The organism is Veronia nyctiphanis (genome assembly GCF_004116385.1).
Lineage (GTDB): Bacteria > Pseudomonadota > Gammaproteobacteria > Enterobacterales > Vibrionaceae > Veronia > Veronia nyctiphanis.
On the sequence record NZ_PEIB01000009.1, the window covers coordinates 1 to 55,624 of the forward strand.

Annotated in this window: 66 protein-coding genes and 7 pseudogenes (1 of these 73 cut by a window edge); 13 read left to right on the forward strand and 60 right to left on the reverse strand. The window is 48.1% G+C overall.

All coding sequences use genetic code 11. From position 1 onward, the window contains the following. Nucleotides 1-401: 401 nt before the first annotated feature. The 39 genes and pseudogenes from rplQ to fkpA form a co-directional block, all read right to left on the reverse strand. Nucleotides 402-788 carry a 50S ribosomal protein L17 gene (gene rplQ / locus CS022_RS08965; RefSeq protein ID WP_068905525.1) on the reverse strand — a complete coding sequence of 129 codons (387 nt, stop codon included), beginning with the start codon at nt 786-788 and terminating at the stop codon, nt 402-404. Between the two features lie 35 nt (nt 789-823). Further along, nucleotides 824-1,813, reverse strand: coding sequence for a DNA-directed RNA polymerase subunit alpha (locus CS022_RS08970; protein ID WP_129122003.1), 990 nt, complete (start codon nt 1,811-1,813; stop codon nt 824-826). Between the two features lie 23 nt (nt 1,814-1,836). After that, nucleotides 1,837-2,457 carry a 30S ribosomal protein S4 gene (gene rpsD / locus CS022_RS08975; protein WP_068905523.1) on the reverse strand — a complete coding sequence of 207 codons (621 nt, stop codon included), beginning with the start codon at nt 2,455-2,457 and terminating at the stop codon, nt 1,837-1,839. 30 nt (nt 2,458-2,487) lie between these two features. Continuing rightward, the gene (gene rpsK, locus CS022_RS08980; protein WP_068905522.1) at nt 2,488-2,877 is read right to left on the reverse strand and encodes a 30S ribosomal protein S11; all 390 of its coding nucleotides are present in this window, start codon (nt 2,875-2,877) and stop codon (nt 2,488-2,490) included. Nucleotides 2,878-2,893: 16 nt separating this feature from the next. Continuing rightward, nucleotides 2,894-3,250: a 30S ribosomal protein S13 gene (gene rpsM / locus CS022_RS08985; protein ID WP_129122004.1), complete on the reverse strand. Its 357-nt coding sequence runs from the start codon at nt 3,248-3,250 to the stop codon at nt 2,894-2,896. A gap of 145 nt (nt 3,251-3,395) precedes the next feature. Then, nucleotides 3,396-3,512 (reverse strand): 50S ribosomal protein L36, encoded by a 117-nt coding sequence (gene rpmJ / locus CS022_RS08990; RefSeq protein ID WP_004398452.1) that lies wholly within the window; start codon nt 3,510-3,512, stop codon nt 3,396-3,398. A 27-nt stretch (nt 3,513-3,539) separates the two neighbouring features. Beyond that, a complete protein-coding gene (secY, locus tag CS022_RS08995) occupies nt 3,540-4,865 on the reverse strand; it encodes a preprotein translocase subunit SecY (RefSeq protein WP_129122005.1) in 1,326 nt (441 codons plus the stop codon). A gap of 22 nt (nt 4,866-4,887) precedes the next feature. Then, a complete protein-coding gene (gene rplO / locus CS022_RS09000; RefSeq protein ID WP_129122006.1) occupies nt 4,888-5,322 on the reverse strand; it encodes a 50S ribosomal protein L15 in 435 nt (144 codons plus the stop codon). A gap of 4 nt (nt 5,323-5,326) precedes the next feature. Beyond that, nucleotides 5,327-5,506, reverse strand: coding sequence for a 50S ribosomal protein L30 (gene rpmD / locus CS022_RS09005; RefSeq protein WP_129122007.1), 180 nt, complete (start codon nt 5,504-5,506; stop codon nt 5,327-5,329). Nucleotides 5,507-5,511: 5 nt separating this feature from the next. After that, nucleotides 5,512-6,009, reverse strand: coding sequence for a 30S ribosomal protein S5 (gene rpsE / locus CS022_RS09010; protein WP_129122008.1), 498 nt, complete (start codon nt 6,007-6,009; stop codon nt 5,512-5,514). 12 nt (nt 6,010-6,021) lie between these two features. Next, nucleotides 6,022-6,375, reverse strand: coding sequence for a 50S ribosomal protein L18 (gene rplR, locus CS022_RS09015; RefSeq protein ID WP_129122009.1), 354 nt, complete (start codon nt 6,373-6,375; stop codon nt 6,022-6,024). 9 nt (nt 6,376-6,384) lie between these two features. Beyond that, complete coding sequence (gene rplF, locus CS022_RS09020) at nt 6,385-6,918, reverse strand: 50S ribosomal protein L6 (RefSeq protein ID WP_129122010.1); 534 nt, start codon at nt 6,916-6,918, stop codon at nt 6,385-6,387. Nucleotides 6,919-6,928: 10 nt separating this feature from the next. Then, nucleotides 6,929-7,320 (reverse strand): annotated as a pseudogene (gene rpsH, locus CS022_RS09025) (30S ribosomal protein S8). Nucleotides 7,321-7,343: 23 nt separating this feature from the next. Then, nucleotides 7,344-7,649: a 30S ribosomal protein S14 gene (gene rpsN / locus CS022_RS09030; RefSeq protein WP_129122011.1), complete on the reverse strand. Its 306-nt coding sequence runs from the start codon at nt 7,647-7,649 to the stop codon at nt 7,344-7,346. A 17-nt stretch (nt 7,650-7,666) separates the two neighbouring features. Then, nucleotides 7,667-8,206, reverse strand: a complete 540-nt coding sequence (gene rplE / locus CS022_RS09035; protein ID WP_068905512.1) for a 50S ribosomal protein L5 — start codon at nt 8,204-8,206, stop codon at nt 7,667-7,669. 17 nt (nt 8,207-8,223) lie between these two features. Next, on the reverse strand, nt 8,224-8,538 hold the full coding sequence (gene rplX / locus CS022_RS09040) for a 50S ribosomal protein L24 (protein WP_129122012.1): 315 nt from the start codon (nt 8,536-8,538) through the stop codon (nt 8,224-8,226). Between the two features lie 12 nt (nt 8,539-8,550). Continuing rightward, the gene (rplN, locus tag CS022_RS09045; RefSeq protein WP_129122013.1) at nt 8,551-8,922 is read right to left on the reverse strand and encodes a 50S ribosomal protein L14; all 372 of its coding nucleotides are present in this window, start codon (nt 8,920-8,922) and stop codon (nt 8,551-8,553) included. 160 nt (nt 8,923-9,082) lie between these two features. Continuing rightward, the gene (rpsQ, locus tag CS022_RS09050) at nt 9,083-9,337 is read right to left on the reverse strand and encodes a 30S ribosomal protein S17 (RefSeq protein ID WP_129122014.1); all 255 of its coding nucleotides are present in this window, start codon (nt 9,335-9,337) and stop codon (nt 9,083-9,085) included. Next, complete coding sequence (gene rpmC / locus CS022_RS09055; protein WP_028024650.1) at nt 9,337-9,528, reverse strand: 50S ribosomal protein L29; 192 nt, start codon at nt 9,526-9,528, stop codon at nt 9,337-9,339. The genes rpsQ and rpmC overlap by 1 nt, the downstream gene beginning before the upstream one ends. Then, nucleotides 9,528-9,938 carry a 50S ribosomal protein L16 gene (gene rplP, locus CS022_RS09060; RefSeq protein ID WP_129122015.1) on the reverse strand — a complete coding sequence of 137 codons (411 nt, stop codon included), beginning with the start codon at nt 9,936-9,938 and terminating at the stop codon, nt 9,528-9,530. The genes rpmC and rplP overlap by 1 nt, the downstream gene beginning before the upstream one ends. 11 nt (nt 9,939-9,949) lie before the next feature. Beyond that, nucleotides 9,950-10,638: pseudogene (gene rpsC / locus CS022_RS09065) on the reverse strand (30S ribosomal protein S3). Between the two features lie 19 nt (nt 10,639-10,657). Next, nucleotides 10,658-10,990, reverse strand: coding sequence for a 50S ribosomal protein L22 (gene rplV / locus CS022_RS09070; protein ID WP_129122016.1), 333 nt, complete (start codon nt 10,988-10,990; stop codon nt 10,658-10,660). 10 nt (nt 10,991-11,000) lie between these two features. Next, the gene (gene rpsS, locus CS022_RS09075) at nt 11,001-11,279 is read right to left on the reverse strand and encodes a 30S ribosomal protein S19 (RefSeq protein ID WP_129122017.1); all 279 of its coding nucleotides are present in this window, start codon (nt 11,277-11,279) and stop codon (nt 11,001-11,003) included. 20 nt (nt 11,280-11,299) lie between these two features. After that, nucleotides 11,300-12,124: a 50S ribosomal protein L2 gene (gene rplB, locus CS022_RS09080; RefSeq protein ID WP_129122018.1), complete on the reverse strand. Its 825-nt coding sequence runs from the start codon at nt 12,122-12,124 to the stop codon at nt 11,300-11,302. Between the two features lie 19 nt (nt 12,125-12,143). Then, complete coding sequence (gene rplW / locus CS022_RS09085) at nt 12,144-12,446, reverse strand: 50S ribosomal protein L23 (RefSeq protein ID WP_129122019.1); 303 nt, start codon at nt 12,444-12,446, stop codon at nt 12,144-12,146. Continuing rightward, the gene (rplD, locus tag CS022_RS09090) at nt 12,443-13,045 is read right to left on the reverse strand and encodes a 50S ribosomal protein L4 (RefSeq protein WP_129122020.1); all 603 of its coding nucleotides are present in this window, start codon (nt 13,043-13,045) and stop codon (nt 12,443-12,445) included. The genes rplW and rplD overlap by 4 nt, the downstream gene beginning before the upstream one ends. 16 nt (nt 13,046-13,061) lie before the next feature. Next, a complete protein-coding gene (gene rplC, locus CS022_RS09095) occupies nt 13,062-13,691 on the reverse strand; it encodes a 50S ribosomal protein L3 (protein ID WP_129122021.1) in 630 nt (209 codons plus the stop codon). A 14-nt stretch (nt 13,692-13,705) separates the two neighbouring features. Next, nucleotides 13,706-14,017, reverse strand: a complete 312-nt coding sequence (rpsJ, locus tag CS022_RS09100) for a 30S ribosomal protein S10 (RefSeq protein WP_005501283.1) — start codon at nt 14,015-14,017, stop codon at nt 13,706-13,708. Between the two features lie 380 nt (nt 14,018-14,397). Next, nucleotides 14,398-14,880, reverse strand: coding sequence for a bacterioferritin (gene bfr / locus CS022_RS09105; RefSeq protein ID WP_129122022.1), 483 nt, complete (start codon nt 14,878-14,880; stop codon nt 14,398-14,400). 81 nt (nt 14,881-14,961) lie between these two features. Beyond that, a complete protein-coding gene (gene bfd, locus CS022_RS09110) occupies nt 14,962-15,153 on the reverse strand; it encodes a bacterioferritin-associated ferredoxin (protein WP_129122023.1) in 192 nt (63 codons plus the stop codon). A 177-nt stretch (nt 15,154-15,330) separates the two neighbouring features. Beyond that, entirely contained in the window at nt 15,331-16,515 is a 1,185-nt protein-coding gene (gene tuf, locus CS022_RS09115) for an elongation factor Tu (RefSeq protein ID WP_129122024.1), read from the reverse strand. Between the two features lie 106 nt (nt 16,516-16,621). After that, complete coding sequence (fusA, locus tag CS022_RS09120; protein ID WP_129122025.1) at nt 16,622-18,718, reverse strand: elongation factor G; 2,097 nt, start codon at nt 18,716-18,718, stop codon at nt 16,622-16,624. Between the two features lie 71 nt (nt 18,719-18,789). After that, on the reverse strand, nt 18,790-19,260 hold the full coding sequence (rpsG, locus tag CS022_RS09125; RefSeq protein ID WP_068905285.1) for a 30S ribosomal protein S7: 471 nt from the start codon (nt 19,258-19,260) through the stop codon (nt 18,790-18,792). A 97-nt stretch (nt 19,261-19,357) separates the two neighbouring features. Next, nucleotides 19,358-19,731, reverse strand: a pseudogene (gene rpsL / locus CS022_RS09130) (30S ribosomal protein S12). A gap of 179 nt (nt 19,732-19,910) precedes the next feature. Continuing rightward, the gene (tusB, locus tag CS022_RS09135; protein WP_129122026.1) at nt 19,911-20,201 is read right to left on the reverse strand and encodes a sulfurtransferase complex subunit TusB; all 291 of its coding nucleotides are present in this window, start codon (nt 20,199-20,201) and stop codon (nt 19,911-19,913) included. Between the two features lie 8 nt (nt 20,202-20,209). Then, the gene (tusC, locus tag CS022_RS09140; RefSeq protein WP_129122027.1) at nt 20,210-20,566 is read right to left on the reverse strand and encodes a sulfurtransferase complex subunit TusC; all 357 of its coding nucleotides are present in this window, start codon (nt 20,564-20,566) and stop codon (nt 20,210-20,212) included. Nucleotides 20,567-20,575: 9 nt separating this feature from the next. Continuing rightward, complete coding sequence (gene tusD / locus CS022_RS09145) at nt 20,576-20,968, reverse strand: sulfurtransferase complex subunit TusD (protein WP_129122028.1); 393 nt, start codon at nt 20,966-20,968, stop codon at nt 20,576-20,578. Next, nucleotides 20,965-21,639, reverse strand: coding sequence for a helix-turn-helix transcriptional regulator (locus CS022_RS09150; RefSeq protein WP_129122029.1), 675 nt, complete (start codon nt 21,637-21,639; stop codon nt 20,965-20,967). Before CS022_RS09150 ends, tusD begins: the two co-directional genes overlap by 4 nt. A gap of 209 nt (nt 21,640-21,848) precedes the next feature. Next, complete coding sequence (gene fkpA / locus CS022_RS09155; protein WP_129122030.1) at nt 21,849-22,655, reverse strand: FKBP-type peptidyl-prolyl cis-trans isomerase; 807 nt, start codon at nt 22,653-22,655, stop codon at nt 21,849-21,851. 127 nt (nt 22,656-22,782) lie between these two features. On the opposite strand from fkpA, the gene CS022_RS09160 reads away from it, so the two are divergent. Both CS022_RS09160 and CS022_RS09165 read left to right on the forward strand, forming a co-directional pair. Next, a complete protein-coding gene (locus CS022_RS09160; protein ID WP_129122031.1) occupies nt 22,783-23,766 on the forward strand; it encodes a WD40 repeat domain-containing protein in 984 nt (327 codons plus the stop codon). Between the two features lie 9 nt (nt 23,767-23,775). Beyond that, nucleotides 23,776-24,000, forward strand: coding sequence for a SlyX family protein (locus CS022_RS09165; protein ID WP_129122032.1), 225 nt, complete (start codon nt 23,776-23,778; stop codon nt 23,998-24,000). 73 nt (nt 24,001-24,073) lie between these two features. Here the strand turns inward: CS022_RS09165 and CS022_RS09170 are convergent. The 5 genes and pseudogenes from CS022_RS09170 to kefG all read right to left on the reverse strand — a co-directional run bounded on the left by CS022_RS09170 (nt 24,074) and on the right by kefG (nt 28,279). Next, nucleotides 24,074-25,029, reverse strand: a pseudogene (locus CS022_RS09170) (isoaspartyl peptidase/L-asparaginase family protein). 89 nt (nt 25,030-25,118) lie between these two features. After that, the gene (slyD, locus tag CS022_RS09175; protein WP_129122034.1) at nt 25,119-25,646 is read right to left on the reverse strand and encodes a peptidylprolyl isomerase; all 528 of its coding nucleotides are present in this window, start codon (nt 25,644-25,646) and stop codon (nt 25,119-25,121) included. 64 nt (nt 25,647-25,710) lie between these two features. Next, nucleotides 25,711-25,908: a YheV family putative zinc ribbon protein gene (locus CS022_RS09180; protein WP_129122035.1), complete on the reverse strand. Its 198-nt coding sequence runs from the start codon at nt 25,906-25,908 to the stop codon at nt 25,711-25,713. Nucleotides 25,909-25,922: 14 nt separating this feature from the next. Then, nucleotides 25,923-27,716: a glutathione-regulated potassium-efflux system protein KefB gene (kefB, locus tag CS022_RS09185; protein ID WP_129122036.1), complete on the reverse strand. Its 1,794-nt coding sequence runs from the start codon at nt 27,714-27,716 to the stop codon at nt 25,923-25,925. Then, entirely contained in the window at nt 27,716-28,279 is a 564-nt protein-coding gene (gene kefG / locus CS022_RS09190) for a glutathione-regulated potassium-efflux system ancillary protein KefG (protein WP_129122037.1), read from the reverse strand. The genes kefB and kefG overlap by 1 nt, the downstream gene beginning before the upstream one ends. 237 nt (nt 28,280-28,516) lie before the next feature. Here kefG and CS022_RS09195 point away from each other — a divergent pair. The 10 genes and pseudogenes from CS022_RS09195 (at nt 28,517) to CS022_RS09240 (ending at nt 37,253) form a co-directional block, all read left to right on the forward strand. After that, nucleotides 28,517-30,438 (forward strand): annotated as a pseudogene (locus tag CS022_RS09195) (ABC transporter ATP-binding protein). After that, nucleotides 30,381-30,884, forward strand: a complete 504-nt coding sequence (locus CS022_RS09200) for a TIGR02444 family protein (RefSeq protein WP_129122038.1) — start codon at nt 30,381-30,383, stop codon at nt 30,882-30,884. The pseudogene CS022_RS09195 and the gene CS022_RS09200 overlap by 58 nt, the downstream one beginning before the upstream one ends. Nucleotides 30,885-30,960: 76 nt before the next feature. Then, entirely contained in the window at nt 30,961-31,986 is a 1,026-nt protein-coding gene (locus CS022_RS09205; protein WP_408057231.1) for a hydrolase, read from the forward strand. 95 nt (nt 31,987-32,081) lie between these two features. Continuing rightward, complete coding sequence (locus CS022_RS09210) at nt 32,082-32,312, forward strand: YheU family protein (RefSeq protein ID WP_129122039.1); 231 nt, start codon at nt 32,082-32,084, stop codon at nt 32,310-32,312. Between the two features lie 62 nt (nt 32,313-32,374). Next, nucleotides 32,375-33,244: a phosphoribulokinase gene (locus CS022_RS09215; protein ID WP_129122040.1), complete on the forward strand. Its 870-nt coding sequence runs from the start codon at nt 32,375-32,377 to the stop codon at nt 33,242-33,244. Between the two features lie 161 nt (nt 33,245-33,405). Then, nucleotides 33,406-33,825 carry a rubrerythrin family protein gene (locus tag CS022_RS09220; RefSeq protein WP_129122041.1) on the forward strand — a complete coding sequence of 140 codons (420 nt, stop codon included), beginning with the start codon at nt 33,406-33,408 and terminating at the stop codon, nt 33,823-33,825. Between the two features lie 54 nt (nt 33,826-33,879). Further along, nucleotides 33,880-35,205: a heterodisulfide reductase-related iron-sulfur binding cluster gene (locus CS022_RS09225; RefSeq protein WP_129122042.1), complete on the forward strand. Its 1,326-nt coding sequence runs from the start codon at nt 33,880-33,882 to the stop codon at nt 35,203-35,205. 16 nt (nt 35,206-35,221) lie between these two features. Beyond that, nucleotides 35,222-35,818 carry a DUF3501 family protein gene (locus CS022_RS09230; protein WP_129122043.1) on the forward strand — a complete coding sequence of 199 codons (597 nt, stop codon included), beginning with the start codon at nt 35,222-35,224 and terminating at the stop codon, nt 35,816-35,818. Nucleotides 35,819-36,247: 429 nt separating this feature from the next. Further along, entirely contained in the window at nt 36,248-36,880 is a 633-nt protein-coding gene (gene crp / locus CS022_RS09235; protein ID WP_002535199.1) for a cAMP-activated global transcriptional regulator CRP, read from the forward strand. Between the two features lie 157 nt (nt 36,881-37,037). Then, nucleotides 37,038-37,253 carry a hypothetical protein gene (locus tag CS022_RS09240; RefSeq protein ID WP_129122044.1) on the forward strand — a complete coding sequence of 72 codons (216 nt, stop codon included), beginning with the start codon at nt 37,038-37,040 and terminating at the stop codon, nt 37,251-37,253. A 45-nt stretch (nt 37,254-37,298) separates the two neighbouring features. Here CS022_RS09240 and CS022_RS09245 read toward each other — a convergent pair whose 3' ends face one another. From CS022_RS09245 to rpe, 14 genes and pseudogenes are all read right to left on the reverse strand, one after another. After that, complete coding sequence (locus tag CS022_RS09245; RefSeq protein ID WP_129122045.1) at nt 37,299-38,096, reverse strand: DUF1338 domain-containing protein; 798 nt, start codon at nt 38,094-38,096, stop codon at nt 37,299-37,301. 11 nt (nt 38,097-38,107) lie between these two features. Continuing rightward, nucleotides 38,108-39,606: pseudogene (gene astD, locus CS022_RS09250) on the reverse strand (succinylglutamate-semialdehyde dehydrogenase). Next, nucleotides 39,575-40,591, reverse strand: coding sequence for an arginine N-succinyltransferase (astA, locus tag CS022_RS09255; RefSeq protein ID WP_129122123.1), 1,017 nt, complete (start codon nt 40,589-40,591; stop codon nt 39,575-39,577). Before astA ends, astD begins: the two are co-directional and overlap by 32 nt. Before the next feature lie 27 nt (nt 40,592-40,618). Continuing rightward, a pseudogene (locus tag CS022_RS09260) lies at nt 40,619-41,835 on the reverse strand (aspartate aminotransferase family protein). A gap of 278 nt (nt 41,836-42,113) precedes the next feature. Further along, nucleotides 42,114-42,695, reverse strand: a complete 582-nt coding sequence (locus CS022_RS09265; protein ID WP_129122046.1) for an aminodeoxychorismate synthase component II — start codon at nt 42,693-42,695, stop codon at nt 42,114-42,116. Nucleotides 42,696-42,787: 92 nt separating this feature from the next. After that, entirely contained in the window at nt 42,788-43,711 is a 924-nt protein-coding gene (locus CS022_RS09270; protein WP_129122047.1) for a response regulator, read from the reverse strand. A gap of 84 nt (nt 43,712-43,795) precedes the next feature. Beyond that, nucleotides 43,796-47,017, reverse strand: a complete 3,222-nt coding sequence (locus CS022_RS09275) for a PAS domain S-box protein (protein ID WP_129122048.1) — start codon at nt 47,015-47,017, stop codon at nt 43,796-43,798. 382 nt (nt 47,018-47,399) lie between these two features. Continuing rightward, the gene (locus CS022_RS26170; RefSeq protein ID WP_235869352.1) at nt 47,400-48,578 is read right to left on the reverse strand and encodes an ExeM/NucH family extracellular endonuclease; all 1,179 of its coding nucleotides are present in this window, start codon (nt 48,576-48,578) and stop codon (nt 47,400-47,402) included. Further along, nucleotides 48,535-48,765 (reverse strand): hypothetical protein, encoded by a 231-nt coding sequence (locus tag CS022_RS26175; protein WP_235869354.1) that lies wholly within the window; start codon nt 48,763-48,765, stop codon nt 48,535-48,537. The genes CS022_RS26170 and CS022_RS26175 overlap by 44 nt, the downstream gene beginning before the upstream one ends. After that, on the reverse strand, nt 48,744-49,244 hold the full coding sequence (locus tag CS022_RS26180) for a hypothetical protein (protein WP_235869356.1): 501 nt from the start codon (nt 49,242-49,244) through the stop codon (nt 48,744-48,746). The genes CS022_RS26175 and CS022_RS26180 overlap by 22 nt, the downstream gene beginning before the upstream one ends. 293 nt (nt 49,245-49,537) lie before the next feature. Beyond that, nucleotides 49,538-50,017, reverse strand: a complete 480-nt coding sequence (locus CS022_RS26185; RefSeq protein WP_235869358.1) for a lamin tail domain-containing protein — start codon at nt 50,015-50,017, stop codon at nt 49,538-49,540. A gap of 244 nt (nt 50,018-50,261) precedes the next feature. Then, on the reverse strand, nt 50,262-51,278 hold the full coding sequence (trpS, locus tag CS022_RS09285) for a tryptophan--tRNA ligase (protein WP_129122049.1): 1,017 nt from the start codon (nt 51,276-51,278) through the stop codon (nt 50,262-50,264). An 82-nt stretch (nt 51,279-51,360) separates the two neighbouring features. After that, nucleotides 51,361-52,059 carry a phosphoglycolate phosphatase gene (locus CS022_RS09290; RefSeq protein ID WP_129122050.1) on the reverse strand — a complete coding sequence of 233 codons (699 nt, stop codon included), beginning with the start codon at nt 52,057-52,059 and terminating at the stop codon, nt 51,361-51,363. A 20-nt stretch (nt 52,060-52,079) separates the two neighbouring features. Then, nucleotides 52,080-52,754: a ribulose-phosphate 3-epimerase gene (gene rpe / locus CS022_RS09295; RefSeq protein ID WP_129122051.1), complete on the reverse strand. Its 675-nt coding sequence runs from the start codon at nt 52,752-52,754 to the stop codon at nt 52,080-52,082. Nucleotides 52,755-52,923: 169 nt separating this feature from the next. Here rpe and CS022_RS09300 point away from each other — a divergent pair, with 169 nt between their 5' ends. Then, a complete protein-coding gene (locus tag CS022_RS09300) occupies nt 52,924-53,124 on the forward strand; it encodes a DUF2970 domain-containing protein (protein ID WP_129122052.1) in 201 nt (66 codons plus the stop codon). 46 nt (nt 53,125-53,170) lie between these two features. Here the strand turns inward: CS022_RS09300 and CS022_RS09305 are convergent, their stop codons facing one another. Together CS022_RS09305 and CS022_RS26190 are read right to left on the reverse strand one after the other, a co-directional pair. After that, nucleotides 53,171-53,992, reverse strand: coding sequence for a Dam family site-specific DNA-(adenine-N6)-methyltransferase (locus CS022_RS09305; protein ID WP_129122053.1), 822 nt, complete (start codon nt 53,990-53,992; stop codon nt 53,171-53,173). 88 nt (nt 53,993-54,080) lie between these two features. Further along, a protein-coding gene (locus tag CS022_RS26190; protein ID WP_235869360.1) for an AAA family ATPase crosses the window boundary here: on the reverse strand, nt 54,081-55,624 show its 3' portion. The gene runs 361 nt beyond the window's last position; 1,544 of the gene's 1,905 nt are visible here — the last part of the coding sequence; the start codon falls outside the window, past its right edge — the gene reads right to left on this strand; it ends in the stop codon at nt 54,081-54,083.

Below are 55,624 nucleotides of genomic sequence, written 5' to 3' on the forward strand. Positions count from 1 at the left end.
GTGTTAGGCAGTGCGCTCCGTGTCGGTGAGGCGGCATTATAGGGAGGTCAAAATTTTTGGCAACCCCTTTTTTGTGTTTTTTGTCAAAAACAGCTCCATTAGTCTAATTTTCATTCGAAAGGCGTGTTTTATACATTTTACCCACAAAAAGTAAACAGATTGCTGTGTATAACCTTAAAACGATGAGATAAACGGCTTACTGAGGCAATAGAGTATTCGATACTTGTTTAGGCCAAAAAAGTAGAAGTAGAAGTAGAAGTAGAAGTAGAAGTAGAAGTAGAAAGACTAAGCTCAATAACAGCTGTTGCAACACGTAAGACGGGTACTTGAACTGAACATATTCTAGAAAGTAAAAAGCCAGGCTTAGCAGCCTGGCTTTTTGTTACGAATGGTTCGACTGCTTATTCAGCAGCTTCCTCAGCCTGTGGCTCAGGACGATCTACCAACTCGATGTAAGCCATTGGGGCTTTATCACCTGCGCGAACACCGCATTTCAGAATGCGAGTGTAACCGCCTGCACGAGAGGCAAAACGTGGACCTAATTCGTTGAACAGTTTCGCTACAACTTCGTCGTTACGAGTGCGAGCGAACGCAAGACGACGGTTAGCAACACTGTCGTTCTTTGCTAAGGTAATCAAAGGCTCAATTACGCGGCGCAGTTCTTTTGCTTTTGGCAAAGTAGTTTTGATAACTTCATGAGTTACCAGCGAGCTAGCCATGTTGCTGAACATCGCTTTACGATGACTGCTGTTGCGATTGAGTTGACGACCACTCTTACGATGGCGCATGACCTAATCCTTCTAACTAAGTAATCAGTGTCTGATTAATCTTCAGCGATTGATGCTGGCGGCCAGTTTTCTAGGCGCATACCCAGAGACAGACCACGTGAAGCCAGCACGTCTTTGATTTCTGTCAAAGACTTCTTACCAAGGTTTGGCGTCTTAAGAAGCTCAACCTCAGTGCGCTGTACCAGATCACCGATGTAGTGGATCGCTTCTGCTTTCAAACAGTTAGCAGAGCGAACAGTTAGTTCAAGATCGTCTACAGGACGCAGTAGGATCGGATCGAACTCAGGCTTCTCTTCTTTCTCTTCAGGAACTCGTACATCACGAAGATCTACAAATGCATCCAGTTGTTCAGCAAGAATTGTTGCTGCACGACGGATAGCTTCCTCAGGATCAAGCGTACCATTGGTTTCCATGTCGATAACCAACTTGTCTAGATCTGTACGCTGTTCAACACGCGCTGCTTCAACATTGTAAGCAATACGGTCTACTGGGCTGAACGTTGCATCAACAAGTAGGCGACCGATTGGACGCTCATCTTCTTCAGTGTGTATACGCGCTGAAGCCGGTACGTAGCCACGACCACGCTCTACCTTGATTCGCATGCTGACTTCAGCGCTTGAATCAGTTAAATGGCAGATTACGTGCTCTGGGTTCGCAATCTCAACACCACCATCATGGGTGATGTCGCCTGCAACAACAGGGCCTGCACCAGACTTATTAAGAGTAAGGATAACTTCATCTTTACCCTCTACCTTAACGGCGAGGCCCTTAAGGTTAAGCAGGATTTCCAGGATATCTTCCTGAACGCCCTCTTTGGTGCTGTACTCGTGCAACACGCCGTCAATTTCTACTTCTGTCACTGCGCAACCTGGCATAGAAGAAAGTAGGATGCGACGTAGAGCATTACCTAGGGTGTGACCAAAGCCACGCTCTAGCGGCTCAAGAGTTACTTTTGCGTGCGTTGAGGTAACTTGTTCTATGTCAACTAAACGCGGCTTAAGAAATTCTGTTACAGAACCCTGCATTGTGTCCTCTCTTTAGTTTAGCTTTACTTAGAGTAAAGCTCGACGATCAGGTGTTCGTTGATGTCAGCAGACAAATCTGAACGCTCTGGCAGACGCTTATAAGTGCCTTCCATTTTGTTGCTGTCTACTTCGATCCAAGTTGGCAGCTCGCGCTGAGCAGCAATTTCAAGTGCTGCTTTGATGCGTGCTTGGTTTTTAGCTTTCTCACGAATGCTAACAACGTCATTGGCAGTTACCTTAAATGAAGGAACATTCACCACTTGACCGTTAACCAGGATCGCTTTGTGGCTTACCAGCTGGCGTGATTCAGCGCGTGTTGCACCAAAACCCATGCGGTAAACTACGTTGTCCAGACGACCTTCAAGAAGTTGCAGCAGGTTTTCACCTGTGTTGCCTTTCAGGCGTGCAGCGTCTTTGTAGTAGTTACGGAATTGTTTTTCAAGTACGCCGTACATGCGACGAACTTTTTGCTTCTCACGAAGCTGAACGCCGTAGTCAGATAGACGGCCACGACGAGCGCCGTGAACACCTGGGGCGTTATCAATTTTACACTTGGTATCAATCGCGCGTACGCCTGATTTGAGGAACAAATCAGTACCTTCACGACGGCTAAGCTTCAGCTTAGGACCCAAATATCTTGCCATGATCTTTCTCCAGTAGTCTAAGAAACAGCGTTATACGCGACGTTTCTTAGGTGGACGACAACCGTTATGAGGGATCGGAGTCGCATCAACAATGTTAGTGATACGGAAACCAGCCGCGTTAAGTGCGCGGATAGTAGACTCGCGACCTGGGCCTGGGCCCTTAACCATAACTTCCAGGTTCTTAAGGCCATATTCTTTAGCCATCTCACCACAACGTTCAGCAGCAACCTGTGCAGCGAACGGAGTTGATTTACGAGAACCGCGGAAACCAGAACCACCTGCAGTCGCCCATGCAAGAGCGTTACCTTGACGGTCAGTAATGGTTACGATTGTGTTGTTGAAAGACGCATGGATGTGCGCTACGCCATCAGCAATTTGCTTGCGTACGCGTTTACGTGCGCGTGTTGGTTGTTTAGCCATACTTTACCTACCCCGATTATTTCTTGATCGGTTTACGCGGACCCTTACGGGTGCGAGCATTGGTCTTCGTACGCTGACCACGAAGTGGTAAGCTGCGACGATGACGCAAACCGCGATAACAACCAAGGTCCATCAGACGCTTGATGTTCATTGAAATTTCACGACGTAGATCACCTTCTACAGTGTATTTGGCAACGCCATCACGCAGTAGATCGATCTGCTCTTCAGATAACTCACTGATCTTAATGCTTTCAGCAATACCTGTCTCAGCTAGAATAGCTTTAGAACGGGTCTTACCGATGCCGTAAATCGCAGTCAGTGCGATTACAGCATGCTTTTGATCAGGAATGTTAATGCCTGCTATACGGGCCACTATTCACTCCTAGTACTTTTCAAGAAGAACCGCTGCAAAGCCCGTTTAGGATACGCAGCGGCATAACCACTTCTTTTGCACACAAAAAAGGTGGGCTGGGTAATGTACCAGCCTGCCTTATATTTGCAAGAAAAAATTTCTGCTATTAGCCTTGGCGCTGTTTATGCTTTGGCTCACTGTTACAGATCACGCGAACAACACCGTTGCGCTTGATCACTTTACAGTTACGGCAGATTTTCTTAACGGAAGCACGAACTTTCATTGCTAAACTCCGTAAATCGTCAATCTGTTAACGGCTGTAGCCTTTCAGATTGGCTTTCTTCAACACGGACTCATATTGTTGAGACATCAGATGTGTCTGAACTTGAGCCATAAAGTCCATGATTACAACTACTACGATAAGTAGGGATGTTCCGCCAAAATAGAACTGAACATTCCAAGTAATCATCATGAACTCGGGGATCAGACATATAAAGGTAATGTACATAGCGCCCGCTAAGGTCAACCTTGTCATTACTTTATCGATATACTTCGCTGTCTGTTCACCCGGGCGAATACCAGGTACGAACGCACCGGACTTCTTCAAGTTATCTGCCGTCTCACGAGGGTTGAATACCAACGCCGTGTAGAAGAAACAGAAAAAGATAATCGCTGCCGCATAAAGCATTACATACAGTGGCTGACCTGGGCTCAGTGCCAAAGACACGTCCGCTAACCATCCAAACTGCTCACTCTGGCCAAACCATTGTGCCAAGGTACCTGGAAACAGGATAATACTTGATGCGAAAATCGCAGGAATTACCCCTGCCATATTTATTTTTAATGGCAAGTGTGTGCTCTGCGCAGCAAAAACCTTGCGGCCTTGCTGCCGTTTTGCGTAGTTAACAACGATACGACGCTGACCACGCTCCATGAACACAACAAAGTAAATAACTGCAAATGCGATTACCGCCATCAGCACGAGAAGAAGCGGGTTCAATTCACCTTGACGCGCTTGCTCGATAGTCTGTCCGATAGCCGATGGCAAATTGGCAACAATACCTGCAAAGATAATCAATGAGATACCATTACCTATGCCACGCTCGGTTATCTGCTCACCTAACCACATTAGGAACATGGTGCCGGTTACCAGACTGACAACAGCAGTAAAGTAGAATCCTAGGCCTGGATTAACAACCAGGCCAGGGACCATACTCGGCAACCCTGTCGCAATACCAATTGCTTGGAAGGTTGCCAGCACTAGCGTACCGTATCGGGTGTACTGGCTGATCTTACGACGCCCAGATTCACCTTCTTTCTTCAACTCAGCCAATGCTGGATGAACAACCGTTAGCAACTGTACGATTATCGATGCCGATATATAAGGCATGATACCCAGTGCCAAGATTGAAGCACGCTCAAGAGCGCCGCCAGAGAACATGTTAAACATTTCAATGATGGTGCCTTGTTGCTGTTCGAACAGATCGGCAAGTACAGCAGCGTCAATACCAGGAATCGGCACAAAAGAGCCTGCACGGAAAACTAACAATGCCCCTACCACAAACAGTAGACGGGTTTTTAGTTCCGCAAGTCCACCTTTTGCACCACTAATGTTTTGTCCTGGTTGTTTTGCCATCTGTACCTCGTCCTCGAGTTAATTATTCCTCGATTTTACCGCCAGCAGCTTCGATTGCAGCTTTCGCGCCTTTGGTAACACGCAGGCCTTTAACGGTCACTGAACGTGCAATTTCACCAGAAAGGACGATTTTCGCAGTGCGAATGTCCTTAGTGATTACGTTTGCCGCTTTCAGAGACACAAGGCTTACTACGTCACCTTCAACTTTAGCAAGTTCGCTCAGGCGAACTTCTGCTGCAGTCAGACTCTTGCGAGAGGTAAAACCAAATTTTGGCAGACGTTGTTTCAAAGGCATTTGACCGCCTTCAAAACCTGGGCGTACAGAACCACCTGAACGTGATTTCTGACCTTTGTGACCACGGCCACAAGTTTTTCCCAAGCCTGAACCGATACCACGGCCTACGCGCTTCTTAGAAGGCTTAGAACCCGCAGCCGGAGATAGAGTATTCAAACGCATCTGATTACTCCTCCACTTTGATCATGTAGTTAACTTGATTGATCATGCCGCGTACGCAAGCAGTGTCTTCAAGTTCAACGGTGTGGTTGATGCGACGGAGGCCCAAGCCACGCAGTGTAGCTTTATGCTTCGGCAAACGACCGATAGAGCTACGAGTCTGAGTTACTTTGATAGTCTTAGCCATGTCGATTACCCCAGAATTTCGTTAACTGGTAGACCGCGCTTAGCAGCAACCATTTCTGGAGACTTCATACCACCCAAACCATCAATTGTTGCACGAACAATGTTGATCGGGTTAGTAGAACCGTATGCTTTTGCCAAAACGTTGCGAACACCCGCAACTTCTAGCACTGCACGCATCGCACCACCTGCGATGATACCTGTACCTTCCGCTGCTGGCTGCATGTACACTTTAGAACCAGTGTGGCGACCTTTTACAGCGTGGTGCAAAGTACCTTCGTTTAACGCAACAGTAACCATGTTACGGCGCGCTTTTTCCATTGCTTTTTGAATCGCTGCAGGTACTTCACGGGCTTTACCGTAACCGAAACCTACACGACCATTGCCATCACCGACTACAGTCAGAGCGGTGAAGCTAAAGATGCGACCACCTTTAACCGTCTTAGATACACGGTTAACAGCAATCAGCTTCTCATGCAAATCACTTTGTTGTTTTTCGTTAGCCATCTTCCGCCTACCTTAGAATTTCAGACCAGCTTCACGGGCAGCTTCTGCCAGTGCAGCCACGCGGCCGTGGTATTGGAAACCGGAACGGTCAAAAGCAACTGAATCGATGCCTTTTTCCAGTGCGCGCTCAGCAATAGCTTTACCTACTGCAACAGCGGCGTCTTTGTTGCCGGTGCTCTTAACTTGCTCACGGATCGCTTTCTCTACGGTAGAAGCAGCAGCGATTACCTCGGAGCCATTTGCAGCGATAACCTGTGCGTACACGTGACGTGGAGTACGGTGTACTACAAGGCGAGTCGCGCCCAGTTCAGCAATCTTGCGACGTGCTCGGGTCGCACGACGGATACGAGCAATTTTCTTATCCATAGTGTTACCTTACTTCTTCTTAGCTTCTTTAGTACGCACGACTTCGTCAGCGTAACGAACACCTTTACCTTTGTAAGGCTCAGGCTGACGGTATGCGCGGATATCTGCAGCTACTTGACCGACCAATTGCTTGTCCGTACCAGTAAGGACAATTTCAGTCTGGCTTGGGCATTCTGCTTTGATGCCTTCAGGCAGTTCGTGCTCAACTGGGTGAGAAAAACCCAGAGTCAGAGCAACTGATTTGCCCTTAATAGCAGCACGGTAACCAACACCTTTCAGGATCAGTTTCTTGGTAAAGCCTTCAGTAACACCAACAACCATGTTGTTTACCAATGCACGTGCAGTACCAGCTTGAGCGTTAGCTTTAGCGATACCTTCACGAGCGGCAAATTTCACAGCGTTGTCTTCTTGGCTAACTTCCACTGCATCATTGATAACGCGGCTCAATTCGCCTTTGCTACCTTTAACAGTGACTTCCTGACCGTTCAGTTTCACCTCTACGCCGGCAGGAACTACTACTGGTGCTTTTGCAACACGAGACATTTCCTACTCCTTACGCTACGTAGCAGATGATTTCACCGCCCATACCCGCTTTGCGAGCTGCGCGATCGGTCATCAAACCTTTAGACGTTGATACTACAGCAATACCCAGACCACCCATTACAGTAGCAGCTCATCTTTTTTCTTATAGATGCGCAGACCTGGACGGCTTACACGTTGGATTTGCTCGATAACTGGATTAGCTTCGAAGTACTTCAAAGTCACTTCCAGTTCAGGCTTAACTTCGCCAGAAATAGCGTAGTCAGCCACATAACCTTCAGCTTTCAGTAGCTCAGCAATTGCCACTTTCAGCTTTGACGAAGGCATTTTTACAGCAACTTTGCTTGCTGCCTGACCATTGCGGATGCGGGTCAGCATGTCCGAAATCGGATCTTGCATGCTCATAAGTCTTTACTCCCGTGATTCAATTACCAGCTTGCCTTACGCAGACCCGGAATCTCGCCTTTCATGCAAGCTTCACGAACCTTAATACGGCTCAAGCCGAATTTACGCAGGTAGCCATGTGGACGACCAGTCTGGTTACAGCGATTACGCTGACGAGACGTCGCAGAATCACGTGGTAGAGATTGAAGCTTCAGGACAGCATCCCAACGCTCATCTTCAGACACATTAACACTTTTGATGGTAGCACGCAGTGCAGCACGCTTTTCAGCGAACTTTGCTACCAGCTTCGCGCGTTTTACTTCGCGCGCTTTCATTGATTGCTTAGCCATTAGAGTAACCCTTCACCTTACTTACGGAATGGGAAGTTAAAGGCAGCCAGCAGAGCTTGACCTTCCTCATCTGTACCTGCAGACGTGGTGATGGTGATGTCCATACCACGGATGCGATCTACTTTGTCGTAGTCGATCTCAGGGAAGATGATTTGCTCACGAACGCCCATGCTGTAGTTACCGCGACCGTCGAACGCTTTAGGGTTCAGACCACGGAAGTCACGGATACGAGGAACTGCGATTGAGATTAAACGCTCAAAGAAGTCCCACATACGTTCGCCACGCAGGGTTACTTTACAACCGATAGGGTAGCCCTCACGGATCTTGAAGCCAGCAACAGACTTACGTGCTTTAGTAATCAGCGGCTTTTGACCAGCAATAGCGGTCATGTCAGCTGCTGCATTTTCAAGCAGTTTCTTGTCGTTGATTGCTTCGCCCACACCCATGTTCAGGGTGATCTTTTCGATCCTTGGGACTTGCATGATACTCTTGTATTCGAACTTTTCAGCGAGTTCTTTAACAACAGTCTCTTTGTAGTAATCATGCAGTTTCGCCATAGTGTACTACTCCAGAATTACTTGATAGTTTCGCCATTCGATTTGAAGAAACGAACTTTTTTGCCGTCTTCGAATCGGAAGCCTACACGGTCTGCTTTACCAGCTGCCGCGTTGAAGATAGCCACGTTAGAAACGTCAACAGCAGCTTCTTTCTCAACGATGCCGCCTTGGACGCCCATCGCCGGAACTGGCTTCTGATGTTTCTTAACTAGGTTAATACCTTCTACGATAACTTTACCGGTAGTCAGGACCTTAGATACTTTACCTTTCTTGCCTTTATCTTTACCGGCAAGAACGATAACTTCGTCGTTACGACGGATTTTAGCTGCCATTTTAATCGCTCCTTACAGAACTTCAGGCGCCAGAGACACGATTTTCATGAACTGGTTTGTACGCAGCTCACGTGTCACAGGGCCAAAGATACGTGTTCCGACTGGTTGCTCGGTAGTGTTGTTAAGCAACACGCAAGCATTACGGTCGAAGCGAATGACAGAGCCGTCTGGACGACGAACGCCTTTACGGGTACGAACTACAACCGCCTTAAGTACATCACCTTTTTTTACTTTACCGCGTGGAATTGCTTCCTTTACGGTAACTTTGATGATGTCGCCAACGTGGGCGTAACGACGGTGAGAACCACCCAGAACCTTAATACACATTACGCTGCGAGCGCCGGAGTTATCGGCTGCGTCCAGCATACTTTGCATTTGGATCATTGTTAGTGCTCCGCTGTTATTACATCTAGACCCATCTCGGGTCGGACTGCCTCTTTACAAGGGCGGCGAATAATAACACTATTTTTTAAAGATGGGTAGATAAAAAATAAACGGCCCCTTAAATCGGAGCCGTTTAATTTCGTGAAGTGGAAAGGTGCCCTTACAGGCGAGCTTTCTCTACTACGCGTACCAGAGTCCAAGACTTAGTCTTAGACAGTGGACGGCACTCACGAACCTCAACAGTATCGCCTTTGGCGCATTCGTTGTTTTCGTCGTGAGCGTGTAGTTTAGTCGTGCGCTTGATGTACTTACCGTAGATCGGATGTTTCACCTGACGCTCGATAGCAACAACGATAGACTTGTCGCCTTTGTCGCTAACTACACGACCTAGTTGAGTGCGGATTTTGTCGCTCATTATGCGTTGCCCTTCTGGTTCAGAACGGTTTTAACACGTGCGATATCACGACGAACAGTCTTCAGAGTGTGAGTTTGCTGAAGCTGGCCAGTAGCCGCTTGCATGCGCAGGTTGAATTGCTCACGCAGCAAACCCAGCAGTTCTTCGTTCAGCTGCTCAACGCTCTTTTCGCGAAGTTCTTGTGCTTTCATCACATCACCGCCTTGGTTACGAAAGTGGTTTTGATTGGTAGTTTACGTGAAGCAAGCTGGAACGCTTCGCGCGCCAGTTCTTCAGAAACACCATCCATCTCGTACAGGACTTTGCCTGGTTGGATTTGTGCAACCCAGTAGCTCACAGAACCCTTACCTTTACCCTGACGAACTTCCAGAGGTTTGGTAGTGATTGGCTTGTCTGGGAACACACGGATCCAGATTTGACCCTGACGCTTGATGTGACGAGTCATAGCACGACGTGCCGCTTCGATCTGGCGCGCAGTAATACGACCGCGACCTACAGCTTTCAGGCCGAAGGTACCGAAGCTAACGTCAGTACCGACAGCAAGACCGCGGTTACGACCTTTAAAAGTCTTGCGGAACTTAGTACGTTTTGGTTGAAGCATCGATAGACTCCTTACTTACGGCCTTTACGCTGCTTCTTAGGCTTCTCAGCCGGCTGCTCAACGACTGGCATGCCGCCCAGAACTTCACCTTTGAAGATCCAAACTTTAATACCAATTACACCATAGGTGGTGTGAGCAGAAGAAGTAGCATAATCAATGTCAGCACGAAGCGTGTGCAGTGGCACACTGCCTTCACGGTAAGACTCAGCACGTGCAATTTCAGCACCGCCCAGACGACCGCTTACTTGAACCTTGATACCTTTGGCACCCAGGCGCATTGCGTTTTGAATCGCACGCTTCATAGCGCGACGGAACATAACACGACGCTCCAGCTGAGATGCGATGCTGTCGCCAACCAATTGAGCGTCAAGCTCAGGCTTACGTACTTCTGCGATATTGATTTGCGCAGGTACACCGGCGAGTTTTGCAACGCGAGCGCGCAGTTTTTCAACGTCTTCGCCTTTCTTACCGATAACAACGCCTGGGCGAGCAGTGTGAATAGTTACACGGATGCTCTTAGCAGGACGCTCGATAACGATACGAGAAACAGACGCTTTAGACAGTTCTTTAGTCAGAAACTGACGTACCTTGAAGTCGCCGTCTAGGTTGTCAGCGAAATCTTGGCTGTTAGCAAACCAAGTGGAATTCCAAGCTTACAAATGCCAAGACGAATACCATTAGGATGTACTTTTTGACCCATTGCTTTCTCTCCTAATCTCTTAGCGGTCTGCTACAACAACAGTGATGTGGCTAGAACGCTTCAAGATGCGATCGGCACGGCCTTTTGCACGAGGCATAATACGCTTCATGATTGGGCCTTCGTCAACGAAGATCTTAGCGACGTTAAGATCGTCGATATCTGCACCTTCGTTATGCTCGGCGTTTGCGATAGCAGACTCCAGAACCTTCTTAACCAGGTCAGCGGCTTTTTTATTGCTGAAAGTTAGAATTTCCAGTGCTTGTGCAACGTCTTTACCGCGCACTTGATCTGCAACCAAACGAGCTTTCTGAGGCGAAATGCGAGCAAATTTATGTTTAGCTAATGCTTCCATCATCTACTCCTTAACGCTTCTTCGCTTTCTTATCTGCAGCGTGGCCGCGATAAGTACGTGTTGGTGCAAACTCGCCTAGCTTGTGACCGATCATCTCTTCAGTGATGAAAACAGGTACGTGCTGACGACCATTATGGACAGCGATGGTCAAACCTATCATCGTAGGGATGATAATTGAACGACGGGACCAAGTCTTAACAGGCTTCTTGTCACCGCTTTCCAACGCTTTCTCTACCTTCTTCAGCAAGTGCAGGTCAATAAAAGGACCTTTCTTGAGAGAACGTGGCATGGCTTATCCTCTGATATAAATTACTTATTACGACGACGTACAATGTACTTGTCGGTACGCTTGTTCTTACGGGTCTTGAAGCCTTTAGTAGGCATACCCCAAGGTGATACTGGATGACGACCGCCCGAAGTACGACCTTCACCACCACCGTGTGGGTGGTCTACTGGGTTCATTGCTACACCACGAACGGTTGGGCGTACACCCTTCCAACGTGTTGCACCAGCCTTACCCAGCTCACGCAGCATGTGCTCTGCGTTGCCAACTTCACCGATGGTCGCACGACCTTCAGAAAGAACTTTACGCATCTCACCTGAACGCAGACGAAGAGTCACGTATGCGCCATCACGAGCTACGATTTGTGCGTATGCACCAGCTGAACGAGCCAGCTGCGCACCTTTACCAGGCTTCAGTTCAACACAGTGAACAGTTGAACCTACTGGGATGTTGCGCATTGGCAGGGTGTTACCTGCTTTGATCGCCGCATCAACGCCAGATTGAATCTGGTCGCCAGTTTTCAGGCCTTTAGGTGCAATGATGTAACGACGCTCACCGTCTGCGTACAGAACGAGTGCGATGTTCGCGCTACGGTTTGGATCGTATTCCAGACGCTCAACTTTCGCTGGGATGCCGTCTTTTGTACGTTTGAAGTCAATTACACGGTAATGTTGCTTATGACCACCACCGATATGACGTACAGTAATACGACCGTTGTTGTTGCGACCGCCAGACTTCTGGTTTTTCTCCAGAAGTGGTGCGTAAGGCTTACCTTTGTACAGGTCAGCGTTTACAACTTTAACAACGTGACGACGACCCGGTGAAGTAGGCTTACATTTAACAATTGCCATTTTCTGTTACTCCTCCGTCTTACTCAGCGCCGCCAGCGAAGTCGATGTCTTGACCTTCTTTCAAGATAACGTAAGCTTTTTTGACGTCGCTACGACGACCTTCACGCATACCTTGACGTTTGGTCTTACCCTTAGTGATAAGAGTATTTACAGACTTAACTTCAACTTCGAACAGTTTTTCAACTGCTGCTTTGATCTCTTTCTTAGTTGCATCTTTAGCTACTTTGAACACGATAGTATTCGCGCTTTCAGCAGCCATAGTTGCTTTTTCAGAGATGTGCGGAGCACGCAGAACTTTCAGGATACGCTCTTCAGTGATCATCCCAGCATCTCCTCAACTTGCTTAACTGCAGCTGCAGTTATAACTACTTTGTCGAAAGCGATCAGGCTAACTGGGTCGATGCCTGCTGCGTCGCGTACGTCAACCTTATAAAGGTTACGAGCGGCCAAGAACAGGTTCTCATCAACTTCTGCAGTTACGATCAGAGCTTCAGATAGCTCAAGCTCTTTCAGCTTAGCGATCAGCTCTTTAGTTTTTGGTGCTTCTACTGAGAAGTTATCAACAACGATCAGACGCTCTTGACGAACCAATTCAGAAAGAATGCTCTTAAGAGCACCACGGTACATCTTCTTGTTAACTTTCTGGCTGTGGTCCTGTGGACGAGCTGCGAAAGTTACACCACCGCTGCGCCAGATTGGGCTACGGATTGTACCGGCACGTGCACGACCAGTTCCTTTTTGACGCCATGGCTTAGCACCACCACCGCGAACATCAGAACGAGTTTTTTGAGCACGTGTACCTTGACGGGCACCAGCTGCGTATGCAACAACTACTTGGTGAACCAGAGCTTCGTTAAACTCACGCCCGAAGGTAGTGTCGGAAACAGTCAGCGCATCAGCACCTTTTACTACCAATTCCATTACTATCTCCTCGACGTTACGATTTAACGGCTGGTTTAACGATCACGTCACCGCCAGTAGCACCTGGGACTGCACCTTTAATAAGAAGCAGATTGCGCTCAGCGTCAACACGTACGATCTCTAGGTTCTGAGTAGTTACTTGCTCAGCGCCCATGTGACCTGCCATTTTCTTGCCTTTAAATACGCGACCTGGAGTTTGACATTGGCCAATTGAACCCGGTGCACGGTGAGACAAGGAGTTACCATGTGTCATATCTTGAGTACGGAAGTTCCAGCGCTTAACAGCACCTTGGAAACCTTTACCTTTAGATACGCCAGTAACGTCAACTTTTTTGATATCAGTAAACAGTTCTACAGTCAGCTCAGCGCCAACTTCAAACTCTTCACCATTTTCCAGGCGGAATTCCCACAGACCACGACCAGCTTCTACACCTGCTTTCGCAAAGTGACCAGCTTCTGGCTTAGTTACGCGGCTTGCTTTTTTCGCGCCAGTAGTTACTTGAATCGCAGAGTAACCATCGTTTTCAAGGCTACGCACTTGAGTAACGCGGTTTACTTCACATTCTACTACGGTTACAGGGATAGATACGCCGTCTTCAGTGAAGACGCGAGTCATACCGACTTTACGACCGACTAGACCTTTCATACTTATTCTCCCTCTTAACCCAGGCTGATTTGAACATCAACGCCCGCAGCAAGGTCTAGACGCATCAGTGCGTCAACAGTTTTATCTGTTGGCTCAACGATGTCGATCAGACGCTTGTGAGTACGGATTTCGTACTGGTCACGTGCATCTTTGTTCACGTGCGGAGAAATAAGAACGGTGAAGCGCTCTTTACGAGTTGGCAGTGGGATTGGACCACGTACCTGCGCACCAGTGCGCTTAGCGGTTTCAACGATTTCCGCAGTAGACTGATCGATCAATCGATGATCGAAAGCCTTCAAGCGGATACGGATACGTTGGTTCTGCATTAGACAGAGCTCCGAAATAAAGAAATACACAAACAATATCGCCACTCCACATCATTTAGACGTAGGAATGCTGATTGATTTATGTGAAACCGTAGTGTCGATATCCGACACATTGTCAGTCATTTACTCATGACTGCGAACATAAGCGGAGTGTACATTAAACGAACAGTTTACTGCTCTCTTCCTCGATGCTCATTGGTTCACAACAGCCTTAGCGAGTGCAAGCACTCAGGCAGTGCGACGCATTATACAGATAGCATTTTCGTTTGCAAGTACTGTGCAAAAAAGAGTCAGTATTTATCTGATATCGGCGAGATTTAAGTGAAGAAAAACCTGAACACGGTAGAAGATGTCATCTGTGTTCAGGTTTGTTGTGGTAATTAGTCTTCGTCACACTCAATGATTTGTGCTTGATTATAATTTTGGATACCCACTCGCTCTATTAAGCTGAGTTGGGTCTCAAGCCAATCCACGTGCTCTTCTTCGCTCTCCAAGATATCTTGGAATAGATCGCGCGTTACATAATCACGAACGCTCTCGGCATATTCGATACCGTCACGAAGGTCTGGTATGGCTACCATTTCCAACGCCAAATCACATTCGAGCATTTCCTGAGTGTCTTCACCTATACGAAGTTTACCGAGATCCTGCAAGTTCGGGATACCCTCAAGGAAAAGAATCCGCTCAATCAATTTATCGGCATGGTTCATCTCGTCTATTGACTCGTGGTATTCCTTATCTGCCAGGATTTTGAGTCCCCAGTCTTTGTACATTCTTGCGTGGAGGAAATATTGATTGATAGCGACCAGCTCATTGCCGAGCACTTTGTTGAGGAGTTGAATTATTTTTGGATCAGATTTCACGACATATACCTCATTATCCTTAATTCAGTTAAAGCCTAACTGAGGACAATGAGTTGTCAATAACTTTTTTTTTACAAAAAATTAACCTATCTGCTTACTATTCGTATTCGTAATCTCTTCTTCCAAAATTTCTCTTGCAGAACGTATACATTTGCCGCACTGAGATCCTAGCGGAGTCACTTTCCTAACATGCTTAATATCACTCACGCCTTCTTCAATTGCTAATTTTCTCAATTTTTTGTCTGAGATACCGTGACAAAGACAAACGTACATATTGGCCTCTAAGATTCAAAGTGAATATTAATATAAACGAGAATCGTTAGTATTTCCAATAGTATTTTTATTAAATGGCATCAATATCATCTTGAACCTTTTGTGTGGTTCAGGCTTATTGAGATCAAAAAAAGGGTGCCGAAGCACCCTTTTTTTCGTAGTTAAATTGCGCTTAAATTAAGCAACAATTTTAGCTACAACACCAGCACCAACGGTACGGCCACCTTCACGGATTGCGAAGCGCAGACCTTCGTCCATTGCGATTGGAGCGATCAGCTCTACAACCATCTTGATGTTGTCGCCTGGCATAACCATCTCAACGCCTTCTGGCAGTTCGATAGTACCGGTCACGTCAGTTGTACGGAAGTAGAACTGTGGACGGTAGCCTTTGAAGAACGGGGTATGACGGCCGCCTTCTTCTTTTGACAGAACGTATACTTCTGACTCGAACTTGGTGTGCGGAGTGATTGAACCAGGCTTAGCCAGTACTTGACCACGCTCAACTTCGTCACGCTTGGTACCACGCAGAAGAACACCAACGTTCTCACCCGCACGGCCTTCGTCAAGAAGCTTACGGAACATTTCAACACCAGTACAAGTAGTCGTGGTAGTTTCTTTGATACCGATGATTGCTACTTCGTCACCAACGTTGATGATACCTTGCTCTACACGACCGGTTACAACAGTACCACGGCCTTGGATAGAGAATACGTCTTCGATTGGCAGGATGAACGGCAGGTCAATTGCACGCTCTGGCTCTGGGATGTATGAATCCAGTGCTTCAGCCAGCTCAACAATCTTGTCTTCCCACTGTTTTTCGCCGTTCAGTGCACCCAAAGCAGAGCCTTGGATCACTGGGCAGTCGTCGCCTGGGAATTCGTATTCAGACAGAAGTTCACGTACTTCCATCTCAACCAGCTCAAGCAGCTCTTCATCATCAACCATGTCACACTTGTTCATGAATACGATGATGTAAGGGATACCAACCTGGCGACCCAGCAGGATGTGCTCACGTGTTTGTGGCATTGGACCGTCAGTTGCCGCAACAACCAGGATACCACCGTCCATTTGCGCAGCACCGGTGATCATGTTTTTAACATAATCGGCGTGTCCTGGGCAGTCTACGTGTGCGTAGTGACGTGAAGGAGTATCGTACTCTACGTGTGAAGTAGAGATAGTGATACCACGCTCACGCTCTTCTGGTGCGTTATCGATTGACGCGAAGTCTTTTGCTTCACCGCCATAAACTTTCGCCAGAGTAGTACAGATAGCTGCAGTCAGAGTGGTTTTACCGTGGTCAACGTGGCCGATAGTACCAACGTTAACGTGCGGTTTCGTACGTTCAAATTTTTCTTTAGACACGATCGTGTTCCTTCCTAGTTATGTGCCGCACTCACCGTCATGAGTGCGATCAGAAGATTTTATCAATGCTGACCTACATAGGCCAGCATCAAAAACCGCGATTCAATTATGTGCGTTCTGCAATGATTGAATCAGCGATGTTCTTAGGAATCTCAGCGTATTCGCTGAATTCCATCGAATAAGACGCGCGGCCCTGAGTGGCAGAACGCAAATCAGTTGCGTAACCAAACATTTCAGCCAGTGGAACCTGTGCGCGTATGATCCTCAAGCCAGCAGGACCATCGTCCATGCCACCAATCAGACCACGACGGCGGTTAAGGTCGCCAACTACATCACCCATCCAGTCTTCTGGCGTGGTGACTTCAACTTTCATCATAGGCTCAAGAATAACGGGTTGCGCTTCTAGCGCGCCTTTCTTGAACGCCATAGATGCAGCGATCTTAAACGCCATTTCGTTAGAGTCAACATCATGGTAAGAGCCATCAAACAATGTCGCTTTAATATCCAACACAGGGTAACCCGCAAGGACACCACTCGACATTTGCTCTTCGACGCCTTTGGAGATTGCACTGATATATTCTTTCGGTACAACTCCGCCCACGATCTCGTCAACGAAAACAAAACCTTCGCCCGGTTCACAAGGCTCAAGTTTCAGCCACACATGACCATATTGACCACGACCACCGGACTGCTTAACGAATTTTCCTTCGACTTCAGTCTTGCCACGGATGGTTTCGCGGTATGCCACCTGAGGCTTACCTACGTTACATTCAACGCTGAACTCACGACGCATACGGTCGACGATGATGTCGAGGTGAAGTTCACCCATACCAGAAATTAAGGTCTGGCCTGATTCATCATCTGTTTCAACGCGGAACGAAGGATCTTCTGCTGCCAGTTTACCCAGGGCGATGCCCATTTTTTCTTGGTCAGCCTGTGATTTAGGCTCGACGGCGATTTGGATAACTGGCTCAGGAAACTCCATACGCTCAAGAATAACTTTAGATTCTAGCGAGCAAAGCGTGTCACCGGTCGTGACGTCTTTCAGGCCTATCGCTGCTGCAATGTCACCCGCACGAACTTCTTTGATTTCTTCGCGCTTATTCGAGTGCATCTGAACGATACGTCCAAAACGTTCACGTTTCTGTTTGACTGAGTTGTAAACAGAATCACCAGAGTTGACGACACCGGAGTATACCCTGATGAAAGTCAATGTACCGACAAACGGGTCGGTTGCAATTTTAAATGCCAGTGATGAAAACGGTTCGTTATCGTCGGAGTGACGCTCGATTTCATTGCCATTTTCATCTTCACCTTTGATCGATTTAACGTCGACCGGTGAAGGCAGGAATTCAATAACAGAATCCAATACCGCCTGAACACCTTTGTTCTTGAATGCAGAACCACAGGTAGCCAGTACGATTTCATTATTCAATGTACGTGTACGCAAAGCTTGTTTAATCTCGGCTTCGGTCAATTCACCTTCTTCAAGGTACTTGTCCATCAGCTCTTCAGAGGCTTCTGCGGCAGTTTCAATCAGATTCTGGTGCCATTCTTCGGCCAGTTCCTGCATGTCCGCCGGGATGTCTTCATATGAGAAGGTCATACCCTGATCAGATTCGCTCCAGTTAATGGCTTTCATCTTGATCAGATCTACCACGCCTTTAAATTCTTCCTCAGCACCAATATTCAAATGAATTGGCACAGGAGTCGCACCCAGACGGTCTTTAATTTGTTCAACTACACGTAGGAAGTCCGCGCCTGCGCGGTCCATTTTATTTACGAAGACCATACGGGGTACTTCGTATTTGTCAGCCTGACGCCAAACGGTCTCTGACTGAGGCTCTACACCTGATGCACCGCAGAATACAACCACTGCACCGTCAAGTACGCGCAATGAACGTTCAACTTCAATGGTGAAGTCAACGTGTCCTGGTGTATCGATAATATTGATGCGATGCTCTGGGAACTGAGCGTCCATACCGCGCCAGAATGTTGTGGTCGCAGCAGAGGTGATAGTGATACCACGCTCTTGTTCCTGTTCCATCCAGTCCATCGTGGCGGCACCATCGTGCACTTCACCAATCTTATGGGACAGGCCGGTATAAAACAGAATGCGCTCGGTCGTTGTCGTTTTACCCGCATCGACATGAGCACAGATACCAATATTTCGGTAGCGCTCAATAGGAGTTTTACGAGCCAATGTAATATCCTCTTACTAAGGGCATCCTTAGAATATGGTTTAGGCGCAGCACGAGGCTGCGCCAAAAGTCATTACCAGCGGTAATGAGCGAACGCTTTGTTCGCGTCTGCCATACGGTGAACGTCTTCACGTTTCTTAACAGCAGTACCTTTGTTCTCAGATGCATCCAGCATTTCATTTGCCAGGCGCTGAGCCATAGATTTTTCACCACGCTTACGAGCGGCTTCAACCAACCAACGCATCGCCAGAGCGTTACGACGCACTGGACGAACTTCTACTGGTACTTGGTAAGTTGAACCACCTACACGGCGAGATTTAACCTCTACCGCTGGGCGTACGTTTTCAAGAGCTGCTTCAAACACAGACAGGTGCTCTTTACCAGAACGCTCTGCCATGATGTCTAGTGCACCATAAACGATTTTTTCAGCAGTCGACTTTTTACCGTCAACCATTACGATATTTACAAATTTTGCCAGCAGCTCGGATCCGAACTTAGGATCCGGCAGGATTTTACGCTGACCAATTACGCGACGACGTGGCATGGAATTCTCCGTTGTCTTCTTCAGGTTTTATCCAAAACTTTTCAGTTTTTTCAAAATTACAAATTAATTAGTGTTTGGCCTTACTTAACGGATTCCATTAAGACTTAGGACGCTTCACACCGTACTTAGAACGACCTTTCTTACGGTCATTAACGCCTGCACAGTCAAGTGCACCACGAACAGTGTGGTAACGCACACCCGGAAGGTCTTTAACACGACCGCCACGGATAAGAACAACGCTGTGCTCTTGCAGGTTGTGGCCTTCACCGCCGATGTATGAAGTAACTTCAAAACCGTTGGTCAGGCGAACACGGCAAACTTTACGCAGAGCCGAGTTAGGTTTTTTAGGAGTAGTGGTGTATACACGAGTACAAACACCACGTTTTTGCGGACACGCTTCCAGCGCAGGCACGTTGCTTTTCGCAACTTGCTTACGCGTGGCTTACGCACCAGCTGGTTGATAGTTGCCATTAAATAGCTCCTGATATTACTTACGTATAAGTGTGAAAAATCTATCCCCAACAAACGCAGGGACGCGAAATTTTAGGCGTCGACTAAAGGGGTGTCAAGATTTATACAGTGATCTTTCTATTGTTCGATATGTGAACTCGGTATTTTTGTGTTTACAACCTAGCGTAAATACCGTGTTTTCACCATTTTAATTGCTTATCATGGCGTTCAGTTAGTGAAATAAATCCTTTTATATCAATAACTTTTATATTTTTAGCAACTTGTTCTAATAAACCACGGGCTTCGAGGTCTTCTTTTAATGCGTAAATCTTCAGGCCTGTATTTTTTATTTGTTGTTGCCACACAGAATTCTTAATAGCTGCAATAACACCGTCTTCGAGAAGCAAAATATCGCTTTGAGGTTGTGCGTAACGCAAGCAATTGGTGAATGCCGCGCCGTTAAATGGTGATGAATGAAGTGTATGAAGCATACTAAACCTTAAAACTGAACAAGACGATCGCAGTGCTCAAAAAGCTGACCTATTTCCTGAGGCGATTTTATCTCGGCATCAACGACAATAGGTAAACTGGCTATGCCTCGCTCTTCCAACGATATCTGACACACGTAAATCTCTTCAACATCGCAAAGCGACAGCATTTTGAACGTTGAAATGTAATCTCTGCATAGCACTTTTTCAGGTGCCTGCCCTTTCAGCAGTTGTAATACGCCATCGCCAACAAAGAACAGCGCCAAATTTTCACTATAGGACGATGTGGACAAAACGGCATCAAGACCTTCTCTGCCACTGGCTGAGCCGTGTGGCGCAGACGAAAAAACAAATCCGACTTTTTTCATTGTTCGCCCTTAAAACTGGATAACACGATCTGCGCTGAGTAATGCTTCAGACAAACTTCCAAGACCCGCCTGCTCGAAGCCTTTTGCCATGTTAGAGCCAGTCAAACCATGTTGATTAGCTTCATCCGCACTGATTTGACCACGGCGTAGTGCCGCTGCCACGCAGGTTTCCATGTGAATGTCTTGTTGGTCTTTCAAGGCCTGCCACGCAGCAACTAAATCAAACTCGTCATTAGCAGGCACTGTCAATGACGATGCATTGGAGACGCCATCTTGATAAAAGAAGACTTTAGACAGACTGTGCCCCTGCTCTATCAAGGCTTTAGCAAAGAGGTAAGCGGACCGCGATGCCTGACTGCCATATACTGGGCCACTGACGACAAGGACGTAGTCGAGACTCATTTTTCGCCTTCCTCTGTTTTTCGCTGTCGAATATAAAGATAGACAGTATGTTTGGAAATATTGAGGCGGTCGGCAACCCGATTGATAGCATCTTTGATATCGAAAATGCCTTTATCAAATAGCTCCATCACAATCTGCCTGTTTTTCAGGTTGTTCGACACTGACTTATCGGCATTGATCTCTTCAATTGTGCGCTCAACCGTCTGATCCACCAGCTCTTCCACATCACTGGCAAAATTCACTGATGACACAGCCTGACGGGCCTCATCTGTTGGCATGAATGCTTGCAGGACCTGTGAAAATGGGGCGTCAAGATTGATGTTGATACACAGGAGTCCGATGATTCTGCCCGTTGCATTTCTGATTGCCACCGTAATGGACTTCATCAACGCCCCGCCTTTTGCGCGGGTAAAGTAGGCTCGGGAGAAATTACGCTCGGTCCCTTCAATGTCACGCAGGGTTTTCAGCGCTAAATCTGTAATTGGCGAGCCAACTTGACGGCCTGTATTTTCACCATTGGCGATCCGAATGGCTGAGTTGTTCAAATCTTCCAGTGAATGCAGCACGATTTCACAGTGCTGACCAATCAATGCAGCCAATCCGTCGACCACAGCTTCGTACGAATGCAGGATCACCCGATCCAATTCATTAAAACGATAATGTCCGGCAATGCTTCTGGCATTACGTCCGTTCCAAAGCTATCCGTTGATACCACAGGCTGCTTACCTCCTACGCGAAATGTGACTGTTCAGAAAAGAACACGTGTTTTTCAGAGTTGAAATTGGCGCCAGTGTAACAGAATCAGATCAAAAAAAGCACAAACCCCAGTACATGACCGGGGTTTGTATTGGCATCGAAAAATGACAGCAATTAAGGAATATTATCCCTCTGCTTTTTCTTCTTTCGGTACGTCAGGCGCTTGGCCTTGAATTTCAAGAAGCTCGACTTCGAATACCAGCGTTGAGTTACCAGGAATCGATGGGGTGTTTTGCTCGCCGTATGCCAGCTCAGGCGGAATGACGAACTTGAACTTTGAACCGACAGGCATCAGCTGAACGCCTTCTGTCCAACCCGGGATCACGCGGTTAAGCGGGAAGGTTGCAGGCTGCTCACGATCGTAAGAGCTGTCGAATTTAGTACCGTTGATCAGTGTGCCTTTGTAGTGAACCACAACTGTGTCTTCGGCTTTTGGCTTCGAACCGGTTCCCAGTGTTTCAACTTGATACATCAGACCAGAATCGGTGACCTTCACACCATCTTTCTTCGCAAACTCGTCGCGGTAGTCTTTGCCAGCTTGAACAGCTGCAGCAGATTCCTGCTCTGTTTTTTCTTTCATTTTCGCCGCAACGCGTGCATCAAGTGCTTTTAATGCTTCCTGCGCTTCTTCATCAGTCAGTTTTGCTTCACCTTTGAACACGTCCTGAACGCCTTGAATGACTACGTCTGAGTTCAGCTCAATACCAAACTGTGACTGCTGTTCAAGGTTAGACTTCAGGTACTGCGCCAGTGATGTACCGATCGCGTAAGCTGCTTTCTCATCTTCAGTTTTAAATGCAACAGCTGGCGCTTCCTGAGTGGCCACTGCCTCTGCCTTCGCGGTTTCAGGCTTTTTAGCTTCTTCCTGCTGACAGCCTGCGGCTACCGCAACGGCCGCAGCAAGCAGCGACACTTTTAACACTGATTTCATAGGTGCTCCGAGGTTTATAGGAAATTCATTCCTTTTTTTTAATATCAATTTCGCTTAACTGTGCGAAAGTACCAAACTATCAATATACTCGACGTTATAGGGTCACAGATGCAGGAAAACAACCACAATGTATCGTTTTAGCCGTGTAATTTGCGTAACCCTGACAATACTAGCACTAACCGGGTGCTTCCATTCCGCTGATGAAGCCCAGCGCTGGGAAATTCATCCTCAGGGTGTGACGAGCTTCAGCCTCAGTCGCAACGGCCAGTTCGGCCTTATCGCTGCCAAAGAGAACGGTATCGTCCTCTGGGACCTTAAGAGTAACCAGCAATTGGCTAGTTTTGGGTTTCAGGATCCAGAAAGTAACACAGTTATTGCTAGCCAAATCTCCGATAACAACCGTTATGCGATCACCGCAACGTCTCAGAATTTTGCTGTTTGGGATCTGGCCTGGGGCAAATCTGAGGGGCTGTGGTCAATTTCCGACGGTAATATCCGGGACGTCGCAATCAGTAATAACGGCAAACAGGTGTTACTGGCACTCTCAAACGGAAAAGCCTTATTTGTGGACTTAGGCACGGGAAGACGCCTAGAGTTCCTTGCTCACAGAGAAAAAGTTAACAGTGTGGCGATTTCGCCCAATGGTAAATACGGCATGTCGGGGGGGAATGACCATGTCGCTTACCTTTGGGATACCAACACAGGTCAGATACTTAATACGTTTGAGCACTCGCACCGTATTACCCGAGTCGCCTTAGATCGCGAAGGGCGTTTTGCGTTTTCGGCTGACGGCGACGATATGGCAGTGATATGGGATCTCTCTACGGGAAGAGAACTCAGCCGTCTGGACTTATTCCACCGTCACCCAAACTTTTCGGTCGCCCGATTCTCTGATGACGGCACACTGCTGGCAACAGGCACGCCCGGCAGGCGGGTGCAACTTTGGTCGGTCGGCGAAGGAACAAGTGAAGGTCGATGGGTCGCGGCTGAGCAACTCAATACGCGACCTCCGAGTGCAGTAGTGTATGATGTCGCTTTTACGCCCGATAATCAGGTGATTTCTGCCACCTCCGCTGGTATCGCACAGGCCTGGAATATTGAACAACACTGAGACAGAGTGATGAATGACAACGAAGTAAGGCTGCAAAAGCAAATCGATGATATGGAGTGCAAGCTGGCTTTTCAGGAGCACACTATCGAAGAGCTGAACGACGCGCTGACTGAACAGCAAAAATCGATTGATAAGCTCAACACGCAGATTGCCTTTCTGGTCACCAAGCTGAAAGTCATGGAGCCCTCAAACCTTGCCAGCATGACAGAAGAGACCCCACCTCCTCACTATTAATAGTGCGCGTCTTTCAGATAACGACCAATAAAAAAGCCGCATAAGCGGCTTTTTTATTGGTCCGTGGAACACCTTAAAGTGACGACAGCGGCTCACTGGCAAAAATAGCCACGATTGGCTCGCCTCATCATTAATTCGGCCTCGATACATGCCGGGACAATTGAATTCAAAGTGCACAACGCCATTGCCATCAATAGCTATCACGCCACCCTCGCCGCTCATATCCAACAGCGGTCCCTGAATGACCGCTTCGCAAGCTTCTGACACAGACTGACCGCCATATTGCATTCTTCCAGCAATATCACCTGCTACGGTACACCGGAGTAATGCCTCCCCCATGCCGGTTGCAGATATGGCAACGTTGCCATTGCGGGCAAACGTTCCGGCCCCCAGCAGCGGAGAATCGCCAACGCGTCCAAAACGCTTATTGGTAACACCGCCTGTACTGGTCGCCGCAGCAAGATTACCATCGGCATCAATAGCTACCGCGCCCACGGTACCGTGTTTTTTATCATCGGGAAAAGCCGATTCAGAAAGCGCGACACCCCCGCTGGCTTTGGTTTCGAGAAGCTGATCATATCGTCGATCGGTAAAAAAGTAGTCCTGCTCTGTGTATTCATGGCCAGCAACCTTGAACGCAAACTGCTCGGCACCCTCGCCGCTCAGCATCACGTGCTCTGACTGGGTCATGATATCTTTTGCGAGCTTGATAGGGTTTTTGATATGTCTGACCCCGCAAAGCGCACCTGCAGCGAGTGTTTTGCCGTCCATCAACGCGGCATCCATCTCTACCATTTCATCGTGCGTCAGTACAGAGCCTTTCCCTGCATTGAACAGAGGATCGTCTTCCATCACCGCCACTGCTGCTTCAACAGCATCAACGGCACTGCCACCTCGCCCCAGCACCGCGCTGCCAGCTCGTAATGATGCAGCTAACGCTTTGCGATAAGCCAATTCAAGTTCAGGCGACATTTTGTCTTTTTCTATCGTGCCTGCACCACCGTGGATAGCGAGGGAAAATGTCTTCATTCAATGCTCCATACTCAGGGGATTCAGCGGTCCAACCTCAAATAAACGTACTAACAAAAAAGGCCCCTTGGGGACCTTCTTCAAATACATTAGCTACTGCAGCTACCGTCACCGCAACAACCTTCATCGTTGTTACTGCCGCAGCTGCCGCCTTCCTGATGGATATGGCCATGTGCAACTTCATCTTCCGTTGCTTGGCGCATCTCCATCACTTCAACACTGAATGTCAGGGTCTGACCCGCCAGCATGTGATTACCATCAACCACAACTTCATCGCCATCAACCTCTGTGACTTCAACAGGGATAGGGCCTTGATCGGTATCAGCAAGAAAACGCATGCCTACAACAATCTCGTCAACACCTTGGAAGACATCCGCAGGCACACGCTGAACCATCGCATCATGGTAATCGCCATAAGCCTCTTCAGGAGCAACAGTAACGTCGAACGTCTCACCCTGCTCGCGACCTTCAAGCGCGGCCTCCAAACCCACAATCAAGTTATTGTGGCCATGCAGGTACTGAAGCGGCGCATCTTTGGTCGACTCATCCACCATTTGCCCGTCTTCATTTTTTACCTGATACGCCAAGGTCACGACAACGTCTTTACAGACTTTCATACTTACTCCGGAAATCGGTTACAAATTCAGCCGCGATAATACAGAAATTACCGGGCGGCGACCATCATTCCGGCTTAAATATCCCAATCACCTGCGCCTCTTCACCACGCTGTTCCGGCGTGCTGTTTGGCGATTTACGATCGGTGTGTCCACATTCAATACATTCAACCACTTCGACGTGGTGATCGACCCACCAGCGCAAAGTATCTATTTTTTTGCATTCCGGGCACGTCGCGCCGGCGATAAATCGTTTCTTTGTCATGGGATCCTACTGCTCTATTCCCTGTTCCAGCTATGGTGGCGCTCAGTGTCACCCTGCATTTCTAAATCAAACAACTCTTCCAGTTCAAGCCTCGCCTCTTTGGTACGGGAGGCTGCACCCACATCTTCGCTGTGATGTGGCTGCATTTCGTGGAGACGGGTTTCATCAAGTTTCCTGAAATACGCCTCGGCACGCTTAGCTTTGTACGGATGCATACCAATAGCGATCAACGTCTGTCTGCCAAGATCGAGTGCACTGAGAAACGTTTCACGGGCAAAGCCATCCACACCATGCCCCATCAACTCATTCGCCTCAACCCGGCTCCTCGCACGCGCCATCACTTTAAGGTTTGGAAAGTGGCGTCGGCAAAGGTCGACTATCTCCAGCACTTCTTCCGGTGAGTCGGTGCACACAACAATGGCTTTTGCTGACGCTGCGCCCGCGGCACGCAACAAGTCAAGTTGTGTGGCGTCGCCATAATAGACCTTATAGCCAAAGCGTCGCAATAATGCTATCTGGGAAGGGTCACGTTCGAGAATGGTTAATTTGATTTTATTGGCGAACAATAGACGGCCAACAAGCTGACCGAAACGCCCGAAGCCCGCGACAATAACCCGGTCTTCCTGCTGCTTAAACTGGGTATTCTCCGGCTCAGGATTATCGTTAAAGTCATGACTAAACCATATTTTCTGCGAGACCAACAGCAGCGGTGTTGTCATCATGGAAAGGCTGACCACCACCAGCAAGAAGCTGTTTAGTTCAGGGGATAGTAGGCCCTCGCCACGTGCTGCGGTAAACAACACGAAAGCGAACTCACCGCCTTGACTCAACAAAAGTGCAACCTGACTGCGATTTCGCTCTCCGATCCCAAACCCGCGAGTCAGAGTGTAAATCACCGCACTTTTCACGCAAATCAGCGCAATCACAGCAACAAGCACTTCAAGCGGATACTTCAGCAACAGGCCAAGGTCTACCGCCATGCCCACCGCGATAAAGAACAGACCCAGCAAAATACCCTTAAATGGCTCGATGGAGATTTCCAACTCATGTCGGTACTCACTTTCGGCAAGCAGTACACCCGCTAGAAAGGTACCTAGTGCCATCGACAGGCCGAGCTTTTGCATCCCAACCGCAATACCGATCACCAACAACAAGGCAGCGATATTAAACAGCTCACTGACGCCACTGAGGACTACCCAGCGGAAAAGAGGACGCAATAAATAGTGACCGCCGACCAGCAAAACGATAATGCCACCGAACATCGTCAGCACATCGAGCCAGCTGCCACTGGTACCACCCGCAAGGGCAGGCAGTATCGCCAGCATAGGAATCACCGCAATATCCTGAAATAGGAGTACGGCAAAACCTGAATTACCCACTTCTGATGTCATCAGCCGCTGTTCTTCAATGATTTTCATCGCAATGGCAGTAGAGGAAAGCGCAAGTCCCATACCAATAACGAAAGAATCAGTGAGCCCAACACCCAGAAGGGCAACAGCGCCAGTGATAAGAATTAACGTGATCAGCACCTGACTGCCGCCAAGCCCCAAAATAGGCTTTCTCATCTGGATAAGTTTTTTGGGGTTTAGCTCCAAACCAATCAGGAACAGCAGCAGAACCACACCAAATTCGGAGAAGTGCAAAATGGCGTCGACATCACTGATGAGCCCAAGTCCCCAAGGACCAATCACAATACCTGCAATCAGGTAACCCAGCACTGAGCCAAGGCCCATACGCTGGGCAAGCGGCACGGCAACCACTGCAGCAATAAGAAATATCAATGCACCTTCAAGATAGCTATGTTCCATCACACTACCTCCGGTACAGGGTTGAGTAACCAGTCGGCATAAATCTCAGCATGTGCTTCACGATCTTCATCAGTGACGCGTCTGGCCCAGTGAAGCACCAGTGGCGAAACCCAACGCATCTTGCAAAGCAGCGCCGTCAGCTCGAACGGCTGCAATAGCTCGTCCATGCTGTATTTGTTGTATCCCGTCTGGCAAAACGCTTCGGCTGCACCGCCTGTAGTCACAACAAACCGACACAATTTTCCGGCCAGTGCCTCGCCACCACCGTGAGCAAACCCTTTACCCAGCACAACGTCTATCCACTCCTTCAACAAAGAAGGGCAGGAATACATTTGCAGTGGGTGTTGAAACACAATCACATCATGCTCAGTCAAAAGCTGCCGCTCGTGAGTAATATCAATCATGAAGTCGGGGTACTCCCCGTATAAATCATGCAAGGTCACATGAGGCAGGGCCTCAATTGCATCGAGCATGGGTTTATTGGCCACAGACTCGTGCGGATAGGGATGCGCGAAAATCACCAAGACCTTCGGCAGGAACATGGTATTTGGGTGGCTTTCCATCTGAACAGCACCATCCTTATGAACGTCGACACTTTCCTGTGCCGGACTACGGTTTAACTCTCGGTTTTAATGATTACATAAAGCTTTTAAATAGTATCGTTCAAATCCAATAATCTGTGGTTAAGCAAAGGTCTGTCAGGTTTATCGACCCTGTCGACTGGTAGCCACAGGCCAATACTGGTATAACTCCGCGTTAGTTTGTCTAATCACATGGAGCGGACTGCCCGCGCAGTATTCATGATCACTCTTTCTGATATTCAGTTACTCCGTGGCGGAAAGCCACTTCTTGATGGCGCCTCAGCCACCATCCACCCCGGCGATAAAGTGGGATTGGTGGGAAAAAACGGCTGCGGAAAATCAAGCCTGTTTGCCCTGCTTCGCCACGAAGTGACACTGGATGCGGGAAACTGCAATTACCCCTCTGGCTGGCAGCTTGCTGGGTAGCGCAAGAAACCCCTGCGCTTGAACGGGAAGCGATTGAGTATGTGATTGACGGCGACCGTGAATATCGCGACCTTGAACGCGAACTCAAAGCCGCAGAAATGCGGGACGACGGTAATCAAGTTGCTTTGCTCCACGACAAAATAGATGCTGTCGGTGGCTATACCATCCGTGCCAGAGCGGCAGAGCTACTCAACGGCTTAGGCTTTAGCCAACAGCAGATGGGCTGGCACCTAACGCAGTTCTCTGGTGGTTGGCGTATGCGCCTGAACCTTGCTCAGGCACTGATTTGTCGCTCCGATCTGCTGCTGCTCGATGAGCCAACCAACCACTTGGATCTCGATGCGGTTATGTGGCTGGAGAAATGGCTGCAGAATTATCGCGGGACGCTGGTGCTTATCTCGCATGACCGAGATTTCTTAGACCCAGTGGTCAATCGCATTGTGCACATTGAAAACAACACTTTGAATGAGTACACGGGCAACTACTCTGCTTTTGAAACCATGCGTGCAGAGAAACTGCTCCTGCAACAAGCGATGTTCCAGAAGCAGCAAAAACAGATGTCTCACATGCAGTCGTATATCGACAGGTTCCGTTATAAAGCCAGCAAAGCCCGTCAGGCGCAGAGCCGAATCAAAGCACTGGAACGGATGGAGAAAGTCCTGCCTGCTCAGTTCGATAACCCGTTCAGTTTTGAATTCAGAGAGCCTGCTGCGCTGCCGAATCCCATTCTGATGATGGAGAAAGTCTCCGCAGGTTACGCGGATAAACTGATCCTCGATAATATTCACCTCAATTTAGTCCCGGGAAGCCGTATTGGTCTTCTCGGTCGTAACGGCGCAGGTAAATCGACCCTGATAAAACTACTTTCCGGGGATCTGCCCGCTAAAGCTGGCGAGTTATCTTATTCTCAGGGCGTAAAAATTGGCTACTTCGCCCAACACCAATTGGAAACCTTGCGAGACGACGATACTGCTATTCAGCACCTCGCCAGACTGGCACCAGAGGCTAACGAGCAGCAACTTCGTGATTTCCTCGGCAGCTTTGGTTTTCATGGCGACAAAGCGCTCGACCCCATCGCGCCCTTTTCTGGCGGAGAAAAAGCCCGTCTGGTACTGGCGCTGATTGTCTGGCAAAAGCCCAACTTGTTGTTGCTCGATGAACCAACCAACCACCTTGATTTGGATATGCGTCAGGCGCTGACCTTGGCACTCCAGTCATTTGAAGGTGCCATGGTTATTGTCAGTCACGACAGGTACTTGCTGAAAACCACCACCGATGACCTGTATTTGGTCCATGATCAACAAGTCGCACCGTTTTCAGGCGATCTAGAGGATTACCACCAGTGGCTGTCAGAGCAGCAAAAAGCGGCTCGAAAAGAAGAATCAGCCAATGCTGACAAGCCTGTTAGCACAAACAGTCAGGTTAATCGTAAAGAACAAAAGCGCTTGGAGGCAGAGTTCAGACGACAAACTGCCCCACTGCGGAAAAAAATTGATAAGATGGATAACGAGCTGGAACGCCTGACAGTAATGCTGAACAACGCAGAAGCAGAGCTGGCAGAGCCATCCATCTATGAGGCGCAGAATAAGGATAAGTTAACGGACGTCCTCAGGCAGCAGGCAGAGGCCAAATCGTCCCTGGAAGAGGTTGAGACGGAATGGATGGAACTCCAGGAGGAACTGGAAACCATGGAAGCAGCTTTCCAAAGCCAATGATTCAGCAAGCCACAGCGGAAGCGCTGTGGCAGTTTAGCCTTTCTCATTACAGTCACCACGACGTTAAACACGCCTGCCTGAAACTGCAGGATGACTACCAAGGTAACGTCAACCTTGCTCTGCTTCTTGTCTGGCTGGAGCTCTCAGAATTTTCTCTAAGCGATAGCGACCTTTACAAATTGAAGAGTGCGCTTTCTGACAGCGAGACACTTCTGAGGCGTTATCGTCAGGTTCGCCGAGACCTTAAGGCGGAGCTTTCCCACTCCGGTTATCAAAAGCTGTTGAACTTTGAGCTGATGCTGGAAAAGAAACAACAGCAAGATCTTATTGCTGCCGTCAATCACTTGCCTTGGCTCACTGGAGGACATTCCGCCGTCAAAAGTTACTGCCTTCAGCTCTCAGCTTCCGCAGTGCATTTGTACCCTTTATTGACCCGCATATCGTAATAACGATAGTGTTTGATACAAAAACAGGGTGTTCACGCCCCTGAGTTTCGTTAAACAAATTATCAGGAAGAGCGCTTTGACAATAGAATTTACACCAATAGCCGGTATCAGTAACCCACATCTTCAAACCTTACTCCCTCGATTTATTCGCAGAAAAGCACTGTTTGAACCTGTTTGGCAGCGTTTAGATACCGACGATGGGGATTTCCTCGATATTTGCTGGACGGAAGCCCCAGAACAAGCAAAAAACAAACCCGTTGTTGTGCTCTTTCACGGGCTTGCGGGTTGTTTTCATAGCCCCTATGCCAACGGTCTAATGGCTGCATTCAAAGCGCGTGGCTGGCTGGGTGTGGTGATGCACTTTCGTGGCTGCAGTGGCGCACTAAACCGTTTACCTCGTGGTTATCATTCCGGTGAAACCCAAGACGCCAGGTTCTTCATCAACTACCTGACCGAACACTTCCCTGATGTGCCAAAAGCGGCGGTAGGGGTGTCTTTGGGCGGTAATATGCTCATTCAATATCTGGCGAAATATCAACAAGACGCCAACCTGGTAGCAGGATGTGCCATTTCGCCACCACTGGATCTGGGCGACTGCGCAACACGCATCCAAAAGGGCTTTTCCAGAGTCTATCAGGCGTATCTGCTGAATAGCATGAACCACACCTTAAAAGAACGCCTTATGAGGCACCCTAAAGTAGGCAGTTTATCTTCAGGCGATAAGATAGACATTTCATCCATTTATGAATTTGATCAGCGTGTGACTGCGCCAATGTTCGGCTTTGACAGTGCTGACAGTTATTATCAGCAATGCAGCGGGTTAGTCGTGTTACCTCAGGTTCGCCAGCCATTCAAAGTGATCCACGCAAAAGATGACCCCTTCATGACCGATGCGGTTATTCCGACCCAAACATTGCCTGACAACATCGACTACCAGCTAACAGAATACGGCGGACACGTCGGGTTTATGAGCGGTAGCCTTTCAGAGCCTGTATTCTGGCTTGAAAAAGCCGTGCCTGAATTTCTTGCTCCGCACCTTGGTCGTGTTCACCACACTCAAACAGAAACATCAACGGACTGTAACCCTCTCCCGACATCCTGAAACACTGTCATTTCATCGGCTGCACGATTAAAATCCGGCTGCCGATGAAATCGGCTCACTGACTGATTACCCATAGCTGATAAGCGAGACAACAGATGATTGTCCCATGGCAAGACATTCCCGAAGAAACTCTGAGAAATCTGATTGAACACTTCGTGTTACGCGAAGGCACAGATTATGGTGAAACAGAAATCAGTTTTGACGACAAAGTCACTCAAGTCGTTAACTTACTAAAAAATAAAGAAGCGGTGGTGGTTTACTCTGAGCTGCATGAAACAGTCGACATTAAGTTATGTCGAGACCTCAGTTCTGGCTCATCAGCTTGATCTCTCCTCAGCTCACTGTTTATTGTCTTAACATTCACTGAAAATTTTTGACAGGGCTAGTCATGTCTGCAAAACATCCAATTATTGCGGTTACCGGTTCATCCGGCGCAGGAACGACAACCACTACTGACGCATTCAGAAAGATGTTCAATATGATGAATGTCAGCGCCGCGTGGGTCGAAGGTGACAGTTTTCACCGTTACACCCGTCCGGAGATGGATGTCGAAATCAAAAAAGCCAAAGAGCAGGGTCGACACATTAGCTATTTCGGACCCGAGGCCAACGACTTTCAAAAGCTGGAAGCTTTTTTCCGTGAATATGGCGGCAATGGTACCGGGCAATTTCGCCGCTATCTTCATACCTTTGATGAAGCCGTCCCCTATAACCAGATGCCGGGCACATTCACGGCATGGCAAGATTTACCGGAAAATACCGATGTACTCTTTTATGAGGGCTTGCACGGCGGCGTTGTCGACGGTGAAGTGAATGCCGCGCAGCATGTTGACCTGCTTGTTGGCATGGTACCCATAGTCAACCTCGAATGGATACAAAAATCGGTGCGCGATACCCGAGATCGGGGGCATTCACGTGAAGCTGTCATGCACTCTATCGTACGTTCTATGGATGACTACCTGAACTACATCACGCCTCAGTTCAGTCGTACACACATCAACTTTCAGCGCGTCCCCACCGTGGATACCTCCAACCCTCTCAGCGCAAAAGCGATTCCCAGCCTTGATGAAAGTTTTGTCGTGATCCGTTTCCGCGGTATTAAGAATGTCGATTTTCCTTACCTGCTTTCAATGATCCAAGGTTCGTTTATGTCACGCCATAATACGCTTGTTGTACCGGGCGGTAAGATGAGCTTTGCTATGGAACTGATTATGCGTCCACTCGTTCAGCAACTTATTGACACAGGTAAGATTGGATAATGTCCATTTTTTGAGTCAACTTTATCGATGTGTGAACGAGTTTTCACCATCGATAAAACCGATTAATCATTCCATTATTATTCATTAGCTCAATACCAGTTTCTGACCTTTACTTAATGACGAGCACTAGACTCACAACCTGACTACTAAGGAGAAAGGTTATGTCATTAAAAGGAAGCAAAACTGAGCAGAACTTGAAAGACGCGTTTGCTGGCGAAAGCCAAGCAAACCGCCGTTATCTCTACTTTGCATCAAAAGCCGACATCGAAGGCTACAATGATGTTGCTGCAGTATTCCGCTCTACCGCCGAAGGTGAAACCGGCCATGCGCACGGACACCTCGAATATCTTGAAGAAGTCGGGGATCCGGCAACGGGTCTTCCCATGGGCAACACGACCGAAAACCTCAAAGCCTCTATCGCTGGCGAAACCCATGAATATACCGATATGTATCCCGGTATGGCATCAACCGCGAGAGACGAAGGGTTTGATGAGATTGCTGATTGGTTTGAAACGCTGGCAAAAGCTGAACGCAGCCACGCAAACCGCTTCCAGAAAGCACTGGATAATCTTGACGGTTAAACCTGACCAAGATCTTCAGGGGTGGTCATTGCCACCCCTCAAAGGAAACTGCCGATGAAAGACAAACGAGAAGGTGGCGTTGAAGCCCCGACACGTCACGCAATCGACTGGCAGTCAGCTGATTTTTATGACAAAGATTCCCTCAACGCAGAGATGGAAAGGGTTTTTGATGTATGTCATGGATGCCGACGCTGCGTTAGCCTGTGTGATGCTTTCCCGACACTGTTCGACCTGATTGATGAATCAGATACTTTTGAGGTCGATGGTGTAGACAAAAAGGATTATCAGAAAGTTGCAGACCAATGTTACCTCTGCGACATGTGCTACATGACCAAATGCCCATACGTTCCACCTCACGAGTGGGAAATTGATTTTCCTCATCTTATGCTCCGCGCAAAAGCCGTCAAATTCAAAGAGCAGGGTGCATCTGTTAGAGACAAACTTCTCTCCAGTACTGACCTTGTTGGTGGTATGGCAACCATCCCGATAGTGGACATCACCGTTAATGCGATGAACAACAACGGCGCGTTTCGCAGCGTATTGCACAAAGCCGGTGTGCACAAAGACGCTAAAGTCCCCAAGTATCACAGCAATACCCTGCGCAAGCGGGTCAAACCTTTGAACAAAGACATTCCTTCGGAGGCCGTCAATGGCACCACGGGTAAAGTCGCTATGTTCACTACCTGTTACGGCAACTACAACAGCCCTGAATTGGGTGATGATTTTTTCAAAGTATTCCAGCACAACAATATCCACATTGAGGTGGTTGGCAAAGAACAGTGCTGTGGCATGCCAAAAATGGAGCTTGGCGACCTTGATAGTGTTGCCCATGCGATGGAGAAAAACCTTCCCCAGTTATTGGCAATGGTCGACAAAGGCTTCGATCTCATCGCTCCTGTTCCCTCTTGCGTATTAATGTTTAAACAAGAGTTACCCCTGCTATTCCCGGATAACGAAGATGTGCTCAAGGTACGTGACGCATTCTTTGATCCGTTTGAATATCTGATGCTGAGACACAAAGCAGGGAAACTGGATACCGAGTTCAGCGCGCCCTTGGGTGACATCAGCTACCATGTAGCCTGTCATCTCAGAGTGCAGAATATTGGCCTCAAAACGGCAGATATCCTCAAACTGGTTCCAAACACCCAAGTCACAGCTGAACAAAGGTGCTCAGGTCACGACGGTACATACGCAGTCAAAGTCGAAACCTACGACAAGGCTGTAAAAATAGGCCGTCCTGTGGCGAAGAAGGTGAAGCAGGCAAATGCCGATCATTTTGCCAGCGATTGCCCAATGGCTGCCAGCCATGTGGCGAGACTGGCTGATATTGAGAAGCCAGTTCATCCTATGACACTGCTAAGACAGGCCTATGGATTGTAATTGAGGGAGTATGACTATGGATAAGCTTACTGTGAACGATTTGATGACACTTGAAGAATATGCCCGTAACCGGGCGGCTTTTCGCAGTGACATCATGCAGCACAAAAAAAGCCGGCAGTTAGCAATCAACAAACATGCAAGGCTATATTTCGAGGACCGCCGCACGGTGCATTACCAAATCCAGGAAATGCTGAGGATTGAAAAAATCTTCGAGCCTGATGGTATCGACGAAGAGCTCGCCGCCTACAACCCGTTAATTCCAGATGGAAGTAACCTTAAAGCAACCCTGATGCTTGAATACTCAGACCCTGATGAACGGAAAATTGCACTTGAAAGCCTCAAGGGAGTCGAAGACAAGGTGTGGCTTCAGGTGGAAGGTGACGAGAAAGTCTATCCGATTTGTGACGAAGACCTTGAGCGCGACAATGAAGAGAAGACATCAAGCGTCCATTTTCTTCGGTTCGAACTCTCACCATCAATGATTATCGCACTGAAGAAAGAAACTCCCATGAGGGCAGGCGTCGATCACCCAAATATGGCAGCGGATATCGAAATCCGCGAGGATATTCGACAATCGCTGACTGACGATCTCGACAGTCCGTCCCTAAACTGAGAATTTCATTTTTTTCTGGGGGGATCTAGCCCCCACTCTGCTTGCAAAGATGAATTTTTACACAATAAATGTAAAAATTGGTGTCATATCTAATATCAAACTTTGAGCCCAATCCCGTTTCAGGATCTTAACTGACCGTAAAGACGAGATTTTGTGCGTCAAAATTGATACTAAGTCTCTATGTTTTGACTTTTTCTATCGGTTTCCGGCCCAAGCGTGACAGTTATCACTGCGAAGTGTGGGCCAAATCAAATACCTTTTATCAAATTCAAGAAATCGAACCGAAAAAAGGATAGACTCTTAAACTGTAGAGAAAGCTTGTCGCCTGCCTGACCGAGTTTTTTGTTGTCAGGCTAGCATGGAATATGTTGCCCCAGGATGACTATACGGACATATAATCGGGCAACAAACGCAGAGGAAATGAGATTTATGGTTCCAGGAAAACCTCAAACCGACCCAACATTAGAATGGTTCCTATCGCACTGCCACATTCATAAGTATCCGTCGAAGAGCACGCTGATCCATGCTGGTGAAAAAGCGGAAACCCTTTACTACATCGTTAAAGGTTCCGTTGCTGTGCTAATCAAGGATGAAGAAGGCAAAGAGATGATCCTCTCATACCTCAACCAGGGAGACTTTATTGGCGAACTGGGCCTATTTGAGGAAGATCAGGAGCGTACTGCTTGGGTTCGTGCTAAATCACCGTGTGAAGTTGCAGAGATCTCCTTCAAGAAATTCCGTCAACTAATTCAGGTTAACCCTGACATCCTGATGCGCCTCTCTTCTCAGATGGCTCGTCGACTGCAAGTAACCAGCCAAAAAGTTGGTGATCTGGCATTCTTGGATGTTACAGGCCGCATTGCACAGACTTTGCTTAACCTGGCGAAACAACCTGATGCGATGACTCACCCAGACGGTATGCAAATCAAAATTACCCGTCAGGAAATCGGTCAGATCGTCGGTTGTTCACGTGAAACAGTTGGTCGTATTCTGAAGATGCTTGAAGAGCAGAATCTGATTTCAGCTCACGGTAAAACTATCGTTGTTTACGGTACGCGTTAATTTAACGCTCACCGATATAAACCTTAAAAAAGCCACCTGATAGGTGGTTTTTTTTATCTCTGTGATTTGTATCTCCCAGATATTCATGTCATTTTCACAGTCTAATGCTAGTGTTTAGTAACAACTTTGTATGATTTTCTGGTCTTTCAGGGTAAACATGAATATCGAGAAAGCAGTAACAGATGTCCGAACCAAGCAACAGGTTGTCAACCGCTCTTTCAGTGCAGAAATGAACGGCTTTTCAGGGCTCACACATTATCAGCAGCAGTACGCTATCAGTAATGACATCCATGTCGAACTTCCCTCACTGATCATTTCTGCCGGTGGACAAATTGCCTGCCCCAGAGAACTACAAGAGCTCAATATTCAATAAAAAAGCAGCCAATAGGCTGCTTTTTTTGCTCTGCGCTTACAGATGTCATTCGCTGTCTGTGCTTTCAAAGATTTTGTTTGCGGATGCCTCGACAAAGCCATGGTATAGCTCACCTGACGGCAAAGCATAGCGTTTAGCAAACTCATAAAAACCACCAGGAATAGCATGTATTCCATCTGTGAAGGCTACATCTACCTTGTCTGCCATAGTAGAAGACTGCTCGAGACAAACATCTGGGCTACCTTTCACCTCACCGCCTGACATATTGATGTCGAAACCCGCTTTGCGCAGCGCATTGTTAACATCGACAACATGCTCAAAGGTACTCAACTGGTTCACACTGACAGTGAAATGGTTAGCGCCAAAACCATGTGCTGCTAACCATCCAGCGTATTCACTCTCTGCAGCAAGCTTTTTGTAAGTATCGAAGTCCAACTGCCACTGACGGCCGTGATACAAAAAGGCATGGTCATCTAACGCTTCGTCAGGGATTTGATCAACCAGCGCACGCACTGTTTGCTGCAATTCATTGGAGCACTGACCCACCATCAATTCACTGATAAAGACCTTTGGCGCCTCCGTGCCCGGCAGCTCAAAATGTCTCGCGTACAGCTTTTTGCTCTCGAAAACGTACTCACCTTTCGGCTCGTAGCCTAGCGCAATAAACGGTGCAGCCAGTCTGTCCAAACCGGTCTTTGGTAGGTTGAACGTTCGCAGTGCAATATGATCATTAATCAGTGGCTGCCCCTCTTCCAACAACGCATGGACTTTCGCTGCTGAAGGACAGAGTCTGACTGTGTAATCTTGCCAAAGATGTTCAAAAAACGTCTGTACTCGGTTCATGCTTCTCTCCGTTAAAGATGGATGCCAGGGCTCAATGTACCGGGAAGGACAACATCATCACCTTCCATTGATGCCATTGGATATGCACAGTAATCCGCCGCATAGTAAGCGCTTGGCCTCAGGTTACCGGATGCTCCCGGTCCACCGAAAGGTGCATCGCCACTGGCACCAGTGAGCTGACGGTTTCGGTTGACGATACCTGCACGAATATTATCGAGGAAATACTGCCACTCATTGTCATCATCAGAGACCAGACCTGCTGACAGGCCATAACGGGTATCATTAGCCATCTCCACAGCCGATGCTAATCCGTCATAACGGATCACTTGTAGCAGTGGGCCAAAATATTCTTCATCTGGTAACTCGGCGACGTCAGTCACATCAATGATACCGGGCGATACCACAGCATCATGCAGGAGCGCTGCCTCAACCAGTGATTGTCCCCCCTGAGAGACAAGACCCTGCTGCGCTGCAATGATTGACTCGGCTGCCACTTTGGAGATCTGCGATCCCATAAACGGCGCGGGCTCATCAAACTGCCCGCCAACCTGAATATCAGTAGTCACTGCAACAAGGCGTTCCAGCAAGGCATCGCCACGCTCACCCGAAGGGATATAGAGACGACGGGCACAGGTACAGCGTTGACCCGCACTGATGAAGGCAGACTGGACGATGGTATAAACCGTCGCATCGAGGTCGCCATACGCATCAGTGATGACCATGGGGTTGTTCCCCCCATCTCGAGGGCCAGCATCTTACCCGGCTCTCCAGCAAACTGACGATGAAGCAGGTGGCCTGTGTTGGCGCTACCTGTAAATAAGACCCCATCGATACCTTCAGACTGGGACAGGGCAATACCCGTTTCTCTGCCACCCTGAACCATATTAATCACGCCTTCAGGTAAGCCCGCTTCGACCCATAATTTCATGGTTTCTTCCGCAACTTTTGGCGTCAGCTCGGACGGCTTGAAGACCACGGTATTGCCTGCCAGCAATGCTGGAACAATATGGCCATTTGGCAAGTGTCCGGGGAAGTTGTAAGGACCAAAAACCGCCATTACGCCAAGAGGACGATGACGAAGCACAGCCTGTGTACCAGCAACATCTTTCGCTCGGCCTCCGGTACGCTCTAGATAGGCGCGGACAGAGATGGCTATTTTACCGACCATTGCCCCTGCCTCTGTGCGGGTTTCCCAAAGCGGCTTACCCGTTTCTTCGGCGATGACAGTGGCAATATGTTCACTGTTCTCTTTTACCAGCTCGGCAAAACGTTCAACCAGTGCCTGACGCGCTTCAAAGGGAGTATTTCGCCAGCTCTTAAAGGCCTCTGTCGCCACTGATACAGCGTGCTCGACCTGCTCTGTGGATGCGCCCTTCCCTGACCAGACGACCTGACTGTTAAATGGGTTAAGGGAGTCGAAATGCTCGCCATCACCTTCCACTGACTGATTGGCAATCCAATGTGTCATTCTTACTCTCCTATAACGACACCAGACGAACGGCGTCGCCATCGACAATATTTAATGCTGCTGCGACATCTTTTGACACCAGTGCCATATTGCGCTCTTCATCGACACCAATCTTGGCGGCCGTCGCTCTGAATTCCTCAAAATCAGTATTTGAGATCAGAAAGTCCTGCGCGCTGCTGTGCTCAGTGATTTGCGCAGTCGCTGTAAACGAACGTCGGACAGAACTGATGTTTTGACGCAGACATTCGACAGTCGGTCCGGCGTCAAAAATATCGACATGTCCACGACAGGTGAAACCTTCTTTCTCAAGCATTTTCAGCGCCGGGCGGGTTTTTTCATGGACCTGTCCAATCACCGCACGTGCCTCATCGCTCAACAAGTTTACGTAGATGGGCAGCTTCGGCATCAGATCGGCAATAAAACCTTTCTGACCGATACCCGTAAGATAATCTGCCAGCGTAAAGTCGATGGAAAAGAAATGCTCTTTGAGCCATGCCCAGAAAGGCGAGTTCCCGTTCTCGTCAGACACGCCGCGCATTTCCGCAAAAACCACGTCAGAGAAACGCTCAGGGAACTGGGCTAGCATCAGAAAACGACATTTCGAGAGCAGTTTCCCGTTCAGTCCACCTCGAAATTCGGGACGTAAGAACAAAGTGCAGACTTCTGTCGCGCCTGTGTAATCGTTACCAAACGTCAGGACTTCAACAATGTTGTGTACATTGAGGCGACGTGAATGGTGTACCACTTTGCTGATGTGATAGCTGTAAAATGGATTGTCTAGGCCTATCGCAGCCTCAATACCCGTGGTACCAGCGATTTCACCCGTTTCTGTATCTTCGGCGACCATCAGATAGCCTTCCATGCCAGGTTCAGTGACATGTTTCTTAAAGCTTTCAACAGAATGGCAGATTCGTCCTTTCAACATATCCTCGTCGACAGGAAGAGAGGTGAAACCGTGGCCTGACTCCTCAGCGCATAGCATCAGCGCATCAATATCAGACTCTCGAATGGGTCGGATTACCAGCATCATTATCCTCCAGATGCAAACGGCGAATTACTTCGCCGTTACTTTGGCTAGAGCACGATCCAGACGTGCAAAGCCTTCCTTAACTTCTTCTTCAGTAATAACCAGTGACGGAGTAAAGCGCACCACATTGGCACCCGCCACCAGCAACAGCAGACCTTCCTCACCCGAAGCAATAAGCACATCACGTGCACGGCCCTGCCATTCGTCATTCAGCGCAGCACCCACCAAAAGGCCTTTACCACGAATTTCTTTGAACAAACCATACTTTTCATTCAGTTGCGTCAAACCTTCGCGGAACCATGCTTCACGAATCTTCACCCCTTCCAGCACTTCTGGTTTGCTGACTTCATCAATTACCGCTTCAGCCACAGCACATGCCAGCGGGTTGCCGCCATAGGTCGAGCCATGCGTTCCCACTTTCATGTGTTCAGCTAGCTCAGTCGTCGTTAGCATGGCACCAATAGGAATGCCGCCACCGAGAGACTTCGCAGTGCTGAGAATGTCTGGCTCGACACCCGAGTGCTGGTACGCATAGAATTCACCTGTTCTGCCGTTACCCGTTTGCACTTCATCAAAAATAAGTAGCGCATTGTGCTTATCACACAGCTCTCGAACCCCTTTGAGGAACTCATCATCCGGGGTAACAATGCCACCTTCACCCTGCAGCGGCTCCATCATAATCGCGCAAGTACGCGATGACATTGCTTCGGCAAGGGCGTCGAGATCATTGTATGGCAGGTGAGTAACATGGCCGGGCTTAGGGCCAAACCCATCAGAATAGGCAGCCTGACCACCGACCGTCACGGTGAAGAATGTACGACCGTGGAAGCTTGAGAGAATGAAATGATTTCACTTTTCTCTTCACCGTGTACTTCTTTTGCCCAGCGACGAGCCAGTTTTAGTGCCGCTTCATTGGCTTCAGCGCCAGAGTTCGCAAAAAATACTTTGTCTGCGAAACACAGATCGGTCAGTTTCTTCGCCAATCTCAGCGCCGGTGCGTTTGTCATGACATTGCTGAGGTGCCAAAGCTTTTCAGCCTGATCTTTCAGTGCATTAACCATCACTGGGTGACAATGACCCAGACAGCTCACTGCGATACCGCCTGCAAAGTCGATGTATTCACGACCTTCCTGATCCCAAAGCTTCGAGCCCTCTCCGCGCTCGGGGATCATTGGCATTGGAGAGTAACAAGGCACCATGACCTCATCGAATAAATTACGTTCTACTTTAAATTCTGCTGACATCGATCGATTCCTTCTGTCGATACTGCTTTAAGCATAGTATTTACATTTATTTAACTGCATCAATAGACGAAAATCTTATTCGCTTCACAGTGCAGTCTGAGATATTCAATCAGGGATGATAGTTATGCGTAATATCACGCAAAGAATTAATAGCCTGATGGTTAAGAGTGTCTTTCCTGATAGGAAATAGAGAAAAAGACTAATTTACTGACTGCATAATATCCCAGCAGCCAGTGTGAAAAAGGCAGGGAAACTTTAAGTTAAAAACTAGAGGAAGATCAGACTTTCATTTGCAAGAAGTTAGCTAATAAGTCATGTCCCTGCTCGGTCAGAATACTTTCTGGGTGGAATTGTACGCCTTCGAGGGGCAGTTTTTTATGACGGATCCCCATAATTTCATCAAACTGCCCGTCTTTTTCTGTCCATGCCGTGATCTCAAAACAATCAGGTAACGATGTTTTCTCCACCACCAGCGAGTGATAACGCGTCACCCGCAATGGCATGTTCAACCCTGAAAATACACCAGTGTCGTTATGTAGAACCGGGCTGGTTTTGCCATGAATTACTTCTTTGGCGCGAATTACATTGCCACCAAACACCTGAGCAAGAGACTGATGCCCAAGGCATACCCCGAGAATAGGAATTTTACCTGCGAAACGAGTGATGACATCGAGAGATATACCCGCCTCATCCGGCGTACAAGGGCCGGGGGAAATCACCAAATGACTGGGTGCCATGACTTCAATGTCGGAAAGGCTGATGCTGTCGTTGCGATGAACCTCGACCTCTTGTCCCAGCTGACAAAAGTATTGGTACAAGTTGTAGGTAAAAGAATCATAGTTGTCGATTATCAGAAGCACTGCTTGGTTCACTCGATTGTTACATAGACCGCTCACTGGCGGCGCAATGCTACCACAGTCTGACTCCGTGTTGCATCCAGTGAGCCAGAGGTTTAGTGAGTCTGGTTGTAGCTTTGGTAATACGTCACTATTGGACCTTTGCAAAGTTCAATCATATTCAACAGCTCAGGCGAAACGTCGTCTTTTATTGATGAGCTAAGCGCTTCAAGTTCAAGTTGCAGGTCATCTCCTGACAAGGCTTGTTTATCACTCAACGCGCTATCTATCCTACTTGCAAGTTGATAAAGCGCTATCTCATCGGCAAAAAGGGAAGTGTGGTGATTTTCGCTGTTACCGTTTCCTGCATCGCTCTCTTGCCGAATTATCGCTGCAACCAATTGTAAAAAACCTTTAGGAGAACCCGCAAGCAATGACATCGCATGCTCTGCCTCGCTGAGAGCCTCTGGTTTGCTCAACAAGCCACCCATGTTTATCAACGGAAGAGCCAATCGCATATCATCGACTCTCGTCTTGGAGAGGCCATACTTGTCCGCCAGTATTTCTGCCAGTCCGGCCAGTCTAACAAGGTGCTCTTTGTCTTCCTGTTCACCAGCCTCTCGTCCGATGCAATCCGATAAGAACTGGAAACCCGCCAGTAAGGATGCATAGCGGTTATGTTCAAGGATATTTCGTACCCGAGATTTGACCAGCGGCGCAGAAACAGGCTTGTGCAGAAACTCCACAGCCCCACATTTCAAGCCATCTATTTCACTCTGGTTTTCATCAAGGGACGAGACGAAAACCACTGGGGTGTCTCTTGTTACGGGATCGTTTTTCAGCGCCTTACAGACTTCGTAACCATTAATACCCGGCATGATGACATCCAACAGGATCAAATCAGGGTGCAGCTTATGTGTCATTTCCAGCGCTTTCTCGCCATCTTTGGCAAAGTACAACTCATAATCTTCTTTCAAGATACTGCGCAGTACATGCAAATTACTGGGTTCATCATCGACAACTAAAAGTTTATAACCCATAACGGCTCCCCCACTCAGTACCTTGATTGGCCGATACCTGTAATGCTCTGAACAGGCTTGATGCCTCTTCAAACTCGAAGTTTTCTATCGCCAGAACAAACTTCGCCAGCTCAAAGGGCTCAGTCGTACTGACAAGGTGAGGATGAGAGTGAAGTAGGACTCTTCGTCAAGTTGACCACTCTCCAATGCCTCAATAAAGGTCGTCGCCCCCTGAATTATCGTCAATGAAGGTGTTGCTTTTGGTTGATCACGTTCAGGAAAGCTTGGGCGGATCCCGAGGTACGCGAATGCTTTTTCATAGCTTTCAGACAAACAACTCTCGAGTTGTTGTACCGCTTCATCAAACTTGGTGGCATTCTCGTTCTGCAGCGCGCGGTAAGCATTGTCCAGCCAATGTTCGTAACGCTCGAAGCCCATGCACAGCGACGATGCCCGGACACGTTTTATGGTTTGGCTGAGTCGCTCAGAAGCTTTCGTTTCTTTTTGAAGCTGATTGGGAAAATCATGGTATCGCGTCCAGAAGCCATCGAGTACTTTGGCGAAAAGCGGTTTGTTCTGCCAGTGTTGCATCGCTAAATGTTGATTGAATAGGGCTCTAGTCGCTTCGGTGGGCTTTAAACTAATTGGGGTGATTTTTTGTTGATCCACGCCCTGATCAACGCAATTACGCAAGGCAAGGTACATCGCATCAGTATCAACCGGCTTTTGTATAAGTTGATCAAACCCCCGAGCCAGCCACTGATCGATAGGGGTAGGATCAGCGCTTACCGCCATTCCTATTATTTGCGGTATCAGTTTGTCTGGCTCTATTGCCTGTTCCTCACCTTGCAACCCTTTCCATTCCGAGACTCCCTCCTCATATGCATCAATCAAAAGCATATCAGGAGGGTTAGTTTCCATTGCGTTTACGGCCGCAGATAGCGTAGTGAAAGTCTGCACCCTCGCCCCTTTTTTAAGCAATATCGCGCTGATTTCTTTTTGGTTGCGTGCCAGCCTGTCGACCACAACGATTTCAACTGGGTTAAGGAAACCTGTCGCTTCCAACTTGGATACTGCATTGACTTCAGACTTTGCGCAGGCAAGCGGAATATCAGCATAGATAATTGATGTTCTTCCTTTCACGTCATACCACAGAAAGCCATCCATCAGCTCGACCAGATGTACCATCAGCTTTGAGGAGATCGACTGATTCAGTTCGGCCTCTGACGCTGACTCAGGTAACGATGAATAACCAGAAACAGCCAGTCGAACGCCGTCCTCCCACGGATAGACATGCAAGCGTATGCCACCACCAGGAGCCACAATAAGCGTGTTGCGGACCATATTGTGAAGTAGCTGTTTCAGACGACGGGCATCGCCAATAAAGTGCTCGTTCAATAGACTTGAATAATCAAGCTGGATATCAAGCGTTGCACTGTCTGACGTTTCTCGGGCAATAAACTCAATTTGTTGGCAAAGTTGCAGCAATGAAAACTCACTCATCTCCAGCGAGACAGCCCGGCTCTCAAAGCGAGACGCTTCCATCGCATCATTGATCAGTGTTAACAGGGCATTTCCCGAACGGCGCATGACTTCTAGATGCTGCCGCTGTTCAGGCTCTTTGACAGACTCCAGCAACACATCAGCCAGCCCTAACATTGAATTTAATGGGGTTCTGAACTCGGTACCCATATTGTTTAAAAAAGAACTTTTTGACTCGGTCAGCCGCGATGCCTGCTCGACCTTATTGTTCATGACTAACTCTTTCTGTTTGCGCTCAGACACATCGAATATCAGACCATCAATCCACGTGCCACCGTCCTCTGAACGGTAGCTGTGGCCCACCTCGAGCAACCATTTGACTTCTTCATTCCGCGTCACAAAGCGATACTCCACTTCATAATGGCAACATTGCCGTATCACCTCTTCTCGCTTCTCCATGTAGTGTGCCTGGTCATCTTCATGCACATGATCGACAAAGCTGCCTCCCCCGTGTTCACCAGTGAGGGCCGAAGCGGTGAACCCGGTTAATTGCTTGGCAGAGTCACTGACATACACCATCTGCCGCCTTCCCCTCGTCATTTCTCTGAAGGTCAACGCAGGCAGATTAGCAATGAGGGTACGGTACTGTTTGGCGTTTTCTCTCAATGATTGCGTCTGTTGCCGCTGTTCGGAAATATCACAAACCGTCGCGATAAATACATCTTCAGCATCCCGCTGTGAAAAACCCAGAGTCAGACGAATGGGAAATGTCATCCCATTTTTCTTCATTGCGGTGAGTTCGCGGCTTTTCCCGATAATGGATGAGTCTGTTTGGTTACGGAAAAAACGATTGATGTACTCATCATGGCGATAGCGATGTTCGTCCCCTATCAGCATCCGAACATTCCTGCCAATCACCTCTTTGGCAGACCAACCAAACAGCATTTCAGCAGCGGGGTTAAACAAGGTCACAAGCCCTGCGCTGTTCACGGCAATCACGCCATCCTGCACCGTCTGAATCATGGTTTCCAGAGACTCAGTGTGTGTCTTGAGTATTCGATGGCGCTTTTTGGCGACGAAATGGAAGAAGTTTGCAAGGGCTGCGACATAAGTGACGATGGATACAGCAACCAAAACAGTACCTGCCTGCACTCTATCCATGGACAGAACGTCTCTTGGTTCGGGGAGATTTACGACATCAATTAACTGCGCCGTGCTGACATTCAGGACAATAATAGCCAAACAAATTGCGATGCCAGATAAGAGGGCTTTTGTCATCGGCAGAAAGTCTGAATGTTCTCTCGCTTTTATAAGCCCATGCCAATATCCAAGTGAAAACAACACTGAGGCGGTCACAAGTCCAAACAGAAATATCGGCAACCGCTGGTTGGAAATATTAATAGCGGGCAAGGATACCAGAGCAAGAAAATGCGCAGCTGCGATACCTACCATGCTCAAAATCATCAAGCCTGCCAGACGACTAACATCATGACCATAAGCGGTTTGATGCGTGGAGAAAAGACAGACAATGACCAGGGGCACCAACGCCCAGAGGAAAGGAGAAACGGAGAGCACAAACGCGGCTGGTGTCATTGCAATCAGGCAGAGGCCCTGTACAACCCATATCCCAATGGCAAGTGTCACTCCGTTTATCGCATGTAATTTGAAAAAGGATTGTCCCCGCACAGATTGCTGCTGCGGCCTGAAATGTAATGCCGAACTCACGTTGTTGAAACCAAACAGAAGCGCCAAAATGATCAACCAAGGGTCGATCAATGGATCGATTACCAGCTCTGAGGAGATACCTGAGCGATAAAAGTTCTGAAGGGTTTCCAATAACGTCATCGGCAGTCCATTTGCGTATGAGTGATCGGTAACTCAGGTAAACTAACGTTGTTTACACAAGTGTTATTAATGAGACTTTTTAAGCGTAGACAAGATAAAGACGATAAGAACAAAAAAATCGGACCACATGGGGTCCGATTTGAAAAGCAAAGGGTTATCGAATAATTGGCAGCTTTTACACTGCGACACTCACTCGATTAGCGTATGGAGCAATGGAAACCGCGCAGTGTTACCACTTTATTTCCATCCAACGTCGTTTCACCACAATGGGCAGGGATCCAGCCGAAGATATACATCGTCAAGTTCACCTTATCCCCTAGCTCAACACCCAAACGCTCGATGAAATCGCTGTCTTGATCGTAGCGAACGCGACCAAACCAGCTTAACCAAGGACTGTACTTGTTGTACCTCCATTAATGGTCGGCTTGACCCAGAAAAAGCTATTGTTTCTGATTGTCAGGCTAAATGGCTCTACGACAGGTTGGTAGTTCAGGCTGATAATCACAGGGTCATGATCCGACGATGAGAAAGCATTGTCTGACTTGACCAAAGACCCAGTATAACGGCTCGGGTATTCAAACAAGGTGCTCTCTACAGAGTTGATGTGCCAATCTTCAACAGCCACTACCTTTTCGGTCACAGACGCATTACCCAGTGCATGGTCAAGGCTGCCCAGTTCACCGTCAAAGCTATATGAAAACGCATCTTCTCCAGCAAATGTTGTTGCGAGATTGGTGTAACCGAAGCCATTGCCTACCTCACGTGCTACATCATCCATGGTTTGCCCTTGAATAGACGTACCTGCTGCAGTAACAATTTTACGAACGTTGGCATCAGCATTGTAATCCGTCAGCACTCGCATTGGATCTTCCTGCGCGTAGGCATTGAAGTCACCCAGTACAAGCACATCACCCGCTAACCCTTTCAGTGAGTTACCCAAGATTTCAGCGGCAGATACGCGGAACTCATTACAACGTCCCTGAAGATCTGCCGGGTCTTTGGTGAATTCACCCGCTACCCAATCCTCATAACAGCCAGAGCCTTTCGATTTGAAGTGGTTGACCGCAATAGATAAACGTTCGCCGCCAGATACTTCAAATGTTTGCAACAGTGAATCACGCTGATATTTATCGTGTTGCTTTGTTTCGCCCTCTGGGTTTTCGCCGCTAATGTGTTGTTCAGGCATACGAACCACAGAGGCAGCCTCTGCTGGCGTCGCTTTAGCCGGACGATAGATAAGCGCAACCATGATTGCGTCTCCACCGAGGTACTTGCCGTCATTGAGAGAATCAGTAGCCGGAATAACCATCGCATAATGGTCATCAGTATTGCTCATACGTGCATTCAGCGTCTCGATAAGGTCGAACAGTGCACCGTCGTCACCAAAGCCATTGTTTTCAACTTCCATCAGGCCATAGATGTCGGCATCAATCGCCAACATCGCGTTGACAATTTTCTCACGCTGCAAAGCAAATTCATCAGCCTTCTTCGCACCACGGTTACAGCCTCGGCTTGCATCAGCATCGCTGATCTTTACAGGTTGGGTTGAGGTCGCCGCCAATCTCAGTGGCACTGGTGAAATAGTTAAGCACGTTGAAGCTGGCAACTTTCAGATTACTGCCATCGACAGTAACAGGGGCATCCGTGCGGTCTTTTTGATGAACGAGGTCAGACGCAGAGATTTCATTTGTTGCGACCAGACGGAACTCGCCAAAGCTAAAGCCGACTACACCTTCAATGTTTTCCAAGCGGTCAAAAATACGGATATACCTTGCTCAGCATCCAACCCCGGGAAATAAGGGATCACGCCATTCGGCGCCTTCTGGTCAGACTCAATGTAGAGGCGGTTCTTTGCGTTGTCCAGCGCTAAGATATCTGTCCGTAAATCACTGGCAGGATAAAGCTGGGTCGGTTTTACCAGTGGATTTTGGTGAGACAGCACCATGTTGTTGCGTCTGGCATCGTAGTCATAGCCAAAGTTACGGGTGACCACCATATCAGATTCAGTATTTAGAGTGACCAGCATCCCTTCGTAACGCTCGAGCGCGTCTTTCAGCGACTCGCCCTCTTCCACCCTTACTGCTGTTGCAGCCAGAGGCGACGTTTCACCGAGCACTTCCCACTGAGTACCTTTGGCGTCTAATTGCGTGAAGCCATAGTATTCCTTTACTTTACCTGCGGCACAAACGCGACTGCCAGGCTTCAGACCCGACACAGAGTCAGACACGACAAATATGCCATCTGACGTCGCATCATTGTTGTCACCTTGCGCATCCTGCAGCCAGAATCCTTTATAGAGACCAGTGGTGACCGCTGTAACAACACCTTCAACGTGGTAATCGTCTTTGCTTTCATAGCTGCCATCAGGTATCAGAGGGCTGCGCGTTCCTTCTCCCTGAACGGTGTAGGTCGCTGTTCTGACATTGTCCTCACAGCTGAATACAGGCCCTGCGTTATCACAGGCGTTCAGGCCGTCACAGCCCAGTCCGTCGAAGGTATTTTTTGTAAAGCTTTGCCAGCTTACTGACGGGTCAAAGACTGTAGATGTATCGACTTTGCCTCAGTACCTGCTTTGCGGCGGAGGGTTTTGTCTTTACCGTAAGATGCACCGCTGCCGAGCTGGCCCAGACTGTCGACAACATTGCCGTTATGGGTCAATGCAAGGGTATCGTCACCATTGAATGTCAGTTTGTTGGACGTGAAACCCGCAACTGCTTTGATGCTGTCGCTCGCCGAGGCATGAGAGACAACCAGTGAATCACCGGGAGCAAGAACACCGTCAAGAGGCACGCGAGAAGACAAATTGGTGTTCTTGTTAAATGCCAGTTCAATCGCCCAGCCAGAAAGGTTAACGGCTTGATCACCCTGATTGGTTATCTCAACCGCTTTGTTATTCGATGAACCTTCCACATACTCGGTAAACAATACGTCAGCATGTGCAGTAGCGCTCATTGATGCGCTGACAGCAAGAGCAAGAAAGCTCTTTTTCGCAATGTTCATGTCGGCTCCTTTTGTGCCAATGATCAAAATCTGGCGGATTATTTACCAAGTCGACATTAACTTTTGGTGATCATTCGCACATCAGGGGTGAATTACATACTATTTGAGTAAAAATTCTAGACTTTGATTCCACGTTTACATTTTTAGAAAAGGTCAAATTAGTGGGAAGGCTTTGAGTGGGGAATAAAAAAAAAGCAGCGGTAACAACCACTGCCTTCCAAATATTTGTGGTTTAAATCAACCTTTATGGGCGAGGAACGAAACCTACAGCTTCAAATACCTTTTTAAGCGTTTCTGCTGCATGTGCTGAGGCTTTTTCTGCACCCGTTTTCATCACACTGTCGAGGTAAGTACGATCGTTGCGGAATTCTTTGTAACGCGCCTGAAGAGGCTCAAGCATAGCAACAACCGCTTCCGCAGTGTCTTTCTTCAAGTGGCCGTACATCTTATCCGCGTACTCTGCTTCAATGTCAGCATAGCTCTTGCCCGTCACCCCAGACATGATACCCATCAGGTTTGCAACGCCCGGCTTGTTTTCAATATCGAAAATCACACGTGGTGGCTCATCGGAGTCAGTCACAGCGCGTTTAATCTTCTTAACGATTGCTTTCGGGTCTTCAAGCAGACCGATAACATTATTTCGATTGTCGTCAGACTTCGACATTTTCTTCAACGGATCCTGCAAGCTCATTACTCGCGCACCCACTGGTGGGATGTAGGGTTCTGGCACTACAAAGGTGTCGCCGTACAAGTTGTTGAAGCGATGGGCAATATCGCGTGCTAATTCAAGATGCTGCTTTTGGTCATTACCCACAGGTACCTGATTGGCTTGATACAACAGGATATCTGCTGCCATCAAAACAGGGTAACTGAACAGACCCGCATTGATGTTTTCAGCGTGGCGCGCTGACTTGTCCTTGAATTGGGTCATGCGGTTTAGCTCACCCATCTGGGTGTAACAGTTTAATACCCAGCCCAATTGCGCATGTTCAGGAACATGCGACTGAACAAATAGGTTACTGCGCTCAGGGCTCACGCCCACAGCTAAACATAGCGCGAGTGCATCTAACGTAGCTTCACGTAAGGTCTCTGCATCCTGACGGACAGTAATCGCATGCAGGTCAACAATGCAGTACTGGCAATTGTAGTCATCCTGCATTTGTTCCCACTGACGCAGTGCGCCCATGTAGTTACCGATACTAAGCTCGCCAGAAGGCTGTACGCCACTGAGTACGATGGGCTTGGAGGATGAATCACTCATGATGCAGTATTTTCCTGTTGGTAAAGATACTGCCGGCGTCTTTGCCGGCAGTATGGGAGTTCGATGATGTAGAGCAGATAATTTACGCTGTTTTTGCGTCGCTGAGAACCGTCAATAGTTGATCAAAGTGATCTGCTACGTGATCCGGTGAGCTGTCGCTGATTGGAACGCCATAATTGTAGCCGTACGTTAAGCCAAACGAGGCAATGCCCGCATTTTTAGCGGCTTGAATGTCATTTCTCGAATCACCCACCATCAGCATTTCTGCGTTGCTCAGACCGTGTTTGTCACGAAGACTGTGCAAGCCTTCAGGATCGGGTTTGTTGGTTGGCAGCGAACCACCACCGATGACATCACTGAAGAAATGGTCGAGATCCAAGTCTTCAAGCAACTCTGGCACGAACTGATAAGGTTTGTTGGTAACGAGACCGAGCACAAAGCCTTGGTCTTTGAGTGATGTCAGGGTCTCTTTCACCTGTGGAAAAATCTCGGTTTTGTCATGCCCGTTATTGGCATAGTGGTAATCAAACCGTGCACGTGCCTTTTCATATAGTCCTTCAGGCAGCTCAGGGTCAATCTCGACATTTCGCGAAAGCGCACGTTTCACCATGATCTCCGCGCCATTTCCTATCCAGCACTTTACTTCTTCGTTATTGACCGTATGAAGATCGAGGTCAGCCAACATCATGCGGATCGCCTCAGCAAGATCCGGCACACTATCAACTAAGGTGCCATCAAGGTCGAAGGCGATATAACGAATAGAATCGAATTTTTTACTCATTGTGGTGTGTTCTTACCTGTCTATTGATTGATTTTACTTAACTCGGCACGCATTTCGTCGATGACGTGTTTGTAATCAGGCTGACCGAAAATCGCTGAGCCTGCGACAAACATGTCAGCCCCTGCTTCTGCGATTTCTCGAATGTTATCAACCTTTACACCGCCATCAATTTCAAGGCGAATATCCCGACCGCTTTCATCAATACGACGGCGAACTTTCCGCAGTTTATCTAATGTGCCAGGAATAAATGACTGACCACCAAACCCGGGGTTAACTGACATCAGCAAGATCATATCCAGCTTACCCATCACATGGTCGAGATAGTGCAGAGGCGTTGCCGGATTAAACACCAAGCCCGCCTGACAGCCGTGCTCTTTTATCAGTTGCAACGAGCGATCAAGGTGCTCACTGGCTTCAGCATGAAAAGTGATCATACTGGCGCCCGCTTTTGCAAAGTCAGGAATAATGCGATCAACAGGTTTCACCATCAGGTGGACATCAATTGGCGCAGTGATGCCGTAATCACGTAGTGCTTTACAAATCGGTGCACCAAACGTCAGATTTGGTACGTAGTGGTTATCCATCACATCAAAGTGAACAACGTCGGCGCCAGCAGCTAATACTTTATCTACATCTTCACCCAGTCTCGCAAAGTCGGCAGACAAAATGGACGGGGCTATAAGAAAATCTTTCATGTTTACGCCTCTGTTATTCTAATTCGGCTAACTGTTAAGTTTCAGTGCTTTCAGATAAGGTTAAATCTTACCCGAATGCGATCCGCACTCCTATTGAAGAAGCAGATTTATTTGGTCAACAATGCTTATCTAAGACATACGAGCTTTCACATTGCGCAAAGGATATTGCATGAGTTCTGAGAAAACGACGTGGTGGGACATTGTGAAAAGTGTCTTTGCAGCCCTACTGGGCGTTCAGTCTGACGAGAATCGTCAACGTGATTTCAGCCAGACGAGTATGTGGCCTTACATCATTACAGGAATTGTCGCTGTGGTGCTGTTCGTGCTGGTCCTTATTGTAATCGTTTCTTTTATCACGCCAGCGCAATAGACATTATCGTCACCAAGTAGACAGTATCGTTCTAGAGTGATTTGAGTTACTGATGGGTATTGAACAGCGCGAGCAATTCATTCACTTTGTTTCGACCATTCCCGTTTCTGCTGATTGTCCGTTTCACTTTGACCACACTGAGCTTGGCACCACGATAAAGCCGACGCGTGTGCGGCGTATCATGGTTTGAAATCAAGACAGGGATATCACGACTCATTGCGGCTTTTTCCGCATGTTCAGCCAATAACGCCTGATCATCAAGTGTAAAACCGCCACTCGAATACGTCGTGAAATTCGCGGTAGTAGACAGTGGCGCATAAGGCGGATCGCAGTAAATTACACTGCCACGGCGTGCATGAGAAAATGACTGTTGGTAACCTTCACAAACAAACGTCGCGCGCTTGGCCTTCTCCGCAAAGAACTCCATTTCAGCCTCAGGAAAGTAAGGCTTTTTGTAGGAGCCAAATGGCACATTAAACCCGCCTTTCTTGTTGTATCGGCACAAACCATTAAAGCCGTGACGGTTCAAATATAAAAAGTAAATCGAACGGAGATATGGGTCAGTCGTCTGGTTAAACTGCGCGCGAACCGAAAGATACGCCTCTTTACGGTTATATTCCGGCGTGAACATCGTCTTTGAATCGGCGATCAGGCCCTGAGGTTGCTCTCTAAGCAAATTATAAAGATTAATCAGGTCCGGATTGATGTCAGCAAGTCGGTACTGCTCAAAATCGGTGTTTAAAAATACCGAGCCAGCACCCACAAAAGGTTCAATCAGCTTTTTGGCGTCAGGCAGGTGCTTGCGGATATCCTCAACCAGAGAATACTTTCCGCCAGCCCATTTTAAAAAGGCTCTTTGCTTTTTCATTAACGCCTGTCCACCACAGCAACTCGAAGGGTGGCGGATTGTATCTTATTTTCAGTCATCAATCAGCGTTATTTGGTCAGTCAAAGGCTTAATTTACCCGACGGATTTCCTGATGAATTTGAGTAAAGGCCTTCGCCCATGGAGAGAGTGCCTGAATATCGTCTGGTAACACTAACCCCGCTTTTCTGGCTTCGGTAACAGACGCATAATCACCCAGAAGAACCATAAACCATGGGTCACCATTTCTGCGGGTTTCGTACACGTTAACTTTGCCAGCGAGATCAAGCTCGGAGATAAATGTGTCTACAGCTTCGCGAGATTGAAGCGCCGCGAGCTGCAGAGCAAACCTGTCCTCACTAACTTGAAGTAAGGCTTGGTTAGCTAACTCTGTCGTAAAACCTACTCTGGTCATTTTCGGCTGACTGGTTCCCTGAGTCACATCACTCACGGCATTAGCAAGCTCTGGCAATAGTGCATTCACAGCAGCCGTGCCGTCGCTGCCAGCTGCTTGTTGGTCGATAATAGCATCCACAACCGTGTCTGGCACAACGATGCGTTTGTTTTCATCGCCGCCCCGGCCAACCGTCACACCTTGTTGAACCAGTTGCTCAGGCAATTCAAAGTCATCTTCAGTCTGCTGATCAGCATTAACATACACAGCATCTCTGCCAACCGCACCATCTTGGCCTGGGGTCGTGATAACGGCACCACTATTGGTGTTCACGCCACTTTGTCTTGTAACACTGCCGCCTGAGCCAGAAACACCCACTGAAGAAGACGCGACACCAGAGCCACCCGCTGCGGTAATTCCCACAGTCGTCACATTGAGCTTGGTGCTAGTATTCGCCGAATTTGTCGCAGTACCTGCTGCATTGGACGTGGGCGGTTTTGCAGCCGAAGTCCCAGAGCTCGTCTGACGCCCTACTGTCTTATCGCCCGTTTGAGTTGCTTTGGTTCCTGTATTGGGCGTTGTGCCCACAAGACCTGTGGTCACTGCAGTGACATTTGAAGTCTGCTGGTTCGAGGCTTCGGTATTCACCTCTTCACTATTTGCCGCGTCTGACTGCGCGACAACTTGATTGCTGTTCGGTTGCGTATTTGCTGATGCCGAGGAATCCGAACTCTCGTCATCGGCTTGATTTAATTTTTCAACAAACTCAGTCAGCTCATCAATGCCTTGTGGAATCAAAGCATTGTTCCTCTGGCTGTCGTCAGACTGTGGCCAGAACCACCACACTGAGCCTGCACCAACGACAATTAACAACAAAGCCAAAAGCATCAAGGGCCATAAAGGGGTATCTTTTCTATCTTCCATTGCTGAAGTCTCCTGTCGTCCAAGTCCTTTTAACGCACCAGGTAAAGAAGGCAAAGATTGCGCGTCTTGTCGGACCTTGCGCCGCTGCGCTGCATCTAACTGACGATTGACCATCATCACGTCAATGAACATATCGCGTTCACTGTCGGAGAGAGGCGATATCTCTATCGTCAAGGGCTGCTGACCCTTTATTGTCGACAAACGGGAAAACTCGCCGTTGAGCATTCCAGTTTGACCAAACAATAACACATTGATTTGCCAGTTTTGTCTCTGTTGTGCTTCCTGTACAACAGACCAAAGCTCTGCTGCCACCGTAT

What these genes read in the sequence shown, in the direction of transcription:
- CS022_RS09180 (WP_129122035.1), bottom strand. Translation starts at nt 25,908, where the DNA reads ATGACAAAGAAACGATTTATCGCCGGCGCGACGTGCCCGGAATGCAAA.
- rplB (WP_129122018.1), bottom strand. Translation starts at nt 12,124, where the DNA reads ATGGCAATTGTTAAATGTAAGCCTACTTCACCGGGTCGTCGTCACGTT.
- rpsJ (WP_005501283.1), bottom strand. Translation starts at nt 14,017, where the DNA reads ATGCAGAACCAACGTATCCGTATCCGCTTGAAGGCTTTCGATCATCGA.
- rpsQ (WP_129122014.1), bottom strand. Translation starts at nt 9,337, where the DNA reads ATGAGCGACAAAATCCGCACTCAACTAGGTCGTGTAGTTAGCGACAAA.
- kefB (WP_129122036.1), bottom strand. Translation starts at nt 27,716, where the DNA reads ATGGAACATAGCTATCTTGAAGGTGCATTGATATTTCTTATTGCTGCA.
- CS022_RS09215 (WP_129122040.1), top strand. Translation starts at nt 32,375, where the DNA reads ATGTCTGCAAAACATCCAATTATTGCGGTTACCGGTTCATCCGGCGCA.
- rplO (WP_129122006.1), bottom strand. Translation starts at nt 5,322, where the DNA reads ATGCGTTTGAATACTCTATCTCCGGCTGCGGGTTCTAAGCCTTCTAAG.
- rpmJ (WP_004398452.1), bottom strand. Translation starts at nt 3,512, where the DNA reads ATGAAAGTTCGTGCTTCCGTTAAGAAAATCTGCCGTAACTGTAAAGTG.
- secY (WP_129122005.1), bottom strand. Translation starts at nt 4,865, where the DNA reads ATGGCAAAACAACCAGGACAAAACATTAGTGGTGCAAAAGGTGGACTT.
- rpmC (WP_028024650.1), bottom strand. Translation starts at nt 9,528, where the DNA reads ATGAAAGCACAAGAACTTCGCGAAAAGAGCGTTGAGCAGCTGAACGAA.
- CS022_RS09210 (WP_129122039.1), top strand. Translation starts at nt 32,082, where the DNA reads ATGATTGTCCCATGGCAAGACATTCCCGAAGAAACTCTGAGAAATCTG.
- rpsG (WP_068905285.1), bottom strand. Translation starts at nt 19,260, where the DNA reads ATGCCACGTCGTCGCGTAATTGGTCAGCGTAAAATCCTGCCGGATCCT.
- rplP (WP_129122015.1), bottom strand. Translation starts at nt 9,938, where the DNA reads ATGCTTCAACCAAAACGTACTAAGTTCCGCAAGACTTTTAAAGGTCGT.
- CS022_RS09300 (WP_129122052.1), top strand. Translation starts at nt 52,924, where the DNA reads ATGAGTTCTGAGAAAACGACGTGGTGGGACATTGTGAAAAGTGTCTTT.
- rplE (WP_068905512.1), bottom strand. Translation starts at nt 8,206, where the DNA reads ATGGCGAAACTGCATGATTACTACAAAGAGACTGTTGTTAAAGAACTC.
- rplV (WP_129122016.1), bottom strand. Translation starts at nt 10,990, where the DNA reads ATGGAAGCATTAGCTAAACATAAATTTGCTCGCATTTCGCCTCAGAAA.
- CS022_RS09290 (WP_129122050.1), bottom strand. Translation starts at nt 52,059, where the DNA reads ATGAGTAAAAAATTCGATTCTATTCGTTATATCGCCTTCGACCTTGAT.
- tusD (WP_129122028.1), bottom strand. Translation starts at nt 20,968, where the DNA reads ATGAGTCTCGACTACGTCCTTGTCGTCAGTGGCCCAGTATATGGCAGT.
- tusC (WP_129122027.1), bottom strand. Translation starts at nt 20,566, where the DNA reads ATGAAAAAAGTCGGATTTGTTTTTTCGTCTGCGCCACACGGCTCAGCC.
- CS022_RS09165 (WP_129122032.1), top strand. Translation starts at nt 23,776, where the DNA reads ATGAATGACAACGAAGTAAGGCTGCAAAAGCAAATCGATGATATGGAG.
- rplQ (WP_068905525.1), bottom strand. Translation starts at nt 788, where the DNA reads ATGCGCCATCGTAAGAGTGGTCGTCAACTCAATCGCAACAGCAGTCAT.
- rpmD (WP_129122007.1), bottom strand. Translation starts at nt 5,506, where the DNA reads ATGGCTAAGACTATCAAAGTAACTCAGACTCGTAGCTCTATCGGTCGT.
- trpS (WP_129122049.1), bottom strand. Translation starts at nt 51,278, where the DNA reads ATGAGTGATTCATCCTCCAAGCCCATCGTACTCAGTGGCGTACAGCCT.
- bfd (WP_129122023.1), bottom strand. Translation starts at nt 15,153, where the DNA reads ATGTACGTTTGTCTTTGTCACGGTATCTCAGACAAAAAATTGAGAAAA.
- rpsD (WP_068905523.1), bottom strand. Translation starts at nt 2,457, where the DNA reads ATGGCAAGATATTTGGGTCCTAAGCTGAAGCTTAGCCGTCGTGAAGGT.
- rplC (WP_129122021.1), bottom strand. Translation starts at nt 13,691, where the DNA reads ATGAAAGGTCTAGTCGGTCGTAAAGTCGGTATGACTCGCGTCTTCACT.
- CS022_RS09220 (WP_129122041.1), top strand. Translation starts at nt 33,406, where the DNA reads ATGTCATTAAAAGGAAGCAAAACTGAGCAGAACTTGAAAGACGCGTTT.
- fkpA (WP_129122030.1), bottom strand. Translation starts at nt 22,655, where the DNA reads ATGAAATCAGTGTTAAAAGTGTCGCTGCTTGCTGCGGCCGTTGCGGTA.
- rplN (WP_129122013.1), bottom strand. Translation starts at nt 8,922, where the DNA reads ATGATCCAAATGCAAAGTATGCTGGACGCAGCCGATAACTCCGGCGCT.
- rplW (WP_129122019.1), bottom strand. Translation starts at nt 12,446, where the DNA reads ATGATCACTGAAGAGCGTATCCTGAAAGTTCTGCGTGCTCCGCACATC.
- tusB (WP_129122026.1), bottom strand. Translation starts at nt 20,201, where the DNA reads ATGCTTCATACACTTCATTCATCACCATTTAACGGCGCGGCATTCACC.
- rplR (WP_129122009.1), bottom strand. Translation starts at nt 6,375, where the DNA reads ATGGATAAGAAAATTGCTCGTATCCGTCGTGCGACCCGAGCACGTCGC.
- rplD (WP_129122020.1), bottom strand. Translation starts at nt 13,045, where the DNA reads ATGGAATTGGTAGTAAAAGGTGCTGATGCGCTGACTGTTTCCGACACT.
- kefG (WP_129122037.1), bottom strand. Translation starts at nt 28,279, where the DNA reads ATGGAAAGCCACCCAAATACCATGTTCCTGCCGAAGGTCTTGGTGATT.
- rpsN (WP_129122011.1), bottom strand. Translation starts at nt 7,649, where the DNA reads ATGGCTAAGCAATCAATGAAAGCGCGCGAAGTAAAACGCGCGAAGCTG.
- rpsS (WP_129122017.1), bottom strand. Translation starts at nt 11,279, where the DNA reads ATGCCACGTTCTCTCAAGAAAGGTCCTTTTATTGACCTGCACTTGCTG.
- rpsE (WP_129122008.1), bottom strand. Translation starts at nt 6,009, where the DNA reads ATGGCTAACGAAAAACAACAAAGTGATTTGCATGAGAAGCTGATTGCT.
- CS022_RS26185 (WP_235869358.1), bottom strand. Translation starts at nt 50,017, where the DNA reads ATGAACATTGCGAAAAAGAGCTTTCTTGCTCTTGCTGTCAGCGCATCA.
- rplX (WP_129122012.1), bottom strand. Translation starts at nt 8,538, where the DNA reads ATGGCAGCTAAAATCCGTCGTAACGACGAAGTTATCGTTCTTGCCGGT.
- astA (WP_129122123.1), bottom strand. Translation starts at nt 40,591, where the DNA reads ATGCTGGTAATCCGACCCATTCGAGAGTCTGATATTGATGCGCTGATG.
- CS022_RS09225 (WP_129122042.1), top strand. Translation starts at nt 33,880, where the DNA reads ATGAAAGACAAACGAGAAGGTGGCGTTGAAGCCCCGACACGTCACGCA.
- slyD (WP_129122034.1), bottom strand. Translation starts at nt 25,646, where the DNA reads ATGAAAGTCTGTAAAGACGTTGTCGTGACCTTGGCGTATCAGGTAAAA.
- crp (WP_002535199.1), top strand. Translation starts at nt 36,248, where the DNA reads ATGGTTCCAGGAAAACCTCAAACCGACCCAACATTAGAATGGTTCCTA.
- CS022_RS09275 (WP_129122048.1), bottom strand. Translation starts at nt 47,017, where the DNA reads ATGACGTTATTGGAAACCCTTCAGAACTTTTATCGCTCAGGTATCTCC.
- rpsK (WP_068905522.1), bottom strand. Translation starts at nt 2,877, where the DNA reads ATGGCTAAACAACCAACACGCGCACGTAAACGCGTACGCAAGCAAATT.
- CS022_RS09270 (WP_129122047.1), bottom strand. Translation starts at nt 43,711, where the DNA reads ATGGGTTATAAACTTTTAGTTGTCGATGATGAACCCAGTAATTTGCAT.
- rpe (WP_129122051.1), bottom strand. Translation starts at nt 52,754, where the DNA reads ATGAAAGATTTTCTTATAGCCCCGTCCATTTTGTCTGCCGACTTTGCG.
- CS022_RS09200 (WP_129122038.1), top strand. Translation starts at nt 30,381, where the DNA reads ATGGATGGAACTCCAGGAGGAACTGGAAACCATGGAAGCAGCTTTCCA.
- CS022_RS09240 (WP_129122044.1), top strand. Translation starts at nt 37,038, where the DNA reads ATGAATATCGAGAAAGCAGTAACAGATGTCCGAACCAAGCAACAGGTT.
- CS022_RS09230 (WP_129122043.1), top strand. Translation starts at nt 35,222, where the DNA reads ATGGATAAGCTTACTGTGAACGATTTGATGACACTTGAAGAATATGCC.
- CS022_RS09160 (WP_129122031.1), top strand. Translation starts at nt 22,783, where the DNA reads ATGTATCGTTTTAGCCGTGTAATTTGCGTAACCCTGACAATACTAGCA.
- CS022_RS09305 (WP_129122053.1), bottom strand. Translation starts at nt 53,992, where the DNA reads ATGAAAAAGCAAAGAGCCTTTTTAAAATGGGCTGGCGGAAAGTATTCT.
- CS022_RS09245 (WP_129122045.1), bottom strand. Translation starts at nt 38,096, where the DNA reads ATGAACCGAGTACAGACGTTTTTTGAACATCTTTGGCAAGATTACACA.
- CS022_RS08970 (WP_129122003.1), bottom strand. Translation starts at nt 1,813, where the DNA reads ATGCAGGGTTCTGTAACAGAATTTCTTAAGCCGCGTTTAGTTGACATA.
- rplF (WP_129122010.1), bottom strand. Translation starts at nt 6,918, where the DNA reads ATGTCTCGTGTTGCAAAAGCACCAGTAGTAGTTCCTGCCGGCGTAGAG.